46 protein-coding genes are annotated in these 50,421 nt (G+C 65.7%); 29 read left to right on the top strand and 17 right to left on the bottom strand.

The genetic code is table 11. The annotated features are described in order from the left end of the window. Positions 1–486: 486 nt before the first annotated feature. The 6 genes from msrQ to CXK94_RS18615 all read right to left on the bottom strand — a co-directional run bounded on the left by msrQ (position 487) and on the right by CXK94_RS18615 (position 6,488). Positions 487–1,119: a protein-methionine-sulfoxide reductase heme-binding subunit MsrQ gene (gene msrQ, locus CXK94_RS18640; RefSeq protein ID WP_102895420.1), complete on the bottom strand. Its 633-nt coding sequence runs from the start codon at positions 1,117–1,119 to the stop codon at positions 487–489. Further along, positions 1,119–2,126 (bottom strand): protein-methionine-sulfoxide reductase catalytic subunit MsrP, encoded by a 1,008-nt coding sequence (gene msrP / locus CXK94_RS18635; RefSeq protein ID WP_102895419.1) that lies wholly within the window; start codon positions 2,124–2,126, stop codon positions 1,119–1,121. The genes msrQ and msrP overlap by 1 nt, the downstream gene beginning before the upstream one ends. A gap of 57 nt (positions 2,127–2,183) precedes the next feature. Continuing rightward, entirely contained in the window at positions 2,184–3,023 is an 840-nt protein-coding gene (gene pssA, locus CXK94_RS18630; RefSeq protein ID WP_102895418.1) for a CDP-diacylglycerol--serine O-phosphatidyltransferase, read from the bottom strand. Between the two features lie 152 nt (positions 3,024–3,175). Next, entirely contained in the window at positions 3,176–4,192 is a 1,017-nt protein-coding gene (ilvC, locus tag CXK94_RS18625; RefSeq protein ID WP_037043316.1) for a ketol-acid reductoisomerase, read from the bottom strand. Positions 4,193–4,269: 77 nt separating this feature from the next. After that, the gene (gene ilvN / locus CXK94_RS18620) at positions 4,270–4,761 is read right to left on the bottom strand and encodes an acetolactate synthase small subunit (protein ID WP_013983830.1); all 492 of its coding nucleotides are present in this window, start codon (positions 4,759–4,761) and stop codon (positions 4,270–4,272) included. 2 nt (positions 4,762–4,763) lie between these two features. Continuing rightward, positions 4,764–6,488, bottom strand: coding sequence for an acetolactate synthase 3 large subunit (locus CXK94_RS18615; protein WP_037043341.1), 1,725 nt, complete (start codon positions 6,486–6,488; stop codon positions 4,764–4,766). A gap of 403 nt (positions 6,489–6,891) precedes the next feature. Between CXK94_RS18615 and CXK94_RS18610 the strand changes: the two genes are divergently transcribed. Continuing rightward, positions 6,892–7,317, top strand: a complete 426-nt coding sequence (locus tag CXK94_RS18610) for a DUF4124 domain-containing protein (RefSeq protein ID WP_102895417.1) — start codon at positions 6,892–6,894, stop codon at positions 7,315–7,317. Between the two features lie 80 nt (positions 7,318–7,397). Here CXK94_RS18610 and CXK94_RS18605 read toward each other — a convergent pair whose 3' ends face one another. From CXK94_RS18605 to mrcB, 3 genes are all read right to left on the bottom strand, one after another. Further along, positions 7,398–7,718, bottom strand: coding sequence for a YqcC family protein (locus tag CXK94_RS18605; protein ID WP_102895416.1), 321 nt, complete (start codon positions 7,716–7,718; stop codon positions 7,398–7,400). Next, positions 7,718–8,425, bottom strand: coding sequence for a tetratricopeptide repeat protein (locus CXK94_RS18600; protein WP_102895423.1), 708 nt, complete (start codon positions 8,423–8,425; stop codon positions 7,718–7,720). The genes CXK94_RS18605 and CXK94_RS18600 overlap by 1 nt, the downstream gene beginning before the upstream one ends. Positions 8,426–8,486: 61 nt before the next feature. Further along, entirely contained in the window at positions 8,487–10,799 is a 2,313-nt protein-coding gene (mrcB, locus tag CXK94_RS18595) for a penicillin-binding protein 1B (RefSeq protein WP_102895415.1), read from the bottom strand. A 159-nt stretch (positions 10,800–10,958) separates the two neighbouring features. Between mrcB and CXK94_RS18590 the strand changes: the two genes are divergently transcribed. The 4 genes from CXK94_RS18590 (at position 10,959) to CXK94_RS18575 (ending at position 14,591) form a co-directional block, all read left to right on the top strand. Next, positions 10,959–12,521 carry an AAA family ATPase gene (locus CXK94_RS18590; protein ID WP_102895414.1) on the top strand — a complete coding sequence of 521 codons (1,563 nt, stop codon included), beginning with the start codon at positions 10,959–10,961 and terminating at the stop codon, positions 12,519–12,521. Positions 12,522–12,593: 72 nt separating this feature from the next. After that, positions 12,594–13,379, top strand: coding sequence for a class I SAM-dependent methyltransferase (locus CXK94_RS18585; RefSeq protein ID WP_102895413.1), 786 nt, complete (start codon positions 12,594–12,596; stop codon positions 13,377–13,379). A 38-nt stretch (positions 13,380–13,417) separates the two neighbouring features. Further along, on the top strand, positions 13,418–13,687 hold the full coding sequence (locus CXK94_RS18580; protein ID WP_037043327.1) for a TfoX/Sxy family protein: 270 nt from the start codon (positions 13,418–13,420) through the stop codon (positions 13,685–13,687). Positions 13,688–13,793: 106 nt separating this feature from the next. Then, a complete protein-coding gene (locus tag CXK94_RS18575; RefSeq protein WP_102895412.1) occupies positions 13,794–14,591 on the top strand; it encodes a cyclic nucleotide-binding domain-containing protein in 798 nt (265 codons plus the stop codon). A 227-nt stretch (positions 14,592–14,818) separates the two neighbouring features. Here the strand turns inward: CXK94_RS18575 and CXK94_RS18570 are convergent, their stop codons facing one another. From CXK94_RS18570 to CXK94_RS18560, 3 genes are read right to left on the bottom strand one after another with little or no spacing between them, the layout of a single operon-like run. Next, positions 14,819–15,703 (bottom strand): ChaN family lipoprotein, encoded by an 885-nt coding sequence (locus CXK94_RS18570; protein ID WP_102895411.1) that lies wholly within the window; start codon positions 15,701–15,703, stop codon positions 14,819–14,821. A gap of 10 nt (positions 15,704–15,713) precedes the next feature. Then, positions 15,714–16,481 (bottom strand): heme ABC transporter ATP-binding protein, encoded by a 768-nt coding sequence (locus CXK94_RS18565; protein WP_102895410.1) that lies wholly within the window; start codon positions 16,479–16,481, stop codon positions 15,714–15,716. Beyond that, positions 16,481–17,518: a FecCD family ABC transporter permease gene (locus tag CXK94_RS18560; RefSeq protein ID WP_102895409.1), complete on the bottom strand. Its 1,038-nt coding sequence runs from the start codon at positions 17,516–17,518 to the stop codon at positions 16,481–16,483. The genes CXK94_RS18565 and CXK94_RS18560 overlap by 1 nt, the downstream gene beginning before the upstream one ends. A gap of 133 nt (positions 17,519–17,651) precedes the next feature. Here CXK94_RS18560 and CXK94_RS18555 point away from each other — a divergent pair, with 133 nt between their 5' ends. The 14 genes from CXK94_RS18555 to CXK94_RS18490 all read left to right on the top strand — a co-directional run bounded on the left by CXK94_RS18555 (position 17,652) and on the right by CXK94_RS18490 (position 34,374). Continuing rightward, positions 17,652–17,987: a Rieske (2Fe-2S) protein gene (locus tag CXK94_RS18555; RefSeq protein WP_037043333.1), complete on the top strand. Its 336-nt coding sequence runs from the start codon at positions 17,652–17,654 to the stop codon at positions 17,985–17,987. Positions 17,988–18,018: 31 nt separating this feature from the next. Further along, positions 18,019–19,821, top strand: a complete 1,803-nt coding sequence (locus tag CXK94_RS18550) for a protein-disulfide reductase DsbD (protein ID WP_102895408.1) — start codon at positions 18,019–18,021, stop codon at positions 19,819–19,821. A gap of 159 nt (positions 19,822–19,980) precedes the next feature. Further along, on the top strand, positions 19,981–20,424 hold the full coding sequence (aroQ, locus tag CXK94_RS18545) for a type II 3-dehydroquinate dehydratase (protein ID WP_102895407.1): 444 nt from the start codon (positions 19,981–19,983) through the stop codon (positions 20,422–20,424). A gap of 69 nt (positions 20,425–20,493) precedes the next feature. Then, entirely contained in the window at positions 20,494–20,952 is a 459-nt protein-coding gene (gene accB / locus CXK94_RS18540; RefSeq protein ID WP_102895406.1) for an acetyl-CoA carboxylase biotin carboxyl carrier protein, read from the top strand. A gap of 17 nt (positions 20,953–20,969) precedes the next feature. Then, on the top strand, positions 20,970–22,319 hold the full coding sequence (gene accC, locus CXK94_RS18535) for an acetyl-CoA carboxylase biotin carboxylase subunit (protein WP_037038946.1): 1,350 nt from the start codon (positions 20,970–20,972) through the stop codon (positions 22,317–22,319). Positions 22,320–22,497: 178 nt separating this feature from the next. Next, the gene (gene prmA / locus CXK94_RS18530; RefSeq protein ID WP_102895405.1) at positions 22,498–23,379 is read left to right on the top strand and encodes a 50S ribosomal protein L11 methyltransferase; all 882 of its coding nucleotides are present in this window, start codon (positions 22,498–22,500) and stop codon (positions 23,377–23,379) included. Between the two features lie 104 nt (positions 23,380–23,483). Beyond that, entirely contained in the window at positions 23,484–24,719 is a 1,236-nt protein-coding gene (locus CXK94_RS18525) for a DUF3426 domain-containing protein (RefSeq protein ID WP_037038941.1), read from the top strand. Positions 24,720–24,925: 206 nt separating this feature from the next. After that, positions 24,926–25,939, top strand: coding sequence for a tRNA dihydrouridine synthase DusB (gene dusB, locus CXK94_RS18520; protein WP_102895404.1), 1,014 nt, complete (start codon positions 24,926–24,928; stop codon positions 25,937–25,939). Further along, the gene (gene fis, locus CXK94_RS18515) at positions 25,936–26,256 is read left to right on the top strand and encodes a DNA-binding transcriptional regulator Fis (protein ID WP_003279911.1); all 321 of its coding nucleotides are present in this window, start codon (positions 25,936–25,938) and stop codon (positions 26,254–26,256) included. The genes dusB and fis overlap by 4 nt, the downstream gene beginning before the upstream one ends. 87 nt (positions 26,257–26,343) lie before the next feature. After that, on the top strand, positions 26,344–27,948 hold the full coding sequence (gene purH / locus CXK94_RS18510; RefSeq protein WP_037038925.1) for a bifunctional phosphoribosylaminoimidazolecarboxamide formyltransferase/IMP cyclohydrolase: 1,605 nt from the start codon (positions 26,344–26,346) through the stop codon (positions 27,946–27,948). Positions 27,949–28,063: 115 nt separating this feature from the next. Continuing rightward, positions 28,064–29,356, top strand: coding sequence for a phosphoribosylamine--glycine ligase (gene purD, locus CXK94_RS18505; RefSeq protein ID WP_102895403.1), 1,293 nt, complete (start codon positions 28,064–28,066; stop codon positions 29,354–29,356). Between the two features lie 115 nt (positions 29,357–29,471). Beyond that, positions 29,472–32,279: a hybrid sensor histidine kinase/response regulator gene (locus CXK94_RS18500; RefSeq protein ID WP_102895402.1), complete on the top strand. Its 2,808-nt coding sequence runs from the start codon at positions 29,472–29,474 to the stop codon at positions 32,277–32,279. Between the two features lie 319 nt (positions 32,280–32,598). Next, positions 32,599–33,531 carry a lysylphosphatidylglycerol synthase transmembrane domain-containing protein gene (locus CXK94_RS18495; protein ID WP_102895401.1) on the top strand — a complete coding sequence of 311 codons (933 nt, stop codon included), beginning with the start codon at positions 32,599–32,601 and terminating at the stop codon, positions 33,529–33,531. Positions 33,532–33,642: 111 nt separating this feature from the next. Next, positions 33,643–34,374 carry a VC0807 family protein gene (locus CXK94_RS18490; protein WP_256046215.1) on the top strand — a complete coding sequence of 244 codons (732 nt, stop codon included), beginning with the start codon at positions 33,643–33,645 and terminating at the stop codon, positions 34,372–34,374. 51 nt (positions 34,375–34,425) lie between these two features. Here the strand turns inward: CXK94_RS18490 and CXK94_RS22480 are convergent, their stop codons facing one another. The 5 genes from CXK94_RS22480 to CXK94_RS18470 form a co-directional block, all read right to left on the bottom strand. Continuing rightward, the gene (locus tag CXK94_RS22480; RefSeq protein ID WP_180984450.1) at positions 34,426–34,593 is read right to left on the bottom strand and encodes a hypothetical protein; all 168 of its coding nucleotides are present in this window, start codon (positions 34,591–34,593) and stop codon (positions 34,426–34,428) included. A 12-nt stretch (positions 34,594–34,605) separates the two neighbouring features. Next, positions 34,606–35,502 carry an AEC family transporter gene (locus CXK94_RS18485; RefSeq protein ID WP_037038917.1) on the bottom strand — a complete coding sequence of 299 codons (897 nt, stop codon included), beginning with the start codon at positions 35,500–35,502 and terminating at the stop codon, positions 34,606–34,608. A gap of 130 nt (positions 35,503–35,632) precedes the next feature. Then, entirely contained in the window at positions 35,633–36,553 is a 921-nt protein-coding gene (gene rfbD, locus CXK94_RS18480) for a dTDP-4-dehydrorhamnose reductase (RefSeq protein WP_102895400.1), read from the bottom strand. A gap of 281 nt (positions 36,554–36,834) precedes the next feature. Further along, the gene (gene sfsA / locus CXK94_RS18475) at positions 36,835–37,542 is read right to left on the bottom strand and encodes a DNA/RNA nuclease SfsA (protein WP_102895399.1); all 708 of its coding nucleotides are present in this window, start codon (positions 37,540–37,542) and stop codon (positions 36,835–36,837) included. Then, positions 37,542–38,714 (bottom strand): pyridoxal phosphate-dependent aminotransferase, encoded by a 1,173-nt coding sequence (locus CXK94_RS18470; RefSeq protein WP_102895398.1) that lies wholly within the window; start codon positions 38,712–38,714, stop codon positions 37,542–37,544. The genes sfsA and CXK94_RS18470 overlap by 1 nt, the downstream gene beginning before the upstream one ends. Positions 38,715–38,905: 191 nt before the next feature. Here CXK94_RS18470 and dksA point away from each other — a divergent pair, with 191 nt between their 5' ends. The 10 genes from dksA to panD all read left to right on the top strand — a co-directional run bounded on the left by dksA (position 38,906) and on the right by panD (position 50,330). Then, positions 38,906–39,352, top strand: coding sequence for an RNA polymerase-binding protein DksA (dksA, locus tag CXK94_RS18465; RefSeq protein ID WP_037038908.1), 447 nt, complete (start codon positions 38,906–38,908; stop codon positions 39,350–39,352). An 88-nt stretch (positions 39,353–39,440) separates the two neighbouring features. Beyond that, a complete protein-coding gene (gene gluQRS, locus CXK94_RS18460; RefSeq protein WP_102895397.1) occupies positions 39,441–40,346 on the top strand; it encodes a tRNA glutamyl-Q(34) synthetase GluQRS in 906 nt (301 codons plus the stop codon). A 340-nt stretch (positions 40,347–40,686) separates the two neighbouring features. Continuing rightward, positions 40,687–40,863 (top strand): hypothetical protein, encoded by a 177-nt coding sequence (locus tag CXK94_RS18455; protein ID WP_003095129.1) that lies wholly within the window; start codon positions 40,687–40,689, stop codon positions 40,861–40,863. Then, a complete protein-coding gene (locus tag CXK94_RS18450) occupies positions 40,847–43,801 on the top strand; it encodes a sensor histidine kinase (protein WP_102895396.1) in 2,955 nt (984 codons plus the stop codon). Before CXK94_RS18455 ends, CXK94_RS18450 begins: the two co-directional genes overlap by 17 nt. 61 nt (positions 43,802–43,862) lie before the next feature. Further along, positions 43,863–45,275: a sigma-54-dependent transcriptional regulator gene (locus tag CXK94_RS18445; RefSeq protein WP_102895395.1), complete on the top strand. Its 1,413-nt coding sequence runs from the start codon at positions 43,863–43,865 to the stop codon at positions 45,273–45,275. 877 nt (positions 45,276–46,152) lie between these two features. Further along, positions 46,153–47,538, top strand: a complete 1,386-nt coding sequence (locus CXK94_RS18440; RefSeq protein WP_102895394.1) for a polynucleotide adenylyltransferase PcnB — start codon at positions 46,153–46,155, stop codon at positions 47,536–47,538. A gap of 1 nt (position 47,539) precedes the next feature. Continuing rightward, a complete protein-coding gene (folK, locus tag CXK94_RS18435) occupies positions 47,540–48,067 on the top strand; it encodes a 2-amino-4-hydroxy-6-hydroxymethyldihydropteridine diphosphokinase (protein WP_102895393.1) in 528 nt (175 codons plus the stop codon). A gap of 141 nt (positions 48,068–48,208) precedes the next feature. After that, the gene (gene panB / locus CXK94_RS18430; protein ID WP_037038902.1) at positions 48,209–49,009 is read left to right on the top strand and encodes a 3-methyl-2-oxobutanoate hydroxymethyltransferase; all 801 of its coding nucleotides are present in this window, start codon (positions 48,209–48,211) and stop codon (positions 49,007–49,009) included. Beyond that, positions 49,006–49,866, top strand: coding sequence for a pantoate--beta-alanine ligase (gene panC, locus CXK94_RS18425; protein WP_102895392.1), 861 nt, complete (start codon positions 49,006–49,008; stop codon positions 49,864–49,866). The genes panB and panC overlap by 4 nt, the downstream gene beginning before the upstream one ends. Before the next feature lie 83 nt (positions 49,867–49,949). Then, on the top strand, positions 49,950–50,330 hold the full coding sequence (panD, locus tag CXK94_RS18420) for an aspartate 1-decarboxylase (protein ID WP_037038897.1): 381 nt from the start codon (positions 49,950–49,952) through the stop codon (positions 50,328–50,330). Positions 50,331–50,421 lie beyond the last annotated feature (91 nt).

The raw sequence follows: 50,421 nt of genomic DNA, 5'->3' as shown, positions 1-50,421 counted from the left end.
GAAAGAGTAACTCTCGAATTCACGAGTGTTGCTTTGTGATGCTGATAATCTTGCGACTACCAGTCTTACATTCACAAGCGCCCACACGAATTGCTTGATTCAGTTGTTAAAGAGCGTTTCGATCAAGTCTTTCGTCTCAACCGAGGCCGCGCATTCTACAGCAGCCTTTCTCGCTGTCAAGCTGTTTTTCGAAAATTTCTTTTCTACTCAACCGCTTGCCGCCTTCGATCAACCTGCATCTCTCGTCAGCGGGAGGCGAATCATACAGCGTTCAAAACCACTGTCAACCACCTCTTTCAACCGCTTTCGATCGAACCGACCGAAGCACCGACAGGACTCGACCACCGCCTCTGCCAGCCCGGCGCATTCTACTCGAATTCGCCGCCAGTGCAACCTCTTTATTTCGCTAACCTTTTGATTTACAAGAGGTTTTGCTTGAGGACTGCGCCGGAAGTGGTGCGCATTATAGGGACCTGATTTCCCCCGTCAACCGTTTATTTCGGGTTTATTACGGATTTTCTTTTTCCCACGCTGCAACTTACCCAGGGCGATAGCAACGATCGGAATCCGCAACGCGAGCAGCATCGTGGCGATACCGGCGTACAGGAACCAGCGCCCGACATCTGACCGAACGACCCAGAGCATGTGCAGCAGTGCGATGATGACGATCAGATAGATCAGTCGGTGCAGCGCCTTCCAGCGCTTACCGAGCCGACGCATGCTCCATCGATTGGAGGTGAGTGCCAATGCCGTCAACCCCAGGAACCCGAGCATGCCAACCAGAATGTATGGCCGCTCCTGTAGCTCCTCACCCAGGCGGGAGAACTCGCCGCCCAGCAGGAAATACAGATAGCTGGTCAGGTGCAGCAGGGCATAGCTGAACGTCCAAAGCCCGAGCTGGCGACGCACGGCCAGCCAGCCGCCCCAGCCCGTAACCCGTTGCAGAGGTGTCATCCCCAAGGTCAGAAGCAGCAACACCAGAGCACCCTGGCCCAGGTTGTCGACCAGCACCTTGCCGGGATCCGGCCCCAGCGCGAATTGCCAAGCCAGGGCCAGCCAGTAACAAGGCACGCTTGCCGCGCTGGTGAATATCGCGATCCGCCACCACGCGTAACGCATCAATAGTCCTTGCTGAGATCCATCGTGCTATACAGACCCGCCACCTGCTCGGCGTAACCGTTGAACAGCAGCGTGTCACGCAAATTAGGACTGAACAGGCTGCCGGGAAGGCGACGCTCGCGCGCCTGGGACCAGCGCGGATGCGAGACCTTGGGGTTCACGTTCGCGTAGAAGCCGTACTCCTGCGGAGCCATCGTCTGCCAGGTGGTCGCCGGCTGATCACGCACGAAACTGATCCGCACGATCGACTTGATACTCTTGAAGCCGTACTTCCAGGGTACGACCAAGCGCAGAGGCGCACCGTTCTGGTTGGGCAGGACCCGCCCGTACATGCCGACAGCCAGCAAGGTCAACGGGTGCATCGCCTCATCCATGCGTAGGCCCTCGACATAGGGCCAGTCGATCAAGGCGAAGCCCGAACGGGTACCGCGCATCTCCTCGGGCCTGTAGGCCGTTTCGAAGCGAATGAACCGGGCGGCAGAACGAGGTTGCAGCCGGCGAATCAGGTCGGCCAGGGGAAAGCCCAGCCAGGGAATCACCATCGACCACGCCTCGACACAGCGCAGCCGGTAGATGCGCTCCTCCAGACGGCCTTGCGGAAACAGATCCTCGAGAGAGTAGCGCCCGGGGTTATCGACCTCCCCGTCGACGACCACCGCCCAGGGTTCGACCTTCAACGCCGACGCATGGCGCGCCGGGTCGCCCTTGTTGGGACCGAATTCGTAGAAGTTGTTGTAATGCGTGGCGTCGGAAAAAGGCGTGATCGCCTCGCCCTGGGCCACGATCGCCTGCCAACGAGCCCCGGCCAGCTTTTCAGTGAACCAGGCCGAGGCTGGCGCCGGCTCCACGCCCTCGTAGCGCTCAGCAGCCTTGGCGAACGGCGATATGCCCGCTGCCGCAACGGACAGCAGTGTCCCCTGGAGCAGCCGGCGGCGATTCAGGTAAACCGCCTCCGGCGTCACCTCTGACTCATGGCATTCGCCGGAAATGGGAGTCTTGATAAGCATGCGGGCCTCCGCATATTGGCCGGAAGGAACCAATAAGGCGCGGCCCCGGACAGAAAATCAACCCTCGGCGCGCTTGCGGCGACGCAACTGCATCAGGTACTGCACCGGACCGGAAGCGGCATAGGCCAGGAAGATCAACAGCAGGATTCGTGGCGGGTCGCTGAAGACCACGGCGAACACCAGCACCACCACCAGGATGGCGACGAAAGGCACCCGCCCCTTGAGATCGAGATCCTTGAAGCTGTAGTACTTGATGTTGCTGACCATCAGCAGGCCCGCGGCAGCGACCATCAGTGCGAAGAGCATGACCAGCACCAGCGGCAGATCCACGCCGCGGATCCCCGACTCGTCGAGCGCCCAGACCGCCCAGACCCAACCGGCGACCACCCCGGCGGCGGCGGGGCTGGCCAGTCCGATGAACCAGCGCTTGTCGACCTTGCCGATCTGGGTATTGAAGCGCGCCAGGCGCAGAGCCGCGCAAGCTACATAGATGAAGGCCACGGTGAGTCCGACGTTGCCCAATTCGGACAGCGCCCACTCGTACGCGAGCACCGCAGGCGCCAGGCCGAAGGCGACCATGTCCGACAGCGAGTCGTATTCGGCGCCGAAGGCGCTCTGGGTATTGGTCAGGCGGGCGACCCGGCCATCCAGGCTGTCCAGCACCATGGCGACGAATACCGTCGCGGCAGCCACGTAGAAATTGCCGTTGATGGCGGTAATGATGGAAAAGAAGCCGGCAAAGAGGTTGGCGGTAGTGAACAGGTTGGGTAACAGGTAGATGCCCCGGTGACGCACCTTGCGGCCGTCGGGCTCCTGGGTCTCCTCGACATGCTCGTCGATCGGCAGGATGCTTTCCGGCTCGACTGGCTTGTTCGGCTCTTCAGCTTGTTCACTCATGCACAATCACCTTTACAACAGGTACGGATAATTTCGACCAGGCCAGGGGATACGCGGTTCAGCCCGGCCAAGCCCGTGATTTATACCAGATGCCTGGCGGGCAGAACGAAAAAACGCGGCCAAGGCCGCGTTTTTCTCCAGCGGAACGACGATCAGTTCTTGCTCTTGTCGACGATCTTGTTGGCCGCGATCCAGGGCATCATCGCACGCAGCTTCTCACCGACCACTTCGATGCCATGCGCCGCGTTGTTGCGACGATAGGCCGTCATGGACGGGTAGTTGGCGGCGCCTTCGGTGATGAACATCTTGGCGTACTCGCCGTCCTGGATGCGCTTGAGGGCATTGCGCATGGCAGCACGGGATTCGGCGTTGATGACTTCCGGACCGGTGACGTATTCACCGTACTCGGCGTTGTTGGAAATCGAGTAGTTCATGTTGGCGATGCCGCCTTCGAACATCAGGTCGACGATCAGCTTCAGCTCGTGCAGGCACTCGAAATAGGCCATTTCCGGGGCGTAGCCGGCTTCGACCAGGGTTTCGAAACCGGCCTTGACCAGCTCGACGCAACCACCGCAGAGCACGGCCTGCTCGCCGAACAGGTCGGTCTCGGTCTCGTCCTTGAAGGTGGTCTCGATGATGCCGGTACGACCACCGCCCACGCCGCAGGCGTAGGACAGCGCGACGTTGCGCGCATTGCCGGAAGCGTCCTGGTAGACCGCGATCAGGTCCGGAATGCCGCCACCCTTGACGAATTCGGAGCGTACGGTGTGGCCCGGGGCCTTAGGCGCGATCATGATCACGTCCAGATCGGCACGCGGCACGACCTGGTTGTAGTGGATCGAGAAGCCGTGGGCGAAGGCCAGGGTGGCGCCCTGCTTCAGGTTCGGCTCGATCTCGTCCTTGTACAGGCGGCCCTGGAACTCGTCGGGGGTGAGGATCATCACCAGATCGGCGGCGGCGACCGCGGCCGGCACGTCGCTGACCTTCAGGCCATGCGCTTCGGCCTTGGCGATGGAAGTGGAACCCGGACGCAGGCCGACGGTGACGTCGACACCGGAGTCCTTCAGGTTGCAGGCATGGGCATGGCCCTGGGAGCCGTAACCGATGATGGCGACCTTCTTGCCCTGGATGATGGAAAGATCGCAGTCTTTATCGTAAGAAACCTTCATGAACTACCCCTATTGCCGGCCTCGTGGGCCATTCGATAAAACGTTGCTGACTGTCGGACGGACACGCCCGCCAGCCGTTAGATACTCAGGACCTTGTCGCCCCGGGAAATCCCGGTGACGCCGCTGCGTACGACTTCCAGGATCGACGCGGTGCCGATGGCCTGGATGAAGCTGTCCAGCTTGTCGCTGGTTCCGGCCAGCTGGATGGTATAGACGCTGGTGGTCACATCGACGATCTGCCCGCGGAAAATATCCGTGGTGCGTTTGACCTCGGCGCGCTGGGCACCGGTGGCCTTGACCTTGATCAGCATCAGCTCGCGCTCGATATGCGCGCTCTCCGACAGATCCACCAGCTTGACGACTTCCACCAGCTTGTTGAGGTTCTTGGTGATCTGCTCGATCACCTCCTCGTGCCCGACGGTGGTCAACGTTAGACGCGACAGAGTCGGATCTTCGGTCGGCGCGACGGTCAGGCTCTCGATATTGTAGTTGCGCTGGGAAAACAGGCCGACCACACGGGACAGCGCACCCGGTTCGTTTTCCATCAACAGGGAAATGATGTGTCTCATGGTCAGGTCCGCTCCGTCTTGCTCAGCCACATGTCACGCATCGCACCATCCTTGATCTGCATCGGATAGACGTGCTCGGCGGTGTCGACGGCGATATCCAGGAAGACCAGGCGATTCTTCATGGCGAACGCCTCTTCCATCATCGGCTTGAGATCCTTGAGCTCGGTGATGCGCATGCCGACGTGGCCGTAGGCCTCGGCCAGCTTGACGAAGTCCGGCAGCGACTCCATGTACGAGTGCGAGTAGCGACTGTTGTACACCATGTCCTGCCACTGGCGGACCATGCCCAGCGCACCGTTGTTGAGGTTGATGATCTTCACCGGTAGGTCGTACTGCAAACAGGTGGACAGCTCCTGGATGTTCATCTGGATGCTGCCCTCGCCCGTCACCACCGCGACATCGGCTTCGGGGAAATTCAGCTTGACGCCCATGGCTGCCGGCAGACCGAAGCCCATGGTGCCGAGGCCGCCCGAGTTGAGCCAGCGGTTGGGCTTGTCGAACTTGTAGTACTGGCAGGCGAACATCTGATGCTGACCAACGTCCGAGGCTACATAGGCCTCGCCCCTGGTCACTTCGCAGAGCGCCTCGATGGCGGCCTGCGGCTTGATGATCGAACCATCGCCCTCGTTGTAGGGGAACAGCCGGCCGTTGCCGCGCCACTCGTCGATCTGCTTCCACCAGCTGGCCACGGTCTCGGCATTCGGCGCCTGACCGATTTCCTTGACGATGGCGACCATCTCGGTGAGCACGCTGTCCACCGGGCCGACGATCGGGATGTCCGCCTTGATGGTCTTGGAGATCGACGCCGGATCGATGTCGATATGGATGATCTTGGCGTTCGGGCAGAACTTGGTCGCACCGTTGATCACGCGATCGTCGAAACGCGCACCGACGGCCAGGATCACGTCGGAGTGATGCATCGCCAGGTTGGCGGTGTAGCTACCGTGCATGCCGAGCATGCCGACGAACTGGCGGTCGCTGCCCGGATAGCACCCCAGGCCCATCAGGGTGTTGGTCACCGGCAGGTTGAGCATCTTCGCCAGCTCGGTCAGTTGCGCCGAGGCCTTGCCCAGGACCACGCCGCCACCGGCGTAGATGATCGGCCGCTTGGCGCCCAGCAGCAATTCCGCCGCCTTGCGAATCTGGCCCGAATGCCCGCGCACGGCCGGGCTGTACGAACGCAGCTTGGCCTTCTTCGGGTAGACGTATTCGAATTTTTCGGCCGGGTTGGTCATGTCTTTCGGAATGTCGATGACAACCGGCCCTGGGCGACCGGACTCAGCGAGGTAGAACGCCTTCTTCATCACTTCGGGGATTTCCGAAGGATGCTTGATCATGAAGCTGTGCTTCACGATGGGCCGGGAGATGCCGATCATGTCGGTTTCCTGGAAGGCGTCGGTGCCCACCATGGTGCTGGGCACCTGACCGGAGATGACCACCATCGGGATCGAGTCCATGAAGGCGGTGGCGATACCGGTGATGGCATTGGTCGCCCCAGGACCGGAGGTCACCAGCACCACGCCAGCCTTGCCGGTCGCGCGCGCGTAGCCATCGGCCATGTGGGTGGCGGCCTGCTCGTGACGAACCAGGATGTGCTCGATGGACTTCTCTTTGAAAAGCGCATCGTAGATATGCAGAACGGCACCGCCCGGGTACCCGTAGATGTACTTAACGCCTTCGTCACGCAGGAAGCGGACGACCATTTCAGCGCCGGATAAGAGTTCCACGTTGTTCACCTCTGAACGCCAGATAGCGGTCCAAGCCGGAGCCGCCAGAAAAGGTTTACTGCCAGCAGGGCATGAGCGACGGTGGTCGCCGACTACGTCAGCCACTGACTGAGCCAGTATTGGAAGAGTCCCTGGTGTCGCGGGCTCTCCACCCAGCGCGAGGTAACGCGTTGCGGGTGATGCAGGTCGGCGCGGGTAGCACCTCATGTCTGTCTAGACTGAGCCGGTATCGCTTGCGGCGAGGCGACTCAGGACAGCAAGCCTCGGATTGTTCGGATTCGGCAGCGGCAAGTCAAGCCCGCCGTTGCGCTCGAGCGCTTTCGGCTGTGACGCGGTGCAGAAGCAGCGCCGGGGGTTTTGGGTATAGTGGCAGCCGGTTTCCGATCCAGACGAAGGTAACAGCATGCGATTCATGTTTCTTGCCGGCGGCCTGCTGCTGGCGCTGAGCAGTACGGCCATGGCCGCCCAGGTATACAAATGGGTGGATGCCCAGGGGGTCACGCATTTCGGTGCACAGCCGCCCCAGGGCCAGCAAGCGGAAACCGTCAACACGGTGACCGCCCCGGCAAGGCCGGCAGCGGCGCCGCAGGGCGAGCCCGCCGCTGAGCCGGATCAGCGCAGCATCGACCGCCAGGTCAAGCAGCAGGTGGCCGAGCAGGAGGCCGAGCGCAAGCGCTACTGCGAGACGCTGCGCACCAACCTGGCGCAACTGCAGAACAACCCGCGCGTGCGAGTCGAGGAAAACGGCGAAGTCCGACGCATCACCGAGGAGGAGCGCCAGGCCCGCATCACGGAAACCCAAGAGAAAATCGCAGAAAACTGCAATTGATGCGGCCGCGCCCGCGGTACCGCGGCCACTCCTCCATCGGGGGCGCAACAAGCGAGGCGCCCCAGTCCGTTCGAGCGGCGTCAGGCGTTCACGATCAGCTCATCGAACCGCAGCAACGCCTCCAGCAGCCCCGCCACCTGCCGCTCGCGATAGACCATTTCCGCCATCGCATGGATACCGGAAGCCGCCGGCAGCGGTAGCCCCGCCTCGACGATCGTCTTCATCCGCGGCAGGAAGATCCATTGCAGCCACTGCTCGAATGGCAGCGTATCGACGCAGAAGGGCTCGCTGCTGGCGAGCGCCTCCGGCGACGGCGGCGCCGCCGCCCATAGCCCGAGCACGCGCAGTTCGCGCTCGATCAGCAACAGCTGCTGCGCCACCGCCGGCAAACGCGCATCCATCACAGGTTGACCTTGGCCCGCTCACGGGCCTGCGCGGCGCCCGCCGTATCGCCCTGGCGCTCACGCGACTGCGCGATCAGCTCCCAGAGACTCGCCTGCAGCGCAGGACGCCCGCTGGAATAACTCAGCGCACGGCGGGAGAGCTGCTCGGCCTGCACCGCATCGCCCTGCGCCAATCGCACCTGTGCCAGCCGATAGAGCACCTGCGGCTCGCGCGGGGCAATGCGCTGGGCGCGTTCCAGGCTGGAAGCGGCACCATTCAGGTCACCGCCGCCCTGCTGTTGCTGGGCGGTGGTCAGCAGCGCCAGCACCGGTCCGTCGAGCTGCTCGTCGGCCGCCAGGCCACTGCCGGAGGAGGGAATCCCGCTGGGCATGCTCGGCGCAGGCGCGCTGGCCGGCGCGGAGATCGACGGCGCAGGCTGCCAGGCCGGCTGCGCCGCGCTGCCCGAATCGATCGTCCCGGAAAATGCGCTGTCCGGTGCGGCGAAGGTTTGCAGGGGGGCCGAGCCGCCCTGGGGCACCATCACCACGACGCCCGAGTCCTCCTCCCGCTGTTGCGGTGCCGCCACGGGAGCAGCCGGGGCACGATAGCCCTGGCGCGCCGCCAGCTCTTCGGAGACCGGCGCCCCGGCGTCGACGACCGGGATCGCCCGGCGATCGACGGTGGCACAGCCTTGCATCAGGGCGACGGCCGCCAGAACAGTCATCCATTGCTTGTTCACTATTCAGACCTCTTCACTAAACAGCCGGGGCGCAACGCAGGCCGGCCTATTGCAGCCAACCGCGCACCCAGTCCATGACCGACTCCACCGGAGCCTGGATACCGCAGCCCGGGCCGGGAGCCGGTTCGCTGCCACGGATGTAGGGCATCTGCACCGCGCCCGGGCAACGCTCGTCGGTGCCCAGGCCACTGCGCGCATCCACCCAAGCGTACGCCACATTATCCGGCACCGGGGTCTGCAAGGGCAGCGGGTCGGCACGCCGCATGAAATCCGTCCAGACCTGCAGCGCCCCGGTGGCGCCGGTCAGCGAGGTCTTGCCATTGTCATCGCGGCCGAGCCAGACCACCGCCAGCAGATCCTGGCTGAAGCCGGCGAACCAGCTGTCGCGCGAATCGTTGGTGGTCCCGGTCTTGCCGGCCAGGTTCAACGACTGCGGCAGGCGGTTATAGGCCGAACGGCCGGTGCCTTCGCGCATGACGCGCTGCATCGCGTACTGGGTCAGGTAGATCGCACCGGGATCGAAGCGCTGCTGGATCTGGAATGGATAGCGCTTGAGCGGCTCGCCATCGGCGGTCAGCACGCTGCGAATGCCACGCAACGGGGTATTGAAGCCGCCGCTGGCCAGCGTCTGGTACATGCCGGCCACCTCGATCGGGCGCAGCCCGCCGGCGCCGAGCAGCATCGACGGGTAGGCCGGCCACTTCGGTGAAGCGCCCAGCCGCTCGAGCGTCCTGAGCACGTTCGGCACGCCCAGGTCGAGCCCGAGACGGGCGGTGGACAGGTTGTAGGAGTTGGCCAGCGCCTGGTACAGGTACACCGTGCCATGGGCCTGGCGGCCATAGTTCTGCGGCTTCCAAATCTGCCCGTCGGCGCCCTTGACCGAGAAGGGCTCGTCTTCCAGCAGGCTGGTCAGCGTGTACTGGCTGGGTTTTTCCAGCGCAGCCAGATAGATGGCCGGCTTGATCAGCGAGCCGATCGGCCGCACCGCATCCAGCGCGCGGTTGAAGCCGGCGTAGCCGGGCTGGCGACTGCCGAGCATGGCCTGGATCTCGCCGGTCTCCGGATTGGTCACCATCATCGCGCCCTCGATCCCTTCGGTATTCTTGCCAAGGCGCTTGAGAGTCTCGCTCATGGCCTGCTCTGCTTTCAGCTGGAGGATCGGGTCGAAGCTGGTGAATACACGCAGGCCTTCCTCGGTCAGGTCCTCGTCGCGATAGTCCTGGCGCAGCTGGCGCTTGACCAGGTCGAGGAACGCCGGATACGAGCTGTCGGCCAGGCTGCCGCGCTGGGTCACACCCAGCGGCGCCTGCTTGGCCTTCGCCGCCTCCTCGACGCTGACCACCTGCTGTTCGGCCAGCAGATCGAGCACCAGGTTGCGCCGCTCCAGCGCCCGCTCCGGGTTGCGCCGCGGGTTGTAGTAGGTCGGCCCCTTGACCATGCCGACCAGCAGCGCCACCTGCGGCAGCTTCAGCTCGGCCAGCGGCTGGCCGAAGAAGTACTGGCTGGCCAGGCCGAAGCCGTGGATCGCCCGGCGGCCATCCTGGCCGAGGAACACCTCGTTGAGGTAGGCCTCGAGGATTTCCTGCTTGTCGTAATGCAGTTCCAGCAGCACGGCCATCATCGCCTCGGTGGCCTTGCGGCTGAGGCTGCGCTCGTTGGTCAGGTAGAAGTTCTTCACCAGCTGCTGGGTCAGGGTGCTGCCACCCTGGCGCACCTGGCCGGCGGTCAGGTTGACCCAGACCGCGCGCGCGATCGACTTGGGCGAGACGCCGAAGTGATGGAAGAACTCCCGGTCCTCGACAGCCACCAGCGTTTCCACCAGGTACGGCGGCACCTGGTCGAGCTTGATCAGGATGCGGTCTTCGTTGTGCGCCGGATACAGGCCGCCGATCAGCACCGGCTCCAGCCGCGCGACCGGCAGCTCGCCGCCGTTGGCGCGATTCAGCCCGGCGACGAAGTCACCGGAGAAGCGCACCCGCAGCCGCTGCGATTCTTCGTTGCCTTCATAGAACTGGAAGCCCCGGGTGTGCAGTTCCACATTGTTGCCGGCCACCGAGGCACCGCCCGGGCCGCTCACCGCCTTTTCGCGGCGATAACCCAAGGCATCGAGTTCGGCGAGGAAATCGTTCTTGTCCAGCTTCTGCCCGACGAACAACTCCAGCGGCCGCGCATAGACCTTGGCGGGGATCGTCCAGCGTTTGCCGGAGAATTTCTCCTGCACCACGGCATCCAGATAGATTGCGAAGCCGGCGAGGATCACCAGGCCGACGATGGAAAGCTTGATCGCCCAGCCCAGCCAGGGGCGGGCCCCGCCGGAGCGGCGTTTCGAGCGGGTACGAGGGGAGCGGGATTTAGTCATGGCGGCGCATTATACGCACTTTGCCGCAGCGGACAGACGGCCTCTCGGCGGTTTGCAGCGCAACGCCCAACGGCCATAATGCCAGCGACTTTTCGACTGTGTGGACTGCTTCGCAGAGGACTCGCACGCCCCGTCCAAGAAATTCAACAAGGAAAGACCGTGAGCCAGACACTGATCGCTGCCCTGCAGAACCCTGCCCTGTACCCGCATCCCGTCGAGGGCTTCCGGGTCATCGAGACGCACATCTCCTGGGTGATCCTGACCGGCGCCTATGCCTACAAGATCAAGAAGCCGGTCGACTTCGGCTTTCTCGACTTCACCACCCTCGCGGCGCGCAAGCGTTTCTGCGAGGAGGAGCTGCGGCTGAACCAGCGCATGGCGCCCGAGCTCTACCTGCAGGTGCTGCCGATCAGCGGCTCTGCGGAAGCGCCAGTGATCGACGGCGCGGGCGAGCCCTTCGAATACGTCTTGAAGATGCGCGAATTCCCGCAAACCCAGCTGCTGGCCGAGGTGCAGGCGCGCGGCGAACTGACCGACGCGCACATCGACGCGCTGGCCGAACAGATCGCCCGCTTCCACCTGAACACGCCCCACGTCCCGGCCGACCACGCCTTGAACAGCGCCGAGGCGATCGTCGCGCCGATGCGGCAGAACTTCGAGCAGATCCGCCCGCTGCTCAGCGAAGCGGCCGACCTGCAGCAGCTCGACGCGCTGGAGGACTGGACCGAAACCAGCATCCTGCGCCTGGGTCCGCTGCTCGATCAGCGTTGCCAGCAGGGCTTCATCCGCGAGTGCCACGGCGACCTGCACCTCGGCAACGCGACCCTGATCGACGACAAGGTGGTGCTGTTCGACTGCATCGAGTTCAACGAGCCATTCCGCCTGATCGACATCGCCTCGGATGCCGCGTTCCTCGCCATGGACCTCGAGGACCGCGGCCTCAAGTGCCAGGCCCGGCGCTTCATCAACGGCTGGCTCGAACGCACCGGCGACTACGCCGCACTGGAGCTGCTCAACCTGTACAAGGCCTACCGTGCCCTGGTGCGCGCCAAGGTCAGCCTGTTCCGCCTGTACCAGGAGCAGGACGCGGTGCAGCGCAAGGTGGTCCTGCGCCAGTACCGCAGCTATGCCAACCTGGCGGAAAGCTACAGCGCCATTCCCTCGCGCTTCCTGGCGATCACCCATGGCGTGTCCGCCGTCGGCAAGAGCCACGTCGCCCTGCGCCTGGTCGAGGCATTGGGCGCAGTGCGCCTGCGCTCGGATGTCGAACGCAAGCGCCTGCATGGCGAACAACCGCAGGCCCAGCAAGGCCAGCTCGACACCGGCATCTATAGCCAGCAGGCCAGCGAGGCGACCTACCAGCGCCTGCACCAGCTCGCCAAGGCCGCCCTGCAGGCCGGCTTCTCCGTGGTGATCGATGCGGCCTACCTCAAGCAACCGCAGCGCCAGGCGGCGTGGCAGATCGCCGAATCCACCGGCGTGCCCTTCCTGATCCTCGACTGCGAGGCGCCCGATGCGGTGATCGCGCAATGGCTGGCGCAACGCCAGGCCGAAGGCGGCGATCCTTCGGATGCCACTCTGGAAGTCGTCCAGGCCCAGCGCGCCAGCCGTGAGGCCCTGAGCGAAAGCGAGCTGACGCACAGCCGCCGGGTCGATACACAGAACGCCGGCAGCCTCGACGACCTGGTCGCCAGCATCCGCCAGCACCTGCCCGGGCTCTGAGCGGAAGGCACCGCCGCACGCAGAGCGCGGCGGTGCTTCTATACTGCCGATAATCAACCGCGGGAAGCCAATATGTCTGCCAGCGAACCCCGGGCACCCCGCCCGGCCAGCGACAGCGTCCAGCTGTTCTCGGCGCACTCCGACGACTACGCCCGATTCCGTCCCACCTACCCCGAACCGCTGTTCGCCTGGCTGGCGCATCAGTGCACGAGCACCGACCTGGCGCTGGACCTGGCCGCCGGCAACGGCCAGGCCAGCCTGCCGCTGACCCGGCATTTCCGGCAGGTGCTCGCCTGCGATGCGAGCCCGCAGCAGCTGTCTGCCGAACGCTGCTGGCCAGGCGTGCAACGCTTCGTTGCCGAAGCCGAGCAACTGCCCCTGAAACCTGCGCAACTGGATCTGCTGGTGGTCGCCCAGGCGCTGCACTGGTTCGCCACCCCCGAGTTCTTCGCCCAGGCGCGCCTGGCGCTGAAGCCGGACGGCCTGTTCTGCGCCTGGTGCTACAGCCTGCTGCAGATCACGCCGGCATTGGACGACATCATCCAGCAGCTGTACGCCACGACCCTCGCCGGCTACTGGCCGGACGGGCGCGCCAGCGTGGACGCCGGCTACCGCGACATCCAGCTGCCCTTCGCAGGCATCGAAACGCCCGCCTTCGCCCTCGAGGCGCAATGGAATCTCCATCAGCTCACCGGCTATCTGCGCACCTGGTCCGCCGTGAAGAAATGGCAACGGGTCAACGGCGAGGACCCCGTGGCGCGGCTGGAGCCACAACTGGCAGCCGCCTGGGGCCAGCCGGACCGCCAGCGGCGGATTCGCTGGCCGCTACACTTCCTGACAGGCTACCCAAACCGCTAGGGCTCGCCGACAGCCCTTAACACCGTAAGGATGCCGCCATGCACGATGAACTGCTCACTCTGCGAAATCTCGGCAAAACCTCGGTGCAATGGCTGCACGCATCGGGCATCCACACGGCGGAAGACCTCAGGCGACTGGGCTCGGTCAGCTCCTATAGGGCCGTCAAGGCACGCGGTTTCGGCGCCTCCCGGGTTTTGCTGTACGCAATCGAGGGCGCCTTGCGCGACCTGCCCTGGCAGGAACTGCCCACGCCCCTCAAGGAAGAGCTGAACCGTCATCTGAACGGCGGGCACGACAACAAGAGCTAGCTCACAACCTCCACGGCACAGGATTTACTCGGCCCTGCGGCCGAGCCTATTGTGCGCGAGAGAGTCCCTGCCCATCGCCCGCCCGTTCGTTCAAGGATTTGCCGACATGTATTTACTCGGGGAGCAACCGGCCTACGCCGATCGCCTGATCAACCGCCTGCAAGGAATCCCCGCTCAGTTGCTGGAAGGCCTGCAGCCCTCCGGCCCGAGCATCGAACTGAAGCACACCGAGAATCTGTGCGCCGAGCTTCCGGCACAACAGCTGTTCATCATCGAAGCCGGCCTGCTGCACGCCCTGATCGACGCCAAGCCGCTGTTCTACCTGCAGGAAGGCGACCTGATCGGCCTGCGTCAGGGCAGCGAGCTGCCGGAGTGGCGTTATTGCAGCGACGAGCCGCTCAGGCTGATGCCTTACGCGCGCAGCGCGGTCTTCCAGCACATTCACGCCGACGAACACCGCCAGGAACTGTTCACCCAGTACCTGATCGGCCACACCGCACTGCTCTCCGATGCCCTCGCCCGCCTCAAGCAGCCGGAAATCCGTCCTGCCACCGGTTTCAAGCACTTCGCCGCCGGCGAGGAGCTGATCCGCCAGGGCGACGAAGCGGACAACGTCTTCATCATCATCGAAGGCCAGGCCGATGCCATCGTCGATGGGCAGAAGGTTGGCGACGTACAGAAGGACGAGATCTTCGGTGCCATGGCCGTCTTCACCCGCGAGCGCCGCAGCGCCACGGTGATCGCCCGCGAACCCTGCACGGTGATGGTCATCCCCAAGGAGCAGTTCCTGGGGCTGACGCAGAGCAACCCGCGCATCGCCCACAGCCTCATCGAAAGCATGGCCCGCCGCATCGACCTGCTGAACAAGGAAGTCACCCAGCTGCGGGTCGGCGTACCGGCATAGCCCCAAACGGGCCGCCCGGGAACGCGGAGAATATTTTTAGAAAGGCGGTTGACACACAAATGAGAATTGTTATTATTAACACAACTGATCGCGAGGTCAGTCGATAGCTGAAGACTCCAGGCAGTCGGGTCTTCAGGTTATCTCCTCATCAGGCTAATCACGGTTTTGACCCGGCTCTGCCGGGTCTTTTTTTGCCTGCGGAAAAGTCGCCGCCATCGAACATCCCGTCATGGCTTGCGCGTGCGCAGCTGCTCGCAATGGTCCTGCTCTTTCTGGGCCGGCGTATACCAGACGAAATCGGCCTGCTCGGCCGATACCCGCTCGCCCACCTCGGCGAGCACCAAGACCTGCGCCGCGCCGGCGGACAAATCCTCCAGATGCAGCGGCACGCCCAGATCGCGCCGCACATGGAAGGCCCCGGCCAGCAACATGGCCGGCTTCGGCGCGACCTGCAGGCGCTCGGCCATGCGCCGATCGCGTTGCTGCTGCACCGCGAGCATCGCCGGCAGCTGCGATTCGGGCAGCATGTCGCAATGCGACGCCCTGATCTGGGCCCGCAATGCATCACGCACCGCACTCGCCCCGCTGGCCCGCCCATTCACTTGCCGCGCGGCGCGATAGAGAGCGGTGATGTCCTCACGCCCCAGGTTGGCATACAGCAACGGATAGGACTGCGCCAGCGCATGGCGCACGAGCGGGCCGTAGAGCTGCCAGTCCCAGCCGTCCTGCCATGCCAGTGCGGCGGGCAGATCGTCCGCCATGCGGCCCTCGCGCACGTCGCCCCTGACTGTGTCCACCCGCGCCTGCTGCTCCGGCGTGAGCATCTCCAGCAACAGGCTGCCCTGCGCGCGGCGCTCGGCCAGGGCCTGCAGCAGCCATAGCTGCAAGGCATGATGATCCGGATTGTCGTGGCGCTCGCCGACCAGCAATCGCTCGGCATTCTCCAGCCGGGCCAGCAACTGCCCTGGCGTCAGCGTTGCGCCGCTGCGCAGGTCGACGATCGAACCGAGGTCGGCATGTTCGCGCCCTTCGGGGCTCTGCCACTCAGGCAGCTCCGGCAGCGAATGGCAGGCGGCCAGCAGACTCAGGACCAACAGCAACAAAAGGCGCACGGCGAACTCCTCAGCGGGCGATGATCAAGGGATGGCCGCGCTCCGGATGGCGCTGCACCAGGACCTCCAGGCCGAATACCGCGCGCAGCGGCTCGGCACGCAAGACCTCCTGCGGCGTCCCGCTGGCCTGGGCGCGCCCCTCCGCGAGCAGCAGCAGGCGATCGCAGTAGCGCGCGGCCAGATTCAGGTCGTGCAGGACAACCAGCACCGCCGCCCCTTGCGCGGCGAAACGCCTGGCAGCCTGGAGAATGCTGTGCTGGTGCGCCGGATCGAGCATCGAGGTCGGCTCGTCGAGCAGCAGAACCTGCCCTTCGGCGCCCGGCCAGAGTTGCGCCAAGACCCGCGCCAGATGAACCCGCTGGCGCTCGCCACCGGACAGGGTGAGGTAGCTGCGTGCGGCAAGATGCAGCGCATCAGCTGTCGCAAGAGCCGCCTCGACGATCCGTGCATCCGCCGCCCGCCCGCTGCAATGGGGCAATCGCCCCATTGCGACCACATCCTCGACACGAAAGGCGAAGTTCAGGCTCGAACTCTGCGGCAGCACCGCCAGCCGCCGTGCCCGCTCGATGTCCGGCCAGCCATCGAGCGGGCGCCCGTGCAGCAGGACCTGCCCGGTGCTGCAGGCAAGCTCGCCGCAAAGAGCGCCGAGCAGGGTGCTCTTGCCCGCGCCGTTCGGGCCGAGCACGCCGAACACCTGGCCCGCCGGCAAGTCCAGATGAATCCCTTGCAGTGCCGTTATGGCGCCACGCCGGACTGTCACCCCTTCGGCACGCAGCATCAGGCTCGCCCTCGCAGCAGCAGGTAGAGGAAGAACGGCGCACCGAGCAACGCGGTGACGATGCCGATCGGCAGCTCCGCCGGGATCAGCAACATGCGCGCAACGATATCGGCGAGCAGCAGCAGGCTGGCGCCAGCCAACGCCGAAGCCGGCAGCAGGACACGGTGATCCGGCCCCACCAGCAGGCGCATCAAGTGCGGAACCACCAGGCCGACGAAGCCGATCAGCCCCGCGGCAGCCACGGCAGCACCGACCCCCAGGGCGGTACAGATCACCAGCTCGCGCTTGATGCGTTCGACGTCGAACCCGAGGTGGCGCGCTTCGGATTCGCCGAGCAGCAATGCATTCAGTGCCTTGGCCCGGCGCGGTAACCACAGCGCCACCGCGCCGGTGACCAGCAGCAACGGCCACATGCGCCCATAGCTGGCGCCGCTCAGGCTGCCGAGGTTCCAGAAGGTCAGCGAGCGCAAGGTGGCATCGTCGGCCAGGTAGGTAAACAGCCCGATCGAGGCGCCGGCCAGCGCCGTGAGCGCGATGCCGGCGAGCAGCATCGTGGCGACATGGGTCTGGCCGTCCCGGCGTCCGAGGCGATAGACCAGCAGGGTCACGCCGAGCCCGCCCAGGAACGCCGACAGCGACAGCACATAGGGCTCGACTATCGCCGGCAGCCCGCCCAGCAACGCACCGCCGACGATGGCCGCCGCCGCGCCCAGCGCCGCCCCGCTGGACACGCCGATCAAACCCGGGTCCGCCAACGGGTTGCGAAACAGGCCCTGCATCGCCACCCCGGACAAGGCCAGCACCGCTCCGCCCGCGAGCCCCAGAAGCGCCCGCGGCAAGCGGAGCTGCGCGACGATCAGTTCGGCCTGCTCCAGCCCATCCGCGGCCAGCGGCAGCCCGAGCAGTCGCAGGACGGCACGCAGGGTATCCCCCAGCGGCAGGCTCAGCGGCCCCAGCGCCAGCGACAGCCAGAGCGCGACCAGCAGCAGCAGGCCGAGCGCCGGGAACAGAATGCGCGCGGAAACGGCAGAACCCATCGAATGCTTCGCCAAACGGTATGAGCGGCGAAGGATAAAAGCCCACCGACGGCACCGCCAGTGCGCGGCATGTTTATTCCACTGCGCATGCCTCGTCGCTGCGCGATAATCGCCGCTCACACGGGAGGACTCGATGATCCGTTTGTGCGCCACATCCGAACTGGGCGAAGGCCAGAGCCGCGGCTTCAGCCTCGCCGATCTCAAGCTGATCGCAGTCCGCCGCGAGGGGCGCGTCTACCTCTACCGCAACCGCTGCCCGCACCGTGGCGTGCCGCTGGAATGGCAGGCCGACCGGTTTCTCGACGAGAGCGGCAGCATGCTGCAGTGCGCAACCCATGGCGCACTGTTTCTCATCGAATCGGGCGAGTGCGTCGTAGGCCCCTGTGCCGGCCAGTTCCTGCAGCCCCTGCCGGGCATCGAGCAGGACGACAGCATTTGGTTGCAAACTGATCGGCAGAGCGACAGTTGAACATGGGCGCCGGCCACCCGGCTTGGTTATCATGCCGCCACTGCTTTACCGTGAGATCGTCATGCGTCGTCTGCTGAGTCTGCTTCTCCTGCTGTTCGTCCTGCCCGCCAGCGCCGGCCTGTTCGACACCAAACCCAGCCCTACCTTCGGCGGTGCGCTGAACAACAGCGCGGACTTCCTGCCAGTGCGTGAGGCGTTCCGCCTGAGCCTGGCGGAAGCGACACCCGAGCGAATCACGCTGCGCTTCGTCGCGGCCGAAGGCTACTACCTCTACCGCCACCGCTTCGCCTTCCGGACCACGGAGCCAGGCGTCAGCCTCGGCGAAGCGCAGCTCCCTGCCGGTGTGCAGAAGGTCGACGACTATTTCGGCGAGGTCGAGGTCTACTACGGCATCCTCGATATCCAGTTGCCGGTGAACAACCCCGACAACCGCCCCTTCGATCTGCAGGTGTCCTACCAGGGCTGCGCCGACAAGGGCCTGTGCTATCCACCGGAGACCGAATCGATCGCCATCGGCGGCGGCGCCAGCCCGGCGGCCGCATCCTCCGCCGAGCGCCCCGCCGAGGATGGTCGCCTGTCATGGCGTTCGGTTGCGCTGTTCTTCCTCGCCGGCCTGGGCCTGACGTTCACTCCCTGCGTACTGCCGATGCTGCCGATCCTCACCGGCGTGGTCCTGCGCGGCCAACCCGGCGGCCTGCGCAGCTTCCTGCTGTCGGTGACCTACGTCCTGCCGATGGCTGGTGGATTCGCCGTGCTCGGCGCGCTGATGGGCGTGTTCGGCGCGGAGCTGAATCTGCAGGCACGCCTGCAATCAGCGTGGATCCTGGTGCCCTTCGCATTGTTCTTCGTGGTCTTCGCGCTGGCCATGTTCGGCCTGTTCGAGCTGCGCTTGCCGCAGGCCGTCAGCGGCCGCCTCGACCGTCTGGCCGGCAACGCCCGCGGCGGCTCGTTCACCGGCGCCGCCTTGCTCGGCGCGGTGTCCAGCCTGCTGGTGTCGCCCTGCGTGTCCGCCCCGCTGGCCGGTGCACTGCTGTACATCAGCGCCAGTGGCGATGCCCTGGGCGGCGGCCTGAAGCTGTTCGCCCTGGGGCTGGGCATGGGCACGCCGCTGATACTGTTCGCCACCGGCGGTGGTGCGCTGCTGCCCAAGAGCGGCCCCTGGATGGTCAGCGTGCGCAACATCTTCGGCGTGCTGCTGCTGGCCGTCTCGGTGTGGATGCTCGAGCGCGTGCTGCCCGGCCCGGCGGCACTGGCCTTGTGGGGCCTGCTCGCCGCCGGCAGCGCGCTGTTCCTCGGCACGCTGGAGTTCACCAGCAAGACGCCGCGGCAGAAGCTGGCCCAACTCCTCGGGCTGGCCCTGCTGGTCTACGCGCTGGCGGCCTGGGTCGGCGCCCTGCAAGGCGGCTCCGATCCGCTGCGACCACTGCCCAGGGCCAGCGCCATGCTGCAGGGCGGCACCGCCATCGAAGGCTGGCACACCGTCTCGACCCCCGCCGAGCTGGATGCGCAACTGGCGGCGGCCCGCGCGGCCGGCCAGCCGCTAATGCTCGACTGGTATGCCGACTGGTGCATCAGTTGCAAGGTGATCGAACGCGAGGTCTTCGCCGATCCGCAGATAGCACCGCGGCTGGCCGACTACCGCCTGATCCGCTTCGACATCACCGAAAGCAATGCCGCCCAGCGCGGTCTGCTGGACCGTTACAAGCTGTTCGGCCCGCCGGCGATCCTCTTCTTCGACCGGGCCGGCAACGAGCTGGCGGACGTGCGCGTGGTCGGCGAAATCGACGCCAGCGGCTTCGCCGAGCGCCTGGACCGCGCGGCGGCACGACTGTAGCGCGGCGCTCCTGCGGCAAACTCCAGCCATAATGCGGGTATTTCACGCGATCGCCCGGCATGACTGGACAGTCAGCCCATGCTTCGGGCATAGTTTTTCACTTTCCGCGAGCCCGCCCTTCCGCCGGCTCGGCGCACCCAAGAAAAACAAGGAATAGGCATGGCCACGCTTCTGGTCCTTCACGGCCCGAACCTGAATCTGCTCGGCACCCGCGAACCGGGCGTCTACGGCGCGGTGACGCTGGCACAGATCAACCAGGATCTGGAGCAGTACGCCCGCAATGCCGGGCATCACCTGCTGCACCTGCAATCCAATGCCGAATACGAACTGATCGAGCGCATCCACGCCGCGCGCGGCGAAGGTGTCGACTTCATCCTGATCAATCCGGCCGCCTTCACGCACACCAGCGTCGCATTACGTGACGCATTGCTGGCCGTGAGCATCCCATTCATCGAAGTGCACCTGTCCAACGTGCACAAACGTGAACCTTTCCGCCATCACTCCTACTTTTCCGATATCGCGGTAGGGGTGATCTGCGGCCTTGGCGCCAGCGGCTACCGACTGGCCTTGGAGGCCGCCCTGGAACAACTCGCTGCTTCCTGAGAACTCGCCTCCGAGTCCTGAACACGCGAGCAGCAATGCCCTTCGAACTTACCTGGGAGTCAATGCTTCATGGATATTCGCAAAGTCAAGAAACTGATCGAACTGCTGGAAGAGTCCGGTATCGACGAACTCGAGATCCACGAGGGTGAAGAGTCCGTGCGCATCAGCCGCCACAGCAAGCAGGTGGCGATGCAGCAACCCATCTACGCCCAGGCACCTGCCGCACCGGCTCCGGCACCCGCCGCAGCTGCCGCGCCGGCTGCCGACGCGGCCCCGGCCGCACCCAAGCTGAACGGCACCGTGGTCCGCTCGCCGATGGTCGGCACCTTCTACCGCGCCTCCTCGCCGGAAGCCAAGCCGTTCGTCGACGTCGGCCAGACCGTGAAGAAGGGCGACATCCTCTGCATCGTCGAAGCCATGAAGATGATGAACCACATCGAGGCCGAAACCAGCGGCACCATCGAATCCATCCTGGTGGAGAATGGTCAGCCGGTCGAATTCGACCAGCCGCTGTTCACCATCGTTTGAACCGCGGAGAGCCAGCGATGTTGGAAAAAGTACTGATCGCCAACCGCGGTGAGATCGCCCTTCGCGTCCTGCGCGCCTGCAAGGAACTGGGCATCAAGACCGTGGCTGTGCACTCCACTGCCGACCGTGACCTGATGCACGTGTCGCTGGCCGACGAGTCCGTGTGCATCGGCCCGGCCTCTTCCGCCCAGTCCTACCTGAGCATCCCGGCCATCATCGCCGCCGCCGAGGTGACCGGCGCCGACGGCATCCACCCCGGCTACGGCTTCCTCGCCGAGAACGCCGACTTCGCCGAACAGGTGGAGAAATCCGGCTTCACCTTCATCGGCCCGACCGCCGACGTTATCCGCCTGATGGGCGACAAGGTCTCGGCCAAGGACGCCATGAAGAAGGCCGGCGTGCCGACCGTACCCGGCTCCGACGGCCCGCTGCCGGAAGACGAGCAGAAAGCGCTGCAGATCGCCCGCGAAGTGGGCTATCCGGTGATCATCAAGGCCGCCGGCGGTGGCGGTGGTCGCGGCATGCGCGTGGTGCACAAGGAAGAGGACCTGATCGCCTCGGCCAAGCTGACCCGCACCGAAGCCGGCGCCGCCTTCGGCAACCCGATGGTTTACCTGGAGAAGTTCCTGGTCAACCCACGCCACGTGGAGATCCAGGTGCTGGCCGACGGCCAGGGCAACGCCATCCACCTGGGCGACCGCGACTGCTCGCTGCAGCGCCGCCACCAGAAGGTCATCGAGGAAGCCCCTGCCCCGCTGATCGACGAAGAGGCCCGCCGCAAGGTCCAGGCCCACTGCGTGCAGGCCTGCATCGACATCGGCTACCGCGGCGCCGGTACCTTCGAGTTCCTCTATGAAGACGGCAACTTCTACTTCATCGAGATGAACACCCGCGTGCAGGTCGAGCACCCGGTCACCGAGATGGTCACCGGTATCGACATCGTCAAGGAGATGCTGCGCATCGGCGGCGGCGAGAAGCTGGCGATCAAGCAGAAAGACGTGGAGATTCGCGGCCACGCCATCGAATGCCGCATCAACGCCGAAGACCCGCGCACCTTCATGCCCAGCCCGGGCAAGGTGAAGCACTTCCATGCCCCGGGCGGCAACGGCGTGCGCGTCGATTCGCACCTGTACGACGGCTATGCGGTACCGCCGCACTACGATTCGCTGATCGGCAAGCTGATCACCTTCGGCGCCGACCGCGACGAAGCCATGGGCCGCATGCGCAATGCCCTGGACGAGCTGATCGTCGACGGCATCAAGACCAACGCCCCGCTGCACCGCGACCTGGTGCGCGACGCAGGCTTCTGCAAGGGCGGCGTGAACATCCACTACCTGGAAAAGAAACTGGGTATGGACAAGCACTAAGCTGCAAGCTGCAAGCTGCAAGCTGCAAGCTGCAAGCTGCAAGCTGCAAGCTGCAAGCTGCAAGCTGCAAGCTGCAAGCATATGATGCACACCTCTGGAGCGGCCTCGGCCGCTCCTTCTTTTTTATTCATGCGGCTTGAGGCCTGAAGCTTGAAGCTGCTCCCGAAGGGAGTCTCCCATGTCCTGGCTGCAGATCCGACTCGCCATCACCCCCGAACAGGCCGAAGCGCTGGAAGACCAGCTGCTGGACCTCGGCGCGGTCTCCGTGACCTTCATGGACGCCGAAGACCAGCCGATCTTCGAACCGGACCTGGGCACCACCCCGCTGTGGTCGCATACCCATCTGCTGGCGCTGTTCGAAGCCGATACCGACCCCGACGCCCTGCTCGCCCACCTGCAGCTGCTACGCGGCACCGAGCTGCCGGAACACCAGGTCGAGCAGGTCGAGGACCAGGACTGGGAACGCAGCTGGATGGACAACTTCCAGCCGATGCGCTTCGGTCGCCGCCTGTGGATCGTGCCCAGCTGGCATGCCGCGCCCGAGCCCGACGCGGTCAACCTGCTGCTCGACCCGGGACTGGCCTTCGGCACCGGCACGCACCCGACCACCGCGCTCTGCCTCGAATGGCTGGACGCCCAGCCTCTCGAGGGCCAGTCCCTGCTGGACTTCGGCTGCGGCTCGGGAATTCTCGCCATCGCCGGCCTGCTGCTGGGCGCCGAGCACGCCGTCGGCACCGACATCGACAGCCAGGCGCTGGAGGCCTCGCGCGACAATGCCGAGCGCAACGGCATCGCCGCCGAACGCTTCGCACTCTACCTGCCCGAGCAGCTGCCGCAGGAACCCGCCGACGTGGTGGTCGCCAACATTCTCGCCGGGCCGCTGGTGTCCCTTGCACCGCGCATCGGCGCACTGGTCAAGCCCGGCGGCCGGCTGGCGTTGTCCGGGATTCTCGCCGAACAGGCCGAAGAGGTCCGCGCCGCCTACGACGAGGACTTCGAACTCGACCCGACCGCCATCAAGGACGGCTGGGTACGCATCAGCGGCGTACGCCGGCGTTGAACGCCATGCGGGCGCAGCCCACCGCTCACAACGACAGCGGCGTCACTGCCGCTGGGCGGTAGGCATGCGCTAGACTAGCCGGCACTTTCCCCGCGGAATCGCGCATGACCAGCTTCATCACCCAATGCCCTCATTGCAGCACCCGTTTTCGCGTCAGCCGCAGCCAGCTTCGCGCCGCGCATGGCACCGTGCGCTGCGGCGCCTGCATGGAAGTGTTCAATGCGGCTCGTCAGCTGCTGCGTGATGATCTCGACCCGACGCAAGCGCTGGCCGACCCGGCACCGCCCCGGGCCGTAGAGCCTCCCTTGCCGCCGGCCGCCCCCGCCGAGCCGGTGCGGCCGGCGCTCGAGGCCGACGAAACCCTGTGGATTCACGACGATCTCGACCTGGACAGCCTCGACCTCGACGAGGAACTGGCCAAGCTCGAGCGCCAGGAGCTCGAGCTGTCGCGCGATTTTCTCGAATTGCAGAATGCCTCCAGCCCAGCCACGCGCCTGCTCGATACGCGGCCGGAAGAAGAACGCATCCATGACGAAAGCTGGGCCGAGACGCTGCTCGACGCCGAAGCGCAGGACACTGACTCCGCGACCAAGCCGGACGCTGGAGGGGAGCCGGAGCCGATCAGCTTCACGCCGGTAACCGAGGCCGCACCGCAGCCCCCCAGCCCGCTCGCGACGAGCACCAGGCCATTGGCGAGCGCCAAGGCGCAGCAGGCGCAGACCGAACGCATCGAACCGGACTTCGACATTCCACCGGCAATCTCCTCGCCCCCTCGCCAGGAACCCGCCCTGCGTGACGAACCGCTGTTCGAACTCGAAGACGAGCCGCTGCAACTGGACTGGCAACAGCGCAAGAAACCCTGGGGGCGCTGGCTCGGCTGGGGCGCGCTGAATCTCCTGGCCCTGCTCGCGCTCGGCGCCCAGTACGTGGCCTACAACTACGACGAACTGTCGCGCCAGGCGCAATACCGCCCCTGGTTCGAGCGCATCTGCCCGACACTCGGCTGCAAGCTGCCGTCGCTGGTCGACATCGACCAGATCCGCAGCAGCAACCTGGTGGTGCGCAGCCATCCCGAGTTCAGCGGGGCGCTGGTGGTCGATGCGATCCTCTACAACCGCGCGGCCTTCGCCCAGCCTTTCCCGCTGCTGGAGATTCGCTTCGCCGACATCAATGGCAAGCTGCTTGCCAGCCGCAGCTTCAAGCCCGGCGAATACCTTTCCGGCGAGCTGGCGGGGCAGGCCCAGATGCCGCCGCAGGTACCGATCCACATCGCGCTGGACATCCTCGATCCGGGCGCCAAGGCGGTCAATTACAGCCTGAGCTTCCATTCGCCGGAATAACCCAAAGCCATCCCTGGCCTGAAAGCGCCATCATGCGACGCCCGTGATGGCGTCCGCCATGGCTTGCAAACTCCTGGCGATAAGCTGGCCGCTGTTCAGAATTTGTTCAAAACAACCTTTAACCCGTCATGCGGAGCGGGTATTATGCCCACCCTTTTTTGCAGTCCCGATCGACCTAACAAGCAGGCTCCAGGCAGGGAATCTTCATGTCAGCGGTACGCATCGGCCCTTACACCTTGACCAACCGGTTGATCCTCGCGCCCATGGCCGGCGTGACCGATCAGCCGTTCCGCCAGTTGTGCCGCCGCTTCGGCGCGGCCCTGGTGGTCTCGGAAATGCTCACCAGCGACGTGCGTCTGTGGAACAGTCGCAAGTCGCGTCTGCGCCTGCAGCATGCTGGCGAGCCGGAACCGCGTTCGGTGCAGATCGCCGGTGGCGATCCCGAGATGCTCGCCGAGGCCGCCCGGCGCAACGTGGAGCTGGGCGCACAGATCATCGACATCAACATGGGCTGTCCGGCGAAGAAGGTCTGCAACAAGGCCGCGGGTTCCGCCCTGATGCGCGACGAGCGCCTGGTCGGCGAGATTCTCGAGGCGGTGGTGGCCGCGGTGGACGTACCGGTGACGCTGAAGATCCGTACCGGCTGGGACCGGCAGAACAGGAATGGCGTCCGCATCGCCCGCATCGCCGAACAGTCGGGGATCGCCGCCCTCGCGGTGCATGGGCGGACCCGGGCCGATCTGTACACCGGCGATGCCGAATACGACACCATCGCCGCGATCAAGCAGGCGGTGTCGATCCCGGTGTTCGCCAACGGTGATATCGATTCGCCGCAGAAAGCCCGCCAGGTGTTGCGGGCCACGGGGGCCGACGGCCTTCTGATCGGCCGTGCGGCGCAGGGTCGCCCGTGGATCTTCCGCGAAGTGGAGCATTATCTGCGCACTGGCGAGCTGCTGCCGGCCGCGACGCTGGAAGAGGTCGAGACTATCCTGTTGCAGCATCTGCAGGCGCTGCACGAGTTCTATGGCGAGGTGATGGGCGTGCGCATCGCCCGCAAGCATGTGGGTTGGTATCTCGCCACATTGCCGGGTGCACGGGAGTTTCGCGCCCGTTTCAATCATCTGGAAGACAGGGATGCTCAGGGCTCCAGCATTCGGCAGTTCTTCGCCGAACAACGCTCGGGGCCCGGCTCGGTGGATGGAACAGAGGTGGCCGCATGACGCTGTTGAATGAAACATTGGTAAGTGGAACGACATCCGTGAGTGACAACGTGAACCTGAAGCAGCACCTGAACACGCCGAGCGAAGCAGGCCAGACGCTGCGCGGCAGCGTCGAGAAAGCGCTGCACAACTATTTCGCCCGGCTCGAAGGTGCCGACGTCACGGACGTTTACAACCTCGTGCTCTCCGAAGTGGAAGCGCCGCTGCTGGAAACGGTGATGCACTACGTCAAGGGCAACCAGACCAAGGCCTCGGAATTGCTGGGCCTGAACCGCGGCACCCTGCGCAAGAAACTCAAACAGTACGATCTGCTCTGAAAAGCGGTGGCAGGTTGCAGGCTTGAGGCGGCAGGCCGCCCCGGCCTGGAACCTGTCGCCTCAAGCCTGTAGCCCTAGGAAACGTCAATGACCGACCAAACCACCCGCCTTCCCGTCCGCCGTGCGCTGATCAGCGTGTCCGACAAGACCGGCGTCGTCGATTTCGCCCGCGAACTCGCCGCCCTCGGCGTCGAGATCCTCTCCACCGGCGGCACTTTCAAGCTGCTGAGCGAGAACGGCATCGCCGCCGTGGAGGTCGCCGACTACACCGGCTTCCCGGAAATGATGGATGGCCGGGTGAAGACCCTGCACCCGAAGATCCATGGCGGCATCCTCGGCCGGCGTGACCTGGACGGTGCGGTGATGAGCGAGCACGGCATCCGGCCGATCGACCTCGTCGCAGTCAACCTCTACCCGTTCGCCGCCACCGTGGCCAAGCCGGGCTGCACCCTGCCCGACGCCATCGAGAACATCGACATCGGCGGCCCGACCATGGTCCGCAGCGCGGCGAAGAACCACAAGGACGTCGCCATCGTGGTCAATGCCGATGACTACGCCGGCGTGGTCGCGAACCTGAAGAGCGGCGGCCTGACCTACGCCCAGCGCTTCGACCTGGCGCTCAAGGCCTTCGAGCACACCGCCGCCTACGACGGCATGATCGCCAACTACCTGGGCGGTATCGACCAGGCTGCTGAAACCCTCACCACCGAGGGCCGCAGCCTGTTCCCGCGCACCTACAACATGCAGTTCATCAAGGCGCAGGACATGCGCTACGGCGAGAACCCGCACCAGCAGGCGGCCTTCTATGTCGAGAAGCCGGAAGAAGCCTGCGTCGCCACCGCCAAGCAGCTGCAGGGCAAGGAGCTCTCGTTCAACAACGTCGCCGATACCGATGCCGCGCTGGAGTGCGTGAAAAGCTTCGTCAAACCAGCCTGCGTCATCGTCAAGCACGCCAACCCGTGCGGCGTGGCCGTGGTCCCGGAAGACGAGGGCGGCATCCGCAAGGCCTACGACCTGGCCTACGCCACCGATAGCGAATCCGCCTTCGGCGGCATCATCGCCTTCAACCGCGAGCTGGACGGCGAGACCGCCCAGGCCATCGTCGAGCGCCAGTTCGTCGAAGTGATCATCGCGCCCAAGGTTTCCCAGGCCGCCCGCGATGTGGTCGCCAGCAAGGCCAATGTGCGCCTGCTGGAATGTGGTGAATGGCCGGCCGAGCGCAGCCCGGGCTGGGACTACAAGCGCGTCAACGGCGGCCTGCTGATCCAGAGCCGCGACATCGGCATGATCACCGAGGCGGACCTCAAGATCGTCACCCGTCGTGCGCCCACCGAGCAGGAGATCCACGACCTGATCTTCGCCTGGAAAGTGGCCAAGTTCGTCAAGTCCAACGCCATCGTCTATGCCAAGAACCGCCAGACCGTCGGTGTCGGCGCCGGCCAGATGAGCCGCGTCAACTCCGCGCGCATCGCCGCGATCAAGGCCGAGCACGCCGGCCTGGCGGTACCCGGCGCGGTGATGGCCTCGGACGCCTTCTTCCCCTTCCGCGACGGTATCGACAACGCCGCCAAGGCCGGCATCACCGCGGTGATCCAGCCCGGCGGCTCGATGCGCGACGAGGAAGTCATCGCCGCCGCCGACGAGGCCGGAATCGCGATGGTGTTCACGGGTATGCGTCACTTCCGCCATTGATTGGCTGGTGGATGGCTTCGGCCATCCACCCTACTCCAGCCCTATTTCGTAGGGTGGATAGCGCTTTTTCTATCCACCAAACGGGCCGCAGGCCCGCCTCCTACAGGAGAATCCCATGAACGTACTGATCATCGGCAGCGGCGGCCGCGAGCACGCCCTGGCCTGGAAAGTGGCGCAGGACCCACGCGTCGCCAAGGTCTTCGTCGCCCCGGGCAATGCCGGCACCGCCACCGAGGCCAAGTGCGAGAATGTCGCCATCGACGTGCTGGCCATCGAGCAACTGGCCGATTTTGCCGAGAAGAACGTGCAGCTGACCATCGTCGGCCCGGAAGCGCCGCTGGTGAAGGGTGTGGTCGATCTGTTCCGCAGTCGCGGCCTGGACATCTTCGGCCCCACCGCCGCCGCTGCCCAGTTGGAAGGCTCCAAGGCCTTCACCAAGGATTTCCTCGCTCGCCACGCTATCCCCACCGCCGACTACCGCAACTTCACCGAAGTCGAGCCGGCGCTGGCCTACCTGCGCGAGAAAGGCGCACCGATCGTCATCAAGGCCGACGGCCTGGCCGCCGGCAAGGGCGTGATCGTCGCCATGACCCTGGCCGAAGCCGGGGACGCGGTACGCGACATGCTGTCGGGCAATGCCTTCGGCGATGCCGGCGCGCGCGTGGTCATCGAAGAATTTCTGGATGGTGAAGAGGCCAGCTTCATCGTCATGGTCGACGGCGAGCACGTGCTGCCGATGGCCACCAGCCAGGACCACAAGCGCGTCGGCGACGGCGACAGCGGCCCGAACACCGGCGGCATGGGCGCCTACTCGCCGGCCCCGGTGGTCACCGCCGAGGTGCACCAGCGGGTGATGGACGAGGTGATCTACCCGACCGTGCGCGGCATGGCCGCCGAAGGCAACGTCTACACCGGCTTCCTCTACGCCGGGCTGATGATCGACAAGGCCGGCGCGCCCAAGGTCATCGAGTTCAACTGCCGTTTCGGCGACCCGGAAACCCAGCCGATCATGTGTCGCCTGGAATCCAGCCTGGTGCTGCTGGTCGAGGCCGCATTGGCCAAGGCACTGGACAAGGTCGAAGCGACCTGGGACCCGCGCCCGACCGTCGGCGTGGTGCTGGCCGCCGGCGGCTATCCCGGTGACTATGCCAAGGGCGACGTGATCGAGGGGCTGGATGCCGCCGCGCAACTCGACGGCAAGGTGTTCCATGCCGGCACCGCGTTGAATGCCGACGGCCAGGTGGTGACCGCTGGTGGCCGCGTGCTCTGCGCCACGGCCATCGGCGCCAGTGTCTCCGACGCCCAGCAGCAGGCCTATCGCCTGGCGGAGAAGATCCGCTGGAACGGCTGTTTCTACCGCAAGGACATCGGCTATCGCGCCATTGCCCGCGAGCAGGGCGAACGCTGACCACAGGCCGTGTCAGGAATGCGTGCGGCGGCAAGTTTTATCGCCGCGGCACGCATTACAGCCCGGCGGTGGCATGGCTATAATCCGCCGTCACACACTTGAACGGACTTCTCTCGTGGGTCGGCTCCGGATCGCCATAGCTTTCATCTTCGGCCTGCTGCTGATCAACCTGATCCCGCTGTCGGCCCAGGCGTCCGTTGGCCAATCGTCGCCGCCCATCGCCCCGCTCGCCGAAGCCGATTCCGCTCCGCAGAACTGGCGGATGCTGATCGACCAGTCCGGCCGCCTGACCCTCGATGAAGTGCTGGCCCAGCGCTCGCTGTTCCAGCGCCTGGAAAAACTCGCCTACAGCGCTCCGCCCAGCGACCGGGCCGTCTGGCTGCAGGTCAGCCTGCCGCCTCTGACCAAGCCCAAGTGGCTCTGGCTGTTCGCCCCGCGGGTGCAGTATCTCGACTTCTACCTGCTGCATGGCGGCCAGCTGGTGCAGCACACCGCGACCGGCGAGCAGCGCCCGCTGAGTACACGCCCCCTGCCCAACCGGGCCTACCTGTTCAGCCTGCCCAACGACGGGCAGCCGCGGGAAGCCTACATCCGCCTGCAGTCCAACCATCCGATGATGACCTGGTTCAAGACCATCGACGACAGTGGGCTGGTCAGCCAGACCAAGCCCGCCTACCTCTTCGGCGCGCTGTTCGGTGCGCTGGCCCTGCTGATGGTCTACAACCTGCTGCGCTTCGCCTACACCCTCAGCTACACCCACATCTGGCTGAGCCTGCTGCACGGTTCGCTGCTGAGCTGCGCAATGGCCAATCTCGGCGTACTGGCGGTATGGATTCCCGGGCTGACCTACAGCCAGCCGCTGATCGCCGACCTGTCGGCGCTGGGCGCCAGCATGGCCTTGCTCGGCTTCACCCTGGGCTTCTTCCACCACCGCCGGCACACCTGGCTCACCTGGCTGCTGGGTATCGAATTCAACCTGGCGCTGGCACTGGCTGGCAGCGTCCTGCTCGGCCAGTGGTTGTGGTACAGCTGGCTGATCTACTCGCTGGTACTGCTGACGGCGTTCAGCGCCCTGCTCGTCGCCCTCTGCCACTGGCGGCACGGTTATCGGCCGGCACGTCTGGTCGGCGCCGGGCTGACGCTGTTCAATGCCGGCATGGTGTTCTTCATGCCCATGCTGCTCGGCTTCGACCAGCTCGACCCGGGCTGGCTGACCGGCGGGCTGTTCAGCCTGGCGACCCTTGGTGGCCTGATGCTCAGCTTCGCCCTGCTCGAGCGCCAGCGCCAGCTGCAGTCCGACAGCCGTACCCAGTACACCGCCGAAGCGGTGAGCAGCGCCGAACTGAAGACCAAGGCCGACTTCCTGTCGAAGATCAGTCACGAGCTGCGCACCCCCATGAACGGCGTACTGGGCATGAGCGAACTGCTACTCGGCACTTCGTTGTCGGCCAAGCAGCGCGACTACGTGCAGACCATCCACAGTTCCGGCAACGAGCTGCTCAACCTGATCAACGAGATTCTCGATATCTCCAAGCTGGAGTCGGGACAGATCGAGCTCGACGACGTGCAGTTCGATCTCAATGCGCTGATCGAGGACTGCCTCGGCATCTTCCGCGCCAAGGCCGAGCAGCAGAAGGTCGAGCTGATCAGCTTCATCCAGCCGCAGCTGCCGCAGGTGGTCGCCGGCGACCCGACGCGCTTGCGCCAGGCGCTGCTCAATCTGCTGGAAAACGCCTTCAAGCAGACCGACGAAGGCGAGGTGCTGCTGATCGCTGCCGTCGATGGCCCGTTGGACAACCCGCGCCTGCGCATCACCGTGCAGGACAGCGGACGGCCGCTGGAGGCCTACGAGCGCGATGCGCTGCTCAACGCCGCGGTGGACAGCCATGACTTCCTCGCCGCCACGCGCCACGGCGGGCGCCTGGGCCTGATCATCGCCCGCCAGCTGGTGCAGCTGATGGACGGCGACTTCGGCATCCAGACCGGCGCGACCCAGGGCAACACCCTGTGGATCAGCCTGCCGCTGGCCAGCGAGGGCCTGGCGCAGCACAATCCCGACCTGGACGGCCCACTGCAGGGCACCCGGCTCTTGATCGTCGACGACAACGACACCTGCCGCAAGGTGCTGGTCCAGCAGTGCAGCGGCTGGGGGCTGGAGGTCAGCGCCGTGGCCTCCGGCAAGGAGGCGCTGGCATTGCTCAGGACCAAGGCCCACCTCAAGGAATATTTCGACGTCGTCCTGCTCGACCAGGACATGCCGGGCATGACCGGCATGCAGCTGGCGAGCAAGATCAAGGAAGATTTCAGCCTCAACCACGACATCCTGCTGATCATGCTGACCGGCATGAGCAGCGCGCCGAGCAAGATCATCGCGCGCAACGCCGGCATCAAGCGCATCCTCGCCAAACCGGTGGCCGGCTATACGCTCAAGACCACGCTCGCCGACGAGATGGCCCACCGGCAGCAGGGTCTGCAGCCGCGCCCGGCGGCCGCACCGCAGCCGCTGGCGACGCAGGAGATTCCGGATGACTTCCGTATCCTGGTGGCCGAGGACAACAGCATTTCGACCAAGGTCATCCGCGGCATGCTGAACAAGCTGAACCTGCAGCCGGACACCGCCAGCAACGGCGAAGAGGCGCTGGCGGCGATCAAGACCAAGCCCTACGACCTGGTGCTGATGGACTGCGAGATGCCGGTCCTCGACGGCTTCCATGCCACCCGCCAGCTGCGCGAGTGGGAAGCGGCGACGGCCCGCCCGCGGACCCCGGTGGTGGCGCTGACCGCTCACATCCTCAGCGAGCACCGCGAACGCGCGCGCGAGGCCGGCATGGACGGGCACATGGCCAAGCCGGTCGAGCTGTCGCAGTTGCGCGAGCTGATCGACCATTGGGTACGGATCAAGCAGGCCGAGAGCGTCGATTGATCCGCCGGGGCCTCGGCGCAGCGTGCGGTAGCACCGGCTGGTAGCGGTTTCTCGTCGCCCTGGTCCTCAGCACTGCCCCGCATACGCCGCTGCCCTTCCCGGATCCCGCCTGCGCCCCAGCACAGCCAGGACCATGGGGTTCCGTGCATGACCGGAGGGCCTGCTGGCCAGGCCCGAAACTGAACAAAATCGCCCGCCCGCTGCCGATTATCTGTACAGCCCGAAACATGCGGAGGTTTTCAGCCTGGCTGTGGCTCGCCCGTGGTTGCAGCGCCCGCACAGGCGCTGCAACAAACCCAGCCCAAGCAAGGAGCCGTGGATGATGAAAAGGAGCGATGTCGCCTGGACCCTGGTCGGGGCCACGGCAGTGCTGCTGTCCGGTTATCTGCTGTATCAGGAGGTGCGCAACATCTCCCTTGCCGAGCTGGCCGACAGCCTGCGGGCCATCGGCACTGCTCACTGGCTGCTGGCCGGACTGGCCGCGCTCGGTGCCTATACCGCCCTGGCCTGGTACGACCGCATCGCGATGGCGCACCTGGGCAAGTCGATGTCCTGGTGGTTCATCGCGCTGTGCTCGTTCACCACCTATGCCCTGGCGCACAATATCGGCGCCTCGGTGTTCTCCGGCGCGCTGGTGCGTTACCGGGCGTATCGCAGCAAGGGGCTGACGCCGCAGGAAATCGGCATTCTCATCATCTTCTGCTCGCTGACCTTCGCCCTCGGCACCCTGCTGGCCGCCAGCCTCGTGCTGCTTCTGCAACCGCAGTTGCTGGCGCAGCTGGTCGATGCCCCGCCCTGGCTCTCCGCCATGATCGGCACGACGCTGCTTGCGCTCATCGGCCTGTACGCATTCGGTGCCTGGCGCCAGCTGCCGGCCTGGCGCCTGGGCCAATGGCACATCGCCTATCCGCGTCTGGCGATCGTCGCCCGGCAGCTGCTCGCCGGCCCGCTGGAATTGCTCTGCGCCGCGGCGATCATCCATTTTGCCTTGCCGGCCGGGCACCATCCCGGCTACCTGACGGTGCTCGGCGTGTTCCTCGTCTCCTTCACGCTGGCGCTGCTCTCGCATGCCCCCGGTGGCCTGGGCGTGCTGGAGGTGACTTTCCTCGCCGCCCTGCCGGAGGTGCCGACCGTCGATGTGCTGGCCGCGCTGATCGTGTTCCGCGGCTTCTACTTGCTGCTGCCCTTTGCGCTGGCGATGCTGGTGGTCGCGGTATTCGAGTATGGTCAGTGGGCGGCCAGGCGCAGTTGAGGCCACGCCAACCGGCCGGAAGCCTGCCGAGCGCTCATCCCGACGAACTGCCTATGGCGAAGATGCCGCACACGGGCGATCATGCAGCCCTCTCAAAGCCAAACCGATGACATGACCGAAGCTGCCCATACCCACGCCGAACACAAACCACGCCCGCTGATCGATCTTGCCGTAAGTATCCTGATTCCCTCGCTGATCCTGATGAAGCTCAGTGGCGAGCAGCGCCTGGGGGCCGACGGCGCCCTGCTGCTGGCCCTGGCCTTCCCGCTGGGCTGGGGCCTGTGGGAACTGGCCAAGTACCGCAAGTTCAACTGGATCGCCCTGCTCGGGCTGATCAGCGTCCTGCTCACCGGCGGCATTGGCCTGTTGCATCTGGATACCCAGTGGCTGGCGATCAAGGAAGCGGCGGTACCGGGGATCATCGGCATCGCCGTGCTCGCCTCGACGCGCACCCGCTACCCGCTGATCCGTACCCTGCTCTACAACCCGAAGGTGCTCAACGTCGACAAGATCCACGAACAACTGGAGCGCAACGGCCAGGTCGAGCATTTCGAGACACGCCTGTCGCGGGCGACCTACCTGCTCAGCGGTACCTTCTTCTTCTCCTCGTTCATGAACTACGTACTGGCCAAGTGGATCGTCAACAGCCCCGCCGGCAGCGAGGCCTTCAATGCCGAACTGGGCCGCATGAACCTGCTCAGCTATCCGATGATCGCCATCCCCAGCATGTTGATGATGATGGCGATCTTCTTCTACCTCTGGCGCACCATCCACGGCCTGACCGGCCTGCGCCTGGAGGACATCATGGCGACCCCCGCGCACGAGCGCAAAACCGGGGAATGACGGCTGGAAATCGGGTGGCCGCCGGCCGGCCGGATGCGTTGCCCTGCCCGCTCAGAACAGCAGCTTGAAGATGCCGATCACCACGATTAGGCCGATGATGAAGATGACGCCAGCGGTTCCGCCGATAAATTTCAGCATGCTGCTCTCTCCCGTTTTCCCAAGGCTGTGATTTTGTGACAGCCGCCCCCCGGCGGCGTTCGTCCCGCCCGGACGGCGCATCCGCCAGGCACATCAGCCGATCAACAGCATCCACAGCGGCAAGCTGACAGCGGCCAGCACGGTGGAGAGAAATACCGTCGAACTGACCGGCCGGGTATCGTCGGGATGCCTGACGAACGCCAGCACGTTCACCCCGCTGGGGCAGGCCGCGAGCAGCACCAGCACGCTACGGGCCGCGTGGCTGAGCCCCGGCAACCAGCCGCTGAACCACCAGACCAGCAGCGGAAACAGCCCGAGCTTGACCACGGTCAGCGCCAGCACCACGCCACCGGGCCGCAGCCGATAGCGCGACAGGCTGACGCCCAGCAGCAGCAATGCGCAAGGCAGCGCCGCCTGCGCCAGCCAACCGGCCAGGCGCCAGAACGGCTCCGGCAGCTGGACGCCGGACAGGTTGAGCAGTGCACCGAGCAGCAGGCCGACGATCAGCGGGTTGGCCAGGTTCTTCAGCAACGCCGGCACGCTGACCTTGTCGGCAGCGCCGAAGGCCGCATAGAAACTCTGCAGCGAGAACAGCACCAGGCTGTGGAAGACCAGGATGGCGAACACGTAGACCAGGCTCTGCGCCCCCAGCAGCGTTGCCACCAGCGGAATGCCGACCAGCACGTTGTTCGAATAGGCGGCGGCCAGGCCCAGCGGCGTCACCCGGCCACGCAGACGCTGGGCGACCAGGTTGACCAGCACGAAGACCAGCAGCACCGGCCCGAAGTAGGCCAGCAGGAGCATCGGCGACATGCCGTCGCTCAGCTCGGCGCGGGCGATGCCGGTGAACAGCACCGCCGGCATGAACAGCTTGAAGGTCACGTTGGCCAGGCCGACCGTGCCTTCGCCGGTCAGCCATTGTCGCCAGCCGAGCAGATAGCCGAGCATGATCAGACCGAAGATCGGCAGGATCGCCTGAACCACCACCATGCCGCCTGCCCTCCCGAATGCCGACCCCGTGCCTACCCGCACGGCGCGCACGGCGCGCACGGGGGCGCAAGAATACACCGGCAAACCGGGCTGCGCACGGCAGCGCAGACCTGAACGGCCGGCGCGCGACTCAGGCGTTGAAGAACCGTCCCGGGGTGGCCTGGGGCGACACCTGCCCACCGAGCGCGGCGAGCACCTCGGCGAGATCGTCCCGCCAAGGCCGTGGTTCCAGGCCGAACGTCGCCTGGAAACGGCTGCAGTCGAGTACCGACCAGGCCGGGCGCCGGGCCGGCGTCGGATACTGCGAGGTCAGGATCGGCGAGACCTGCGGTTGCCTGTCCAGCAGCCCCATGGCCTCGCCCTGGCGGAAGATCTCCACCGCGAAGTCGTACCAGGAACACGACGGGCTGCCACTGTAGTGATACAGCCCCCAGTCGAGGCGGCCGTCGCGGGCATAGCGGCTGGCCAGTGTCAGCAGCACCGTGGCGATGCTCCCGGCCTGGGTCGGGCAACCGAACTGGTCGCTCACCACGCCGAGCGCATCGCGCTGGCGCCCCAGACGCAGCATGGTCTTGACGAAATTATGCCCGTACACGCCATACACCCAGCTGGTACGCAGGATCAGGTGCGCGTCCAGGCAGTCGCGAATCGCGTCCTCACCGGCCAGTTTGCTGGCGCCGTAGACGCCGGTCGGGCCGGTGGCGTCGGTCTCGCGATAGGGTACGCCGGCCGCCCCGGAGAACACGTAATCGGTAGAGATGTGCAGCAGCGGGATGCCGGCGCGCGCCGCCGCCTCGGCCAGGTTGCGCGCACCATCGCGGTTGACCGCATAGGCCTGCGCGGCGTGGGTCTCGGCGTTGTCGACATGGGTATAGGCGGCGGCATTGATGATCAGCCCCGGCCGCTGGCGCATCATTTCGGCGACCTGCTCGCAGCAGGAGATATCCAGCTGTTCTCGGGTCGCCGCCAGCGCGTCCAGGCCGAAGCCGGCAGCCCGTTCGACCACTTCGCGGCCGACCTGACCGCCCGCACCGCTTACGAGGATTCGCATTCTTTGTAGCCTCATCGAGGGCTCCGCGCGTGAGGCGATCGCCCGGAATTAGTCTGCCAGCAGGTATCCGGGAGCCGCATCAGCAACCACTCACCGCACCGCCGGGCACGTCACCGAGCCCGCCTGTTCACTCGTCGACACCGCGCCAAGCGGCGGAACAGAGCCCGCCGGCACGCTCGGGGATGTTTTTTTCCAGCCACGTTGAGGCCAGACAGATCGCACTTTGTTCCCCAAAACAGACGCATCAGGAGAATTTTTTCCCCGAGTGAGACATGCTTCGCTCAGAGGAGCACCGGCAACGGGCGGTTCAGCCGGATTTCCTCCAGCGACAACTCGGCGGCATAGGCCAGCACTTCCACGCCGGCCGCCCGCGCATCGTGCAATGCCGCGGCGTAGAGCGGGTCGATCTCGCTGGCCGGGCGCACCGCCTCGATGCCGGAAAGATTCACGCAATACAGCTGCACCGCGCGCGTACCGCTACGCGCCAGCGCCGCCAGCTCGCGCAGATGCCGCGCGCCCCGTGCGGTCACCGCATCGGGGAAGGCCGCCACCGCGCTATCGGCGAAGCCGAGGGTGACACTCTTGACCTCGACGAAGGCCGCGCCGCCGGCATAGTCGAGGCGAAAATCCACCCGGCTGTTCTCCAGGCCATAGGCCACTTCGCGCTTGAGCGTGGTGAAACCGGCCAGCTCGGCTATCGAGCCGCTCAGCAGCGCCTCCTCCACCAACGGGTTGGCGCGCGCGGTGTTCACGCAGGCCAACCGTCCCTGCGGCGTCTCCACCAGCTCCCAGGTTCCGGGCAACTTGCGCTTGGGATCGTTGCTGCGCTGGAACCAGACCTGCGCGCCCTCGCCCATGCAGTTGAGCATCGAGCCGGTGTTGGGGCAGTGGATGCACAGCTCCTCGCCTTGCTCGGTGACGATATCGGCGAGAAAGCGCTTGTAGCGCCGCACCAGGCGCCCCCGTTCCAGCGGCTTGGCGAAGCGCATCAGGGCTGCCAGCGCTGCAGGCCGCGGGCGATGCGCTCGACGGCCTGCTCCAGGCGCGGCAGATCCTGGGTGTAGGCGAAACGCACGTGGTGCCCGGCCTGGTGGCGGCCGAAATCCAGCCCCGGGGTGATCGCGACGAACTCGGTCTCCAGCATGTGCCGGCAGAACGCATAGGCATCGCCGCCGAAGGTGGCGATGTCGGCATACAGGTAGAACGCCCCCTGCGGTTCGACCGCAATGCTGAAACCCAGCTCGCGCAAGGCCGGCAGCAGGAAGTCGCGGCGACGGGCGAACTCGGCACGGCGGGCCTCGAGAATCTCCAGGGTCGCCGGCTCGAAGCAGGCCAGCGCCGCGTGCTGAGCCATGCTCGGCGCGCTGATATAGAGATTCTGCGCCAGCTTTTCCAGCTCCGGCACCGCGTTCGGCGGCGCCACCAGCCAGCCGAGGCGCCAGCCGGTCATGCCGAAATACTTGGAGAAGCTGTTGAGTACGAAGGCCTCGTCATCCACCTCCAGCACGCTGGCCGCGTCGGTGCCGTAGGTCAGGCCGTGGTAGATCTCGTCCACCACCAGGTGCCCGCCGCGCCGCTTCAGCGCGGCCGAGAGCCCGGCCAGCTCATCGCGCTCGAGCAGCGTACCGGTCGGATTGGCCGGCGAGGCGACCAGCGCACCGACGCTGTGCTTGTCCCAGTGGCGCTCGATCAGTTCGGGAGTCAGTTGGTAGCGCACCTCGGGGCCGACCGGCACCAGTTGCGCGGCGCCTTCGACCAGGCGCAGGAAATGGCGGTTGCAGGGGTAGCCGGGGTCCGCCAGCAGCCAGTGCTTGCCCGGGTCCACCAGCAGGCTGGAGGCAAGCAGCAGCGCGCCGGAGCCGCCGGGAGTAATCAGGATGCGCTCGGGGTCAATAGACAGCCGATAGCGCTGCGCATAGAAGCCGGCGATCGCCTCGCGCAGCTGCGGCAGGCCACGGGCGGGCGTGTAGCGGGTATGGCCGGCCGCCAGTGCCGCCTGCCCGGCGGCGACGATGGGCGCGGCCGTGGTGAAGTCCGGTTCGCCGATTTCCAGATGAATGACGTCATGGCCTTGAACTTGCAGCTGGCTGGCCCGCTCCAACAGCGCCATGACATGAAAAGGTTCGATTGCGCGGCTACGCGCGCTGTACGACGAGGTCATCTGACCTTCCTGTTGAGGGCAAAACGTGAATTCTACCCAAGGTCCCCAGACCGCGGCAGCTACAGTTGGATTCGGGAGTAGCGCACCCCGATCCGATCTGGTAAGTTCGCCCGCTTGCAGCCGCAGGGCCGGCACGGGTCGGCAAGGGACAAATCATCCTGCGCAATGGACATAGCGAGAGGCGTTCATCCATGCCCATTACCAAAGAAACACCATCGAGCAAGCAACTGATTCGCGCCTTCGAGCCCTACAAGGAAAGCCCGGGCGAGGAATACATGAGCGACAAGATGCGCGCCCACTTCACCGGCATCCTGAACAAGTGGAAGCAGGAGTTGATGGAGGAAGTCGACCGTACCGTGCACCACATGCAGGACGAAGCGGCCAACTTCCCCGATCCGGCCGACCGCGCCAGCCAGGAAGAAGAGTTCAGCCTGGAACTGCGTGCCCGTGACCGCGAGCGCAAGCTGATCAAGAAGATCGACGAGACGCTGCAGCTGATCGAAGACAACGAATACGGCTGGTGCGATTCCTGCGGTGTCGAGATCGGCATCCGCCGCCTGGAAGCGCGCCCCACCGCCACGCTGTGCATCGACTGCAAGACGCTGGCGGAGATCAAGGAAAAGCAGATCGGTTCCTGATCCCGGACGGGGCGCTGCGGCGCCCCGCTTCGTTTCCGGCTTCCGTACCAGCCCTATCGCGCCTCGCCAGCCCTGACCGAGCCGCCGCATGCCTTCTTCGCCTTCACCCCGACCCGAGCGTTACGTCGGCCGCTTCGCCCCCACCCCCAGCGGCTACCTGCACTTCGGCTCGCTGGTCGCCGCCCTCGCCTCCTATCTCGATGCCCGCGCCGCCGGTGGCCGCTGGCTGCTGCGCATGGAGGACCTCGACCCGCCGCGGGAAGTACCCGGCGCGCAGCGGGCGATCGTCGAGACGCTGCAACGCTACGGCTTCGACTGGGATGGCGAGATGCTCCGCCAGAGCGAACGCCATGCCGTCTACGATGCGGCCATCACGCGGCTGCTGGACGAGGGCCTGGCCTATGCCTGCACCTGTTCGCGCAAACAGCTCGAGGGTCATCCCGGCCCCTACCCCGGTTTCTGCCGCGATGCCCGGCACAGCCTCGACAATGCCGCGATCCGCCTGCGCGTGCCGGAGCGCGAATACGGTTTCGTCGACCGCGTGCAGGGCGAGTTCCGCCAGCACCTGGGCCGCGAAGTCGGCGACTTCGTCATCCGCCGCCGCGACGGGCTGATCGCCTACCAGCTGGCGGTGGTCCTCGACGACGCCTGGCAGGGCGTCACCAACGTGGTGCGCGGCGCCGACCTGCTCGACTCCACCCCGCGCCAGCTCTACCTGCAGGAACTGCTCGGCCTGCCACGGCCGCGCTACCTGCACCTGCCGCTGATCATCCAGCCGGACGGCCACAAGCTGGGCAAGCGCTATCGCTCGCCACCGCTGCCAGCCCACGAGGCCAGCCCGCTGCTGCTGCGCGCCCTGCGCGCGCTCGGTCAGCGGCCAACCGCCGAGCTGGCTGGCGCACTGCCCGCCGAAATCCTCCAGTGGGCCGTCACGCACTGGGACGCCGCGCTCATTCCACGCACGCCGACGCTGGCCGAGGCGCAGTTGCGCTGAAAGCTGGAAACAGCTTGAGGTCTCGCTAAACGCCTTCGAACCCGTGCTTTTCATAGGAGCCAGCTTGCTGGCGATCATCACGGAGCCACGCCACGGATCGCCAGCAAGCTGGCTCCTACACCTACGGTTCGCCTCGGACACGCTTATGGGGCTTCAGGCTTCAGGCTTCAGGCTTCAGGCTTCAGGCTTCAGGCTTCAGGCTTCAGGCTTCAGGCTTCAGGCTTCAGGCCGCCAGGATGAAGCACACCGCAAGTCCCGGCCAACGGCTTTTACCTGCCACCTGTGGCTTGCCGCTTGCCGCTGCTCTACCATCGCCCTCACTTCCGACACGAGACCCGGCATGTATATCTACCGACTGGTGCTGCTCCTGGTAGTGGGGATCTACCTGTTCTCCCCCGCCATCATGGACTGGTGGATCGACCCCAACGGTGCCTGGTATCGGCCCTATCTGCTGTGGCTGATCCTGATCGTGGTGACCTTCATTCTCCAGAGCCAGCGTGATGCAGACGAGCTTTAGCCTGAGCCACCTGATCCTGATCAGTGCCGCCTACCTGTTCATGCTGTTCGGCGTGGCCTGGGTCAGCGAGCGCGGGCTGATCCCGCGCTGGATCATCCGCCACCCGCTGACCTACACCCTCTCGCTCGGCGTCTACGCCAGCGCCTGGGCCTTCTATGGCACCGTGGGCCTGGCCTACCAGTACGGCTACGGGTTTCTCGCCACCTATCTCGGCGTGTGCGGCGCCTTTCTGCTGGCGCCGGTGCTGCTCTACCCGATCCTGCGCATCACTCGTACCTACCAGCTGTCGTCGCTGGCCGACCTGGTGGCCTTCCGCTTCCGCAGCACCTGGAGCGGCGCGCTGACCACCGTGGTCATGCTGATCGGCATGCTGCCGCTGCTGGCCCTGCAGATCCAGGCGGTCGCCGACGCCATCGGCATTCTCACCCTCGAGCCGCTGCAGGAGCGGGTGGCGCTGGGCTACTGCCTGATGATCATGCTGTTCACCATTCTCTTCGGCGCCCGCCACATCGCCACCCGCGAGAAGCACGAAGGGCTGGTGTTCGCCATCGCCTTCGAATCGATCGTCAAGCTGGTGACCTTCGGAGCCATCGGCCTGTACGCCCTGTACATGGTGTTCGGCGGCCCGCACCAGCTGGAGATCTGGCTGCTGCAGAACCAGTCGGCGCTGCAGGCATTGCACACACCGCTGCAGGAAGGCCCGTGGCGCACCCTGCTGCTGGTGTTCTTCGCCTCGGCCATCGTCATGCCACACATGTATCACATGACGTTCACCGAGAACCTCAACCCGCGCGGGCTGGTCAGCGCCAGCTGGGGATTGCCGCTGTACCTGCTGCTGATGAGTTTGGCCGTGCCGCTGATCCTCTGGGCCGGCCTGAAGCTGGGCGTCAGTACCAACCCCGAATACTTCACCCTCGGCCTTGGCCTCACCGCACAGAGCGAAACCCTGGCGCTGCTGGCCTTCGTCGGCGGCCTCTCGGCCTCCAGCGGGCTGATCATCGTCAGCACCCTGGCGCTGTCCGGCATGGCGCTCAACCATCTGGTGCTGCCGCTCTACCAGCCGTCCAGCGAGGGCAACATCTACCGCTGGCTGAAGTGGACGCGACGCAGCCTGATCCTCGCCATCATCCTGGCCGGCTACGGTTTCTACCTGCTGCTCGGCGCCGAGCAGGACCTGTCCAACCTGGGCATCGTCGCCTTCGTCGCCACCCTGCAGTTCCTGCCGGGCGTGCTCTCGGTGCTCTACTGGCCGACCGCCAACCGCCGCGGCTACATTGCCGGGCTGCTGGCCGGCATCGGCGTCTGGATGGTGACCATGCTGCTGCCCCTGGTGGGCAACCTGGATGGTTTCTACATCCCGCTGTTCAACGTGGTCTACGTACTCGACGACACCAGCTGGCACCTGGCGGCAATCGCCTCGCTGGCGGTCAACGTGCTGGCCTTCTCGCTGTTCTCGCTGTTCACCGAGACCAGCCCCGAGGAGCAGAGCGCCGCCGAAGCCTGCGCCGTGGAGAACGTGCGACGCCCGCAGCGCCGCGAACTGATGGCCGCCTCGCCGCAGGAATTCGCCACCCAGCTGGCCAAGCCGCTGGGCGCCAAGACCGCCCAGCGCGAAGTGGAACAGGCCCTGCGCGACCTGCAGCTTCCGTTCGACGAACACCGCCCCTACGCCCTGCGGCGCCTGCGCGACCGCATCGAGGCCAACCTCTCCGGGCTGATGGGGCCCAGCGTGGCCCAGGACATCGTCGAGAACTTCCTGCCCTACAAGAACGGCGCCGAGGGCTACATCACCGAGGACATCCACTTCATCGAGAGCCGCCTGGAGGAGTACCACTCGCGCCTGACCGGCCTGGCCGCCGAACTCGATGCACTGCGCCGCTACCACCGCCAGACCCTGCAGGAACTGCCCATGGGCGTCTGCTCGCTGGCCAAGGACCAGGAAATCCTCATGTGGAACCGCGCGCTCGAGGAGCTCACCGAAATCCCCGCGCTGCAGGTGGTCGGTTCGCGCCTGCCGACCCTCGCCGAGCCGTGGAAGAGCCTGTTGATGGACTTCATCCAGCAGCCCGACGAGCACCTGCACAAGCAGCGCCTGACGCTCCATGGCCACCGCCGCTGCCTCAACCTGCACAAGGCAGCCATCGCCGAGCCGCTGGCGCCCGGCAACAGCGGCCTGGTCCTGTTGGTCGAGGACCTCACCGAAACCCAGGAGCTGGAAGACCGCTTGGTGCACTCCGAGCGCCTGGCCAGCATCGGCCGCCTGGCCGCCGGCGTCGCCCACGAGATCGGCAACCCGATCACCGGCATCGCCTGCCTGGCGCAGAACCTGCGCGACGAGCGCGAGTCGGACGAGGAGATCGGCGAAATCAGCGCCCAGCTCATCGAGCAGACCAAGCGTGTGTCGCGTATCGTCCAGTCGCTGATGAACTTCGCCCACGCCGGCGAGCGCCAGCAGCGCCTGTACCCGGTGAGCCTGGCGCAGGTCACCCAGGAGGCCATCGCCCTGCTCTCGCTCAACCGCAACCGGACCGAGGTGCGCTTCCTCAACCAGTGCGATCCGCAGCATCTGGCCGAAGGCGATCCGCAGCGGCTGGCGCAGGTGCTGATCAACCTGTTGTCCAATGCCCGCGACGCCTCGCCGCCGGGCGGGGTGATCCGCATCCGCAGCGAAATCGCCGAGCAGACCGTCTATCTGATCGTCGAGGACGAGGGCAGCGGTATTCCCAAGGAGGTCCAGGGCCGGCTGTTCGAGCCGTTCTTCACCACCAAGGACCCCGGCGAAGGCACCGGCCTGGGCCTCGCGCTGGTCTATTCGATCGTTGAAGAGCATTATGGCCAGATCGATATCGACAGCCCGGCCGACCCGGAAACACAACGCGGCACCCGTTTTCGCATCACCCTGCCGCGGCATGTCGAAGCGTCACATGCCGTAAGTTGAAGAGGCGAATGCCGTATCGGCCCCTGGCCGGTTCTGCCTCCAGACCGTCGAGAGAGTACTGATGTCACACATTCTGATCGTCGAAGACGAAACCATCATCCGCTCCGCCCTGCGGCGCCTCCTCGAACGCAACCAGTACGAGGTCAGCGAAGCCGGTTCGGTGCTGGAAGCGCAGGAACGCTTCAGCATTCCGGGTTTCGATCTCATCGTCAGCGACTTGAGGCTCCCGGGCGCCCCGGGCACCGAACTGATCAAACTCGCCGAAGGCACACCGGTGCTGATCATGACCAGCTACGCCAGCCTGCGCTCGGCGGTGGACTCCATGAAGATGGGCGCTGTGGACTACATAGCCAAGCCCTTCGACCACGACGAGATGCTGCAGACCGTGGCGCGCATCCTTCAGGATCATCAGCAGAACGCCGCAGCCCTCGCTCAGCCGAGTCGTGGTAATGGCAGCGCCCCGAGCGACGCGTCACAAGGAGACATCGGCATCATCGGCCACTGTGCGCCGATGCAGGACCTGTTCAGCAAGATCCGCAAGGTCGCCCCCACCGATTCCAACGTGCTGATCCAGGGCGAGTCGGGCACCGGCAAGGAACTGGTGGCGCGGGCGCTGCACAATCTCTCGCGACGGGCCAAGGCGCCGATGATCTCGGTGAACTGCGCGGCGATCCCGGAAACCCTGATCGAATCCGAACTGTTCGGCCACGAGAAAGGCGCCTTCACCGGCGCCAGCGCCGGGCGCGCCGGTCTGGTCGAAGCGGCCGATGGCGGCACGCTGTTCCTCGACGAGATCGGCGAGCTGCCGCTCGAAGCCCAGGCGCGCCTGCTGCGCGTATTGCAGGAAGGCGAGATCCGCCGGGTCGGCTCGGTGCAGTCGCAGAAGGTCGACGTACGCCTGATCGCCGCCACCCACCGCGACCTGAAAACCCTGGCCAAGACCGGCCAGTTCCGCGAAGACCTCTACTACCGCCTGCACGTCATCGCGCTCAGGTTGCCGCCGCTGCGCGAGCGCGGCAACGACGTGGTGGAAATCGCCAAGGCTTTCCTCGCCCGCCAGGGCGAGCGGATGAACAGTGGCGAGTTGCACTTCTCCCGCGATGCCGAACAGGCCATCCGTCACTACCACTGGCCGGGCAACGTCCGCGAACTGGAGAACGCCATCGAACGCGCGGCGATTCTCAGCGAGAGCCCGGAAATCGATGCCGACCTGCTGGGCATCGACATCGAACTGGACGGTCTGGACGAGGACTTCGACGAGCCCCTCGGCACGCTGCATGGCGCAGCCAGCAGCAACGAGCCGACCGAAGACCTGTCGCTGGAGGACTACTTCCAGCATTTCGTGCTCGAGCACCAGGACCACATGACCGAGACCGAACTGGCGCGCAAGCTCGGCATCAGCCGCAAATGCCTGTGGGAGCGCCGCCAGCGCCTGGGCATCCCGCGGCGCAAATCCAGCACCACGGCGGGCTGAAGACTGTTACCGCCTGCACATACGCCGTAACAAAAACCGGGATCATCGGTAACGATGGCCCGGTTTTTTCTTCTCAAGCACACGCCCCGAAAACCATCAAAGCATTGAAATAAAAGGATTTTATAAAACTGGCACGGCACCTGCTTACTTATTCAGAACAACAACAATAACAAGCAGCCCCACAATAAGAACAAGACGTAACGACTCCAGCAGAACAACGACAAGAAGGCGGAGGCGCAGCTAACTGATTCTTTTGGAGAGGACGTGCAAAGGGGTTCGCCCCACGACCAGGCCGAGAACAATAAAAACTGCATCGAGCAGGGCCCGTACTGGTTGGATCGAAAGATCACCGCAACGTCAGCGACCAAAGAAATCCGTTTGCTCTTGGCTCCCGGTGTAGGAGCGCTCCCGACGGCGGTAGCTGAAGGGAACAGGCGAACAACAAGAACAGCACCGCCTGGATACCAATAACAACAAAAGCACGCGACATCATTCAGAGGGGAGCTTCGGCTCCCCTCAGTGCTTTCAGCGCTTGACCCAGGCAGCCGCAGGCAGACGATTGGCATCTGCCCTTCTTGCACTCACCTACCTACTCTACCGACCGCACTCGTAGGAGCCGGCTTGCTGGCGACCATGGCGGTGCATACGGCGGATCGCCAGCAAGCTGGCTCCTACCCACCCTACGCGCACCCCAACACTTAACGCAGACACCGCCGTCCAGATACCCCGCGAGGCATCCGCCTGGCCAGGCGTGCATCGTGCCTTTTGACACCTTCCCACGCTTCGTTCACCATCCAGCGCTCCCGGTGCTAGAATCCCCGCAGGTTTCGCGGCATTCGCGACACCGCCCCGTCATTCCGCCACACAGTGCCCCCCAATGCTGAAAAAGCTGTTCCAGTCTTTTCGTCTGCCTCTGCGCCGCATCCCGCACCCCCGCCGCACACCGGAAATACTCTCCAGCCGGCAGCACTCCCTGCACCGCAACGAGATCAGCCGGCATGCGGTCAGCGTCGTCGAGCGCCTGCAGCAGGCGGGCTACGAGGCCTACGTGGTCGGCGGCTGCGTGCGCGACCTGCTGCTCGAGCTGAACCCCAAGGACTACGACGTCGCCACCAGCGCCACTCCCGAGCAGGTGCGCGCCGAATTCCGCAACGCGCGGGTGATCGGCCGGCGCTTCAAGCTGGTGCACGTGCACTTCGGCCGGGAAATCATCGAGGTCGCCACCTTCCGCGCCAACCATCCGGAAGAAGACGACGAGGACGCCAGTCACCTGGCCTCGCGCAACGAGAGCGGGCGGATTCTGCGCGATAACGTCTACGGTACCCTGGACGACGACGCCCAGCGCCGCGATTTCACCATCAACGCGCTGTACTACGACCCGACCAGCGAACGCATCCTCGACCATACCCATGGCGTGCACGACATCCGCAACCGCCTGATCCGCCTGATCGGCGATCCCGAGCAGCGCTACCAGGAAGACCCGGTGCGCATGCTGCGCGCCGTGCGTTTCGCCGCCAAGCTCGACTTCGAGATCGAGCGCCACAGCGCCGAACCCATCGCCGAGCTGGCCGAACTGCTCGACGGCATCCCCTCCGCACGGCTGTTCGACGAAACGCTCAAGCTGTTCCTCGGCGGCAAGGCCGAGCGCACCTTCGAACTGCTGCTCGAATACGACCTGTTCGCCCCGCTGTTCCCGGCCAGCGCCGCCGCGCTGGAGCGCAACCCGGAATACGCCGGCACGCTGATCCGCAACGCGCTGGCCAACACCGACCAGCGCATCGCCCAGGGCAAGCCGGTCACCCCGGCTTTCCTCTTCGCCGCATTGCTCTGGCCTGCCCTGCCGGCCCGTGTGCTGGAGCTGCAGGACCGCGGCATGCCGCCGATCCCGGCAATGCAGGAAGCGGCGCACGACATCATCTGGGAACAGTGCCAGCGCACCGCGATCCCCAAGCGCTTCACCATCCCCATGCGCGAGATCTGGGACATGCAGGAACGCCTGCCACGCCGCCAGGGCCGCCGCGCCGACCAGTTGCTGGAGAACCCGCGCTTCCGCGCCGGCTACGACTTCCTGCTGCTGCGCGAAAGCGCCGGCGAGAAGACCCACGGCCTGGGCGACTGGTGGACCGACTACCAGGAAGCCAGCGACAGCGAACGGCGCAACATGATCCGCAACCTCGGCAGCAAGGACGGAGCCGACGGCGCGCCGCGCAAGCGCCGGCGCGCAGGCAGTCGCCGGCGCAGCGCGCCGAAAGCGGCCGAGTGACATGGAACGCGTCTATATCGGCCTGGGCAGCAACCTGGCCGACCCGCAGCGGCAATTGCGCGGCGCCCTGCAGGCGCTGGCCGAGCTACCGCAGAGCCGCCTGGTCACTGTTTCCTCGCTCTACGCCAGCGACCCGCTCGGGCCCGCCGACCAGCCGCGCTACGTCAATGCCGTCGCCGCACTGGACACGGACCTCGCGCCGCTGGCGCTGCTCGATGCCCTGCAACGCATCGAGCTGGCCCAGGGCCGCGAGCGCAAGGCCGAGCGCTGGGGCCCGCGCACCCTCGATCTGGATATCCTGCTGTTCGGCGAGCGGCTGATCGACCAGCCACGCCTGCAGGTGCCGCACTATCACATGCAGGCGCGGGCCTTCGTGCTCTATCCGCTGGCCGAGATCGCGCCGCCGGAGCTGCGCCTGGCCGACGGCCGCAGTCTCACCGAACTGCTCGCCGCCTGCCCCTTCAGCGGGCTCGAGCGCCTGAGTGGGGCCGCTGTCACCCCAGCGGTAACGAACGTAACGAGCAGGTAACACTCGCGATTGACTTCACCTTCCACCAACCGGACTATAAGCGCCCTCTGCCGGCACGCATCGTATTGGGGCGAGCCGCCCCATCCTGGTGTCGGCCGGCAATCCTGATCGCTCTGCGAAAGCTCGAAGAGGACGGCATTCATGCCAGACGTAACCCTGACCACGCTGCAAGGGCTCAAGCAGAAGGGCGAGAAGATCGTCATGCTCACCTGCTATGACGCCACCTTCGCCAAGACAGCCTGCGACGCCGGCGTCGAGATGCTGCTGATCGGCGACTCGCTCGGCATGGTCCTGCAAGGGCACGACAGCACCCTGCCGGTCACCATCGCCGACATGGTCTACCACACCGCCAGCGTCAAGCGCGGCAACCGCGGGGCGATGATCGTCGCCGACCTGCCGTTCATGGCCAACGCCACCACCGAGCAGACCCTGAACAACTCGGCGCTGCTGATGCAGGCCGGCGCGCACATGATCAAGCTCGAAGGCGCGGCCTGGCTGGCCGAGTCCATCACGCTGCTGGCCGAGCGCGGCATCCCGGTCTGCGCGCACATGGGGCTGACGCCGCAAGCGGTGAACATCTTCGGCGGCTACAAGGTCCAGGGCCGCGAAGAGGCCCAGGCGCAGCAGATGCTCGCCGACGCCCAGGCGCTGGAGGCGGCAGGCGCCGCCATGCTGCTGCTCGAATGCGTGCCCAGCGAGTTGGCCGCGCGCATCACCCAGGCGGTCGCCATCCCGGTGATCGGCATCGGCGCCGGCAGCGGCACCGACGGCCAGGTCCTGGTGCTGCACGACATGCTCGGGCTGTCGCTCAGCGGCCGTGTGCCGAAGTTCGTCAAGAACTTCATGCGCGAGCACGGCGACATTCCCTCCGCCATCGCCGCCTATGCAAAAGCGGTCAAGGCCGCCGAATTTCCCGCAGCCGAACACGGTTTTTCCGCATGAACATCGTCAAGACCATTGCCGACCTGCGCGCCGCAGTAGCCCGTGCGCGCAGCGAAGGCAAGCGGATCGGCTTCGTGCCGACCATGGGCAACCTGCACGCCGGCCACATCGCGCTGGTGAAGAAGGCCGGCCAGCGCGCCGACTTCGTGGTCGCCAGCATCTTCGTCAACCCGCTGCAGTTCGGCCCCAACGAGGACCTGGACAGCTACCCGCGCACCCTCGCGGCGGACCAGGACAAGCTGTTCGAAGCCGGCTGCCACCTGCTGTTCGCGCCCAGCGTGGAGGAGATGTACCCACACGGCCAGGCACAGCAGACTCTCGTCCGTGTGCCGGGCGTGTCCGAAGGGCTCTGCGGCGGCAGCCGCCCGGGCCATTTCGACGGCGTCTCCACGGTGGTCACCAAGCTGTTCAACATGGTCATGCCGGATCTGGCCGTATTCGGCCAGAAGGATTTCCAGCAACTGGCGGTGATCCGCACCATGGTCCGCGACCTGAACATGCCGGTACAGATCATCTCCGAGCCCATCGTGCGCGCCGAGGACGGCCTGGCGCTGTCCTCGCGCAATGGCTACCTTGGCGAGGCCGAGCGTGCCGCCGCGCCGGCGCTGTATCGCACGCTGCGCCAGCTGGACGAGGCGATCCGCGGCGGCCGGCGCGATTACTCCGCGCTGATCGCCGAGGGCCTGGAGCAGCTGCAGGCCGCCGGGCTGCGTCCGGACTACCTGGAAATCCGCAACGCCAGCGACCTGCAACCGGTCAGCGCGACCTCGCGCGAGCTGGTCATCCTCGTCGCCGCCTATCTCGGCAAGACGCGGCTGATCGACAATCTGCTGGTCGACACCGGCACATCCGCCTGACCGACCCCATCCGTCCACAGCCTTGATCGCACTCGAGGCTTGAGGCACACTCTGCGCCGCTTGCGCCCCCGGAGGACCCAGCCATGCACGCCATCATGCTCAAGGCCAAACTGCACCGCGCCCAGGTGACCCACTCGGTGCTCGACTATGAAGGCTCCTGCGCCATCGACGGCGACTGGCTGGACCTGGCCGGCATCCGCGAGTACGAACAGATCCAGATCTACAACGTCGACAACGGCGAACGCTTCACCACCTATGCCATTCGCGGCGAGGAAGGCTCGAAGATCATTTCCGTCAACGGTGCCGCCGCGCACAAGGCCGCCGTCGGTCATCGCCTGATCATCTGCGCCTACGCCCACTACAGCGAGGCCGAGCTGGCCAGCTTCAAGCCGCACGTGCTCTACATGGGCGCCGATGGCGAGCTCAGCCACACCAGCAACGCGATTCCCGTCCAGGTCGCCTGACGCCCCTCGACGGCGCTCACGAAGCCCGAAGCACCCAGCGCGCTTCGGGCTTTTTTGTGCCCCGACGCCCCGCAGGACTACTCGGCGCGGT

Origin of the sequence: Stutzerimonas stutzeri (genome assembly GCF_002890915.1) — a bacterium.
Taxonomy (GTDB): Bacteria; Pseudomonadota; Gammaproteobacteria; order Pseudomonadales; family Pseudomonadaceae; genus Stutzerimonas; species Stutzerimonas stutzeri_AF.
The sequence above is the reverse complement of the archived record's forward strand: the minus strand, read 5'-3'. Positions and strand labels throughout refer to the sequence as shown.

Coding starts and splice junctions, on each gene's coding strand:
- CXK94_RS18495 (WP_102895401.1), top strand. CDS start 32,599: ATGATGAAAAGGAGCGATGTCGCCTGGACCCTGGTCGGGGCCACGGCA.
- prmA (WP_102895405.1), top strand. CDS start 22,498: ATGTCCTGGCTGCAGATCCGACTCGCCATCACCCCCGAACAGGCCGAA.
- msrP (WP_102895419.1), bottom strand. CDS start 2,126: ATGCTTATCAAGACTCCCATTTCCGGCGAATGCCATGAGTCAGAGGTG.
- CXK94_RS18600 (WP_102895423.1), bottom strand. CDS start 8,425: ATGACTGTTCTGGCGGCCGTCGCCCTGATGCAAGGCTGTGCCACCGTC.
- CXK94_RS18470 (WP_102895398.1), bottom strand. CDS start 38,714: ATGACCTCGTCGTACAGCGCGCGTAGCCGCGCAATCGAACCTTTTCAT.
- CXK94_RS18605 (WP_102895416.1), bottom strand. CDS start 7,718: ATGGATGCGCGTTTGCCGGCGGTGGCGCAGCAGCTGTTGCTGATCGAG.
- panC (WP_102895392.1), top strand. CDS start 49,006: ATGAACATCGTCAAGACCATTGCCGACCTGCGCGCCGCAGTAGCCCGT.
- CXK94_RS18565 (WP_102895410.1), bottom strand. CDS start 16,481: ATGCTGCGTGCCGAAGGGGTGACAGTCCGGCGTGGCGCCATAACGGCA.
- ilvN (WP_013983830.1), bottom strand. CDS start 4,761: ATGAGACACATCATTTCCCTGTTGATGGAAAACGAACCGGGTGCGCTG.
- CXK94_RS18445 (WP_102895395.1), top strand. CDS start 43,863: ATGTCACACATTCTGATCGTCGAAGACGAAACCATCATCCGCTCCGCC.
- sfsA (WP_102895399.1), bottom strand. CDS start 37,542: ATGCGCTTCGCCAAGCCGCTGGAACGGGGGCGCCTGGTGCGGCGCTAC.
- panB (WP_037038902.1), top strand. CDS start 48,209: ATGCCAGACGTAACCCTGACCACGCTGCAAGGGCTCAAGCAGAAGGGC.
- purH (WP_037038925.1), top strand. CDS start 26,344: ATGACCGACCAAACCACCCGCCTTCCCGTCCGCCGTGCGCTGATCAGC.
- CXK94_RS22480 (WP_180984450.1), bottom strand. CDS start 34,593: ATGCGCCGTCCGGGCGGGACGAACGCCGCCGGGGGGCGGCTGTCACAA.
- CXK94_RS18550 (WP_102895408.1), top strand. CDS start 18,019: ATGCCGCCACTGCTTTACCGTGAGATCGTCATGCGTCGTCTGCTGAGT.
- CXK94_RS18440 (WP_102895394.1), top strand. CDS start 46,153: ATGCTGAAAAAGCTGTTCCAGTCTTTTCGTCTGCCTCTGCGCCGCATC.
- CXK94_RS18450 (WP_102895396.1), top strand. CDS start 40,847: ATGCAGACGAGCTTTAGCCTGAGCCACCTGATCCTGATCAGTGCCGCC.
- panD (WP_037038897.1), top strand. CDS start 49,950: ATGCACGCCATCATGCTCAAGGCCAAACTGCACCGCGCCCAGGTGACC.
- CXK94_RS18610 (WP_102895417.1), top strand. CDS start 6,892: ATGCGATTCATGTTTCTTGCCGGCGGCCTGCTGCTGGCGCTGAGCAGT.
- msrQ (WP_102895420.1), bottom strand. CDS start 1,119: ATGCGTTACGCGTGGTGGCGGATCGCGATATTCACCAGCGCGGCAAGC.
- CXK94_RS18585 (WP_102895413.1), top strand. CDS start 12,594: ATGTCTGCCAGCGAACCCCGGGCACCCCGCCCGGCCAGCGACAGCGTC.
- accC (WP_037038946.1), top strand. CDS start 20,970: ATGTTGGAAAAAGTACTGATCGCCAACCGCGGTGAGATCGCCCTTCGC.
- purD (WP_102895403.1), top strand. CDS start 28,064: ATGAACGTACTGATCATCGGCAGCGGCGGCCGCGAGCACGCCCTGGCC.
- aroQ (WP_102895407.1), top strand. CDS start 19,981: ATGGCCACGCTTCTGGTCCTTCACGGCCCGAACCTGAATCTGCTCGGC.
- accB (WP_102895406.1), top strand. CDS start 20,494: ATGGATATTCGCAAAGTCAAGAAACTGATCGAACTGCTGGAAGAGTCC.
- ilvC (WP_037043316.1), bottom strand. CDS start 4,192: ATGAAGGTTTCTTACGATAAAGACTGCGATCTTTCCATCATCCAGGGC.
- CXK94_RS18490 (WP_256046215.1), top strand. CDS start 33,643: ATGACCGAAGCTGCCCATACCCACGCCGAACACAAACCACGCCCGCTG.
- rfbD (WP_102895400.1), bottom strand. CDS start 36,553: ATGCGAATCCTCGTAAGCGGTGCGGGCGGTCAGGTCGGCCGCGAAGTG.
- pssA (WP_102895418.1), bottom strand. CDS start 3,023: ATGAGTGAACAAGCTGAAGAGCCGAACAAGCCAGTCGAGCCGGAAAGC.
- mrcB (WP_102895415.1), bottom strand. CDS start 10,799: ATGACTAAATCCCGCTCCCCTCGTACCCGCTCGAAACGCCGCTCCGGC.
- fis (WP_003279911.1), top strand. CDS start 25,936: ATGACGCTGTTGAATGAAACATTGGTAAGTGGAACGACATCCGTGAGT.
- folK (WP_102895393.1), top strand. CDS start 47,540: ATGGAACGCGTCTATATCGGCCTGGGCAGCAACCTGGCCGACCCGCAG.
- CXK94_RS18455 (WP_003095129.1), top strand. CDS start 40,687: ATGTATATCTACCGACTGGTGCTGCTCCTGGTAGTGGGGATCTACCTG.
- CXK94_RS18560 (WP_102895409.1), bottom strand. CDS start 17,518: ATGGGTTCTGCCGTTTCCGCGCGCATTCTGTTCCCGGCGCTCGGCCTG.
- CXK94_RS18525 (WP_037038941.1), top strand. CDS start 23,484: ATGACCAGCTTCATCACCCAATGCCCTCATTGCAGCACCCGTTTTCGC.
- CXK94_RS18575 (WP_102895412.1), top strand. CDS start 13,794: ATGTATTTACTCGGGGAGCAACCGGCCTACGCCGATCGCCTGATCAAC.
- gluQRS (WP_102895397.1), top strand. CDS start 39,441: ATGCCTTCTTCGCCTTCACCCCGACCCGAGCGTTACGTCGGCCGCTTC.
- dusB (WP_102895404.1), top strand. CDS start 24,926: ATGTCAGCGGTACGCATCGGCCCTTACACCTTGACCAACCGGTTGATC.
- dksA (WP_037038908.1), top strand. CDS start 38,906: ATGCCCATTACCAAAGAAACACCATCGAGCAAGCAACTGATTCGCGCC.
- CXK94_RS18555 (WP_037043333.1), top strand. CDS start 17,652: ATGATCCGTTTGTGCGCCACATCCGAACTGGGCGAAGGCCAGAGCCGC.
- CXK94_RS18580 (WP_037043327.1), top strand. CDS start 13,418: ATGCACGATGAACTGCTCACTCTGCGAAATCTCGGCAAAACCTCGGTG.
- CXK94_RS18485 (WP_037038917.1), bottom strand. CDS start 35,502: ATGGTGGTGGTTCAGGCGATCCTGCCGATCTTCGGTCTGATCATGCTC.